Origin of the sequence: Polynucleobacter sp. MWH-HuK1, from assembly GCF_018881815.1 — a bacterium.
Classification (GTDB): Bacteria; Pseudomonadota; Gammaproteobacteria; order Burkholderiales; family Burkholderiaceae; genus Polynucleobacter.
In genome coordinates this window covers 693,512-751,182 of sequence record NZ_JACVPP010000001.1, presented here as the reverse complement: position 1 = coordinate 751,182, position 57,671 = coordinate 693,512, and the positions used below count along the sequence as shown (strand labels likewise).

The 57,671-nt window shown below is 46.8% G+C and carries 56 protein-coding genes (2 of these 56 running past the window's edge); 28 read left to right on the top strand and 28 right to left on the bottom strand.

All coding sequences use genetic code 11. The features are described 5' to 3' along the window. On the top strand, window positions 1–774 hold the 3' portion of the coding sequence (locus tag ICE93_RS03905; RefSeq protein WP_216185783.1) for a BPSS1780 family membrane protein. The gene continues 6 nt to the left of window position 1, outside the view; only the last 774 of its 780 coding nucleotides appear in the window; its start codon lies off the left edge, out of view; its stop codon occupies window positions 772–774. 9 nt (window positions 775–783) lie between these two features. On the opposite strand, the gene ICE93_RS03900 is transcribed toward ICE93_RS03905, so the two are convergent. Then, on the bottom strand, window positions 784–3,150 hold the full coding sequence (locus ICE93_RS03900; RefSeq protein ID WP_216185782.1) for a UvrD-helicase domain-containing protein: 2,367 nt from the start codon (window positions 3,148–3,150) through the stop codon (window positions 784–786). A 24-nt stretch (window positions 3,151–3,174) separates the two neighbouring features. Here ICE93_RS03900 and ICE93_RS03895 point away from each other — a divergent pair, with 24 nt between their 5' ends. Together ICE93_RS03895 and galU are read left to right on the top strand one after the other, a co-directional pair. Continuing rightward, a complete protein-coding gene (locus tag ICE93_RS03895) occupies window positions 3,175–6,066 on the top strand; it encodes a valine--tRNA ligase (RefSeq protein ID WP_216185781.1) in 2,892 nt (963 codons plus the stop codon). Between the two features lie 41 nt (window positions 6,067–6,107). Further along, window positions 6,108–6,992 (top strand): UTP--glucose-1-phosphate uridylyltransferase GalU, encoded by an 885-nt coding sequence (gene galU / locus ICE93_RS03890; protein WP_216185780.1) that lies wholly within the window; start codon window positions 6,108–6,110, stop codon window positions 6,990–6,992. A 65-nt stretch (window positions 6,993–7,057) separates the two neighbouring features. Here the strand turns inward: galU and ICE93_RS03885 are convergent, their stop codons facing one another. After that, window positions 7,058–7,291 carry a sulfurtransferase TusA family protein gene (locus ICE93_RS03885; RefSeq protein ID WP_255554477.1) on the bottom strand — a complete coding sequence of 78 codons (234 nt, stop codon included), beginning with the start codon at window positions 7,289–7,291 and terminating at the stop codon, window positions 7,058–7,060. Between the two features lie 8 nt (window positions 7,292–7,299). Beyond that, window positions 7,300–9,924, bottom strand: a complete 2,625-nt coding sequence (alaS, locus tag ICE93_RS03880; protein WP_216185779.1) for an alanine--tRNA ligase — start codon at window positions 9,922–9,924, stop codon at window positions 7,300–7,302. Window positions 9,925–10,046: 122 nt separating this feature from the next. Between alaS and ICE93_RS03875 the strand changes: the two genes are divergently transcribed. From ICE93_RS03875 to ICE93_RS03865, 3 genes are all read left to right on the top strand, one after another. Further along, entirely contained in the window at window positions 10,047–10,508 is a 462-nt protein-coding gene (locus tag ICE93_RS03875) for a tripartite tricarboxylate transporter TctB family protein (RefSeq protein WP_216185778.1), read from the top strand. A 19-nt stretch (window positions 10,509–10,527) separates the two neighbouring features. Continuing rightward, window positions 10,528–12,030: a tripartite tricarboxylate transporter permease gene (locus ICE93_RS03870; RefSeq protein WP_216185777.1), complete on the top strand. Its 1,503-nt coding sequence runs from the start codon at window positions 10,528–10,530 to the stop codon at window positions 12,028–12,030. A gap of 84 nt (window positions 12,031–12,114) precedes the next feature. Continuing rightward, window positions 12,115–13,887, top strand: coding sequence for a glutamine--tRNA ligase/YqeY domain fusion protein (locus ICE93_RS03865; protein ID WP_216185775.1), 1,773 nt, complete (start codon window positions 12,115–12,117; stop codon window positions 13,885–13,887). On the opposite strand, the gene ICE93_RS03860 is transcribed toward ICE93_RS03865, so the two are convergent. Next, window positions 13,868–14,764 carry an SDR family oxidoreductase gene (locus tag ICE93_RS03860; protein WP_255554475.1) on the bottom strand — a complete coding sequence of 299 codons (897 nt, stop codon included), beginning with the start codon at window positions 14,762–14,764 and terminating at the stop codon, window positions 13,868–13,870. The two genes, ICE93_RS03865 and ICE93_RS03860, sit on opposite strands and share 20 nt — an antisense overlap. Before the next feature lie 27 nt (window positions 14,765–14,791). Here ICE93_RS03860 and ICE93_RS03855 point away from each other — a divergent pair, with 27 nt between their 5' ends. Together ICE93_RS03855 and ICE93_RS03850 are read left to right on the top strand one after the other, a co-directional pair. Then, complete coding sequence (locus ICE93_RS03855; protein WP_216185772.1) at window positions 14,792–15,832, top strand: 2Fe-2S iron-sulfur cluster-binding protein; 1,041 nt, start codon at window positions 14,792–14,794, stop codon at window positions 15,830–15,832. Window positions 15,833–15,904: 72 nt separating this feature from the next. After that, complete coding sequence (locus ICE93_RS03850; protein WP_216185770.1) at window positions 15,905–17,098, top strand: acetylornithine transaminase; 1,194 nt, start codon at window positions 15,905–15,907, stop codon at window positions 17,096–17,098. Between the two features lie 12 nt (window positions 17,099–17,110). Here ICE93_RS03850 and ICE93_RS03845 read toward each other — a convergent pair whose 3' ends face one another. The 7 genes from ICE93_RS03845 to ICE93_RS03815 form a co-directional block, all read right to left on the bottom strand. Then, the gene (locus tag ICE93_RS03845) at window positions 17,111–17,839 is read right to left on the bottom strand and encodes an ABC transporter ATP-binding protein (protein WP_216185768.1); all 729 of its coding nucleotides are present in this window, start codon (window positions 17,837–17,839) and stop codon (window positions 17,111–17,113) included. Next, a complete protein-coding gene (locus ICE93_RS03840) occupies window positions 17,836–18,615 on the bottom strand; it encodes an ABC transporter ATP-binding protein (protein ID WP_216185766.1) in 780 nt (259 codons plus the stop codon). The genes ICE93_RS03845 and ICE93_RS03840 overlap by 4 nt, the downstream gene beginning before the upstream one ends. After that, entirely contained in the window at window positions 18,615–19,676 is a 1,062-nt protein-coding gene (locus tag ICE93_RS03835; protein WP_255554684.1) for a branched-chain amino acid ABC transporter permease, read from the bottom strand. Before ICE93_RS03835 ends, ICE93_RS03840 begins: the two co-directional genes overlap by 1 nt. 19 nt (window positions 19,677–19,695) lie before the next feature. After that, the gene (locus ICE93_RS03830) at window positions 19,696–20,631 is read right to left on the bottom strand and encodes a branched-chain amino acid ABC transporter permease (protein ID WP_216185762.1); all 936 of its coding nucleotides are present in this window, start codon (window positions 20,629–20,631) and stop codon (window positions 19,696–19,698) included. Between the two features lie 69 nt (window positions 20,632–20,700). Further along, window positions 20,701–21,873 carry a branched-chain amino acid ABC transporter substrate-binding protein gene (locus tag ICE93_RS03825; RefSeq protein ID WP_216185760.1) on the bottom strand — a complete coding sequence of 391 codons (1,173 nt, stop codon included), beginning with the start codon at window positions 21,871–21,873 and terminating at the stop codon, window positions 20,701–20,703. Window positions 21,874–21,910: 37 nt separating this feature from the next. Beyond that, window positions 21,911–22,852, bottom strand: a complete 942-nt coding sequence (gene ispH, locus ICE93_RS03820) for a 4-hydroxy-3-methylbut-2-enyl diphosphate reductase (RefSeq protein WP_216185758.1) — start codon at window positions 22,850–22,852, stop codon at window positions 21,911–21,913. Window positions 22,853–22,855: 3 nt separating this feature from the next. After that, window positions 22,856–23,302, bottom strand: a complete 447-nt coding sequence (locus ICE93_RS03815; protein WP_068320950.1) for a peptidylprolyl isomerase — start codon at window positions 23,300–23,302, stop codon at window positions 22,856–22,858. Between the two features lie 3 nt (window positions 23,303–23,305). On the opposite strand from ICE93_RS03815, the gene radC reads away from it, so the two are divergent. The 3 genes from radC to rpmG all read left to right on the top strand — a co-directional run bounded on the left by radC (window position 23,306) and on the right by rpmG (window position 24,585). After that, a complete protein-coding gene (gene radC / locus ICE93_RS03810; RefSeq protein WP_216185756.1) occupies window positions 23,306–24,025 on the top strand; it encodes a DNA repair protein RadC in 720 nt (239 codons plus the stop codon). A gap of 147 nt (window positions 24,026–24,172) precedes the next feature. Then, window positions 24,173–24,406 carry a 50S ribosomal protein L28 gene (gene rpmB, locus ICE93_RS03805; RefSeq protein ID WP_011903570.1) on the top strand — a complete coding sequence of 78 codons (234 nt, stop codon included), beginning with the start codon at window positions 24,173–24,175 and terminating at the stop codon, window positions 24,404–24,406. Window positions 24,407–24,417: 11 nt separating this feature from the next. Continuing rightward, a complete protein-coding gene (gene rpmG / locus ICE93_RS03800) occupies window positions 24,418–24,585 on the top strand; it encodes a 50S ribosomal protein L33 (RefSeq protein ID WP_015421876.1) in 168 nt (55 codons plus the stop codon). A 64-nt stretch (window positions 24,586–24,649) separates the two neighbouring features. Here the strand turns inward: rpmG and ICE93_RS03795 are convergent, their stop codons facing one another. From ICE93_RS03795 to purN, 3 genes are read right to left on the bottom strand one after another with little or no spacing between them, the layout of a single operon-like run. Continuing rightward, window positions 24,650–25,843 carry an acyl-CoA desaturase gene (locus ICE93_RS03795; RefSeq protein WP_216185754.1) on the bottom strand — a complete coding sequence of 398 codons (1,194 nt, stop codon included), beginning with the start codon at window positions 25,841–25,843 and terminating at the stop codon, window positions 24,650–24,652. A 57-nt stretch (window positions 25,844–25,900) separates the two neighbouring features. Continuing rightward, on the bottom strand, window positions 25,901–27,367 hold the full coding sequence (locus tag ICE93_RS03790; RefSeq protein ID WP_370624588.1) for an RsmB/NOP family class I SAM-dependent RNA methyltransferase: 1,467 nt from the start codon (window positions 27,365–27,367) through the stop codon (window positions 25,901–25,903). Window positions 27,368–27,426: 59 nt separating this feature from the next. Further along, window positions 27,427–28,056, bottom strand: a complete 630-nt coding sequence (gene purN / locus ICE93_RS03785; RefSeq protein WP_216185749.1) for a phosphoribosylglycinamide formyltransferase — start codon at window positions 28,054–28,056, stop codon at window positions 27,427–27,429. A gap of 39 nt (window positions 28,057–28,095) precedes the next feature. Here purN and ICE93_RS03780 point away from each other — a divergent pair, with 39 nt between their 5' ends. From ICE93_RS03780 to dut, 5 genes are read left to right on the top strand one after another with little or no spacing between them, the layout of a single operon-like run. Continuing rightward, window positions 28,096–29,046 (top strand): bifunctional riboflavin kinase/FAD synthetase, encoded by a 951-nt coding sequence (locus ICE93_RS03780; RefSeq protein WP_216185747.1) that lies wholly within the window; start codon window positions 28,096–28,098, stop codon window positions 29,044–29,046. Then, a complete protein-coding gene (gene ileS, locus ICE93_RS03775) occupies window positions 29,021–31,900 on the top strand; it encodes an isoleucine--tRNA ligase (protein WP_370624622.1) in 2,880 nt (959 codons plus the stop codon). Before ICE93_RS03780 ends, ileS begins: the two co-directional genes overlap by 26 nt. Window positions 31,901–31,911: 11 nt before the next feature. Continuing rightward, window positions 31,912–32,403 carry a signal peptidase II gene (lspA, locus tag ICE93_RS03770; protein WP_216185743.1) on the top strand — a complete coding sequence of 164 codons (492 nt, stop codon included), beginning with the start codon at window positions 31,912–31,914 and terminating at the stop codon, window positions 32,401–32,403. Window positions 32,404–32,412: 9 nt separating this feature from the next. Then, on the top strand, window positions 32,413–33,624 hold the full coding sequence (gene coaBC, locus ICE93_RS03765) for a bifunctional phosphopantothenoylcysteine decarboxylase/phosphopantothenate--cysteine ligase CoaBC (protein ID WP_216185741.1): 1,212 nt from the start codon (window positions 32,413–32,415) through the stop codon (window positions 33,622–33,624). 49 nt (window positions 33,625–33,673) lie between these two features. Continuing rightward, the gene (gene dut / locus ICE93_RS03760; RefSeq protein WP_216185739.1) at window positions 33,674–34,123 is read left to right on the top strand and encodes a dUTP diphosphatase; all 450 of its coding nucleotides are present in this window, start codon (window positions 33,674–33,676) and stop codon (window positions 34,121–34,123) included. 77 nt (window positions 34,124–34,200) lie between these two features. On the opposite strand, the gene ICE93_RS03755 is transcribed toward dut, so the two are convergent. The 3 genes from ICE93_RS03755 to clpS are packed head-to-tail and all read right to left on the bottom strand — an operon-like array spanning window position 34,201 to window position 37,136. Then, the gene (locus tag ICE93_RS03755) at window positions 34,201–34,434 is read right to left on the bottom strand and encodes a hypothetical protein (protein WP_216185737.1); all 234 of its coding nucleotides are present in this window, start codon (window positions 34,432–34,434) and stop codon (window positions 34,201–34,203) included. A gap of 42 nt (window positions 34,435–34,476) precedes the next feature. Beyond that, window positions 34,477–36,783 (bottom strand): ATP-dependent Clp protease ATP-binding subunit ClpA, encoded by a 2,307-nt coding sequence (clpA, locus tag ICE93_RS03750; RefSeq protein WP_216185735.1) that lies wholly within the window; start codon window positions 36,781–36,783, stop codon window positions 34,477–34,479. Then, window positions 36,780–37,136, bottom strand: a complete 357-nt coding sequence (clpS, locus tag ICE93_RS03745) for an ATP-dependent Clp protease adapter ClpS (protein WP_068320835.1) — start codon at window positions 37,134–37,136, stop codon at window positions 36,780–36,782. Before clpS ends, clpA begins: the two co-directional genes overlap by 4 nt. Window positions 37,137–37,412: 276 nt before the next feature. Here clpS and ICE93_RS03740 point away from each other — a divergent pair, with 276 nt between their 5' ends. Next, window positions 37,413–37,616: a cold-shock protein gene (locus ICE93_RS03740; RefSeq protein WP_011903586.1), complete on the top strand. Its 204-nt coding sequence runs from the start codon at window positions 37,413–37,415 to the stop codon at window positions 37,614–37,616. Window positions 37,617–37,700: 84 nt separating this feature from the next. Continuing rightward, complete coding sequence (locus tag ICE93_RS03735) at window positions 37,701–38,153, top strand: DUF192 domain-containing protein (protein ID WP_216185732.1); 453 nt, start codon at window positions 37,701–37,703, stop codon at window positions 38,151–38,153. Window positions 38,154–38,218: 65 nt separating this feature from the next. Here the strand turns inward: ICE93_RS03735 and ICE93_RS03730 are convergent, their stop codons facing one another. Genes ICE93_RS03730 through argF form a run of 3 tightly spaced genes read right to left on the bottom strand, consistent with a single transcriptional unit; the run spans window position 38,219 to window position 40,812 of the window. Next, complete coding sequence (locus ICE93_RS03730) at window positions 38,219–38,524, bottom strand: pyrimidine/purine nucleoside phosphorylase (RefSeq protein ID WP_216185730.1); 306 nt, start codon at window positions 38,522–38,524, stop codon at window positions 38,219–38,221. 54 nt (window positions 38,525–38,578) lie between these two features. Then, entirely contained in the window at window positions 38,579–39,811 is a 1,233-nt protein-coding gene (locus tag ICE93_RS03725) for an argininosuccinate synthase (protein WP_216185728.1), read from the bottom strand. A 53-nt stretch (window positions 39,812–39,864) separates the two neighbouring features. Further along, window positions 39,865–40,812 carry an ornithine carbamoyltransferase gene (gene argF, locus ICE93_RS03720; RefSeq protein ID WP_216185726.1) on the bottom strand — a complete coding sequence of 316 codons (948 nt, stop codon included), beginning with the start codon at window positions 40,810–40,812 and terminating at the stop codon, window positions 39,865–39,867. 152 nt (window positions 40,813–40,964) lie between these two features. On the opposite strand from argF, the gene ICE93_RS03715 reads away from it, so the two are divergent. Beyond that, on the top strand, window positions 40,965–41,279 hold the full coding sequence (locus ICE93_RS03715; protein WP_216185724.1) for a DUF3579 domain-containing protein: 315 nt from the start codon (window positions 40,965–40,967) through the stop codon (window positions 41,277–41,279). 73 nt (window positions 41,280–41,352) lie between these two features. Here ICE93_RS03715 and rpsT read toward each other — a convergent pair whose 3' ends face one another. Continuing rightward, window positions 41,353–41,619: a 30S ribosomal protein S20 gene (rpsT, locus tag ICE93_RS03710; protein ID WP_062310407.1), complete on the bottom strand. Its 267-nt coding sequence runs from the start codon at window positions 41,617–41,619 to the stop codon at window positions 41,353–41,355. A 151-nt stretch (window positions 41,620–41,770) separates the two neighbouring features. Here rpsT and murJ point away from each other — a divergent pair, with 151 nt between their 5' ends. Continuing rightward, on the top strand, window positions 41,771–43,324 hold the full coding sequence (murJ, locus tag ICE93_RS03705; RefSeq protein ID WP_216185722.1) for a murein biosynthesis integral membrane protein MurJ: 1,554 nt from the start codon (window positions 41,771–41,773) through the stop codon (window positions 43,322–43,324). Window positions 43,325–43,329: 5 nt separating this feature from the next. Beyond that, window positions 43,330–44,172 carry a SirB1 family protein gene (locus tag ICE93_RS03700; protein WP_216185720.1) on the top strand — a complete coding sequence of 281 codons (843 nt, stop codon included), beginning with the start codon at window positions 43,330–43,332 and terminating at the stop codon, window positions 44,170–44,172. A 44-nt stretch (window positions 44,173–44,216) separates the two neighbouring features. Here the strand turns inward: ICE93_RS03700 and ICE93_RS03695 are convergent, their stop codons facing one another. Beyond that, window positions 44,217–44,861, bottom strand: a complete 645-nt coding sequence (locus ICE93_RS03695) for a DedA family protein (protein ID WP_216185718.1) — start codon at window positions 44,859–44,861, stop codon at window positions 44,217–44,219. 58 nt (window positions 44,862–44,919) lie between these two features. Between ICE93_RS03695 and miaA the strand changes: the two genes are divergently transcribed. Further along, window positions 44,920–45,924: a tRNA (adenosine(37)-N6)-dimethylallyltransferase MiaA gene (miaA, locus tag ICE93_RS03690; protein WP_216185716.1), complete on the top strand. Its 1,005-nt coding sequence runs from the start codon at window positions 44,920–44,922 to the stop codon at window positions 45,922–45,924. Between the two features lie 16 nt (window positions 45,925–45,940). Here the strand turns inward: miaA and purM are convergent, their stop codons facing one another. Then, window positions 45,941–46,993, bottom strand: coding sequence for a phosphoribosylformylglycinamidine cyclo-ligase (gene purM / locus ICE93_RS03685; protein ID WP_216185715.1), 1,053 nt, complete (start codon window positions 46,991–46,993; stop codon window positions 45,941–45,943). A gap of 73 nt (window positions 46,994–47,066) precedes the next feature. On the opposite strand from purM, the gene ICE93_RS03680 reads away from it, so the two are divergent. From ICE93_RS03680 to panB, 6 genes are read left to right on the top strand one after another with little or no spacing between them, the layout of a single operon-like run. Further along, window positions 47,067–48,056: an AI-2E family transporter gene (locus ICE93_RS03680; RefSeq protein WP_216185713.1), complete on the top strand. Its 990-nt coding sequence runs from the start codon at window positions 47,067–47,069 to the stop codon at window positions 48,054–48,056. Window positions 48,057–48,067: 11 nt separating this feature from the next. Beyond that, complete coding sequence (gene hda / locus ICE93_RS03675; protein WP_216185711.1) at window positions 48,068–48,823, top strand: DnaA regulatory inactivator Hda; 756 nt, start codon at window positions 48,068–48,070, stop codon at window positions 48,821–48,823. Between the two features lie 18 nt (window positions 48,824–48,841). Further along, window positions 48,842–49,522, top strand: a complete 681-nt coding sequence (locus tag ICE93_RS03670; protein WP_216185709.1) for an HAD-IB family hydrolase — start codon at window positions 48,842–48,844, stop codon at window positions 49,520–49,522. Next, complete coding sequence (gene pcnB / locus ICE93_RS03665) at window positions 49,519–50,919, top strand: polynucleotide adenylyltransferase PcnB (RefSeq protein ID WP_216185706.1); 1,401 nt, start codon at window positions 49,519–49,521, stop codon at window positions 50,917–50,919. The genes ICE93_RS03670 and pcnB overlap by 4 nt, the downstream gene beginning before the upstream one ends. Before the next feature lie 52 nt (window positions 50,920–50,971). Beyond that, a complete protein-coding gene (gene folK, locus ICE93_RS03660; protein WP_216185704.1) occupies window positions 50,972–51,499 on the top strand; it encodes a 2-amino-4-hydroxy-6-hydroxymethyldihydropteridine diphosphokinase in 528 nt (175 codons plus the stop codon). A 17-nt stretch (window positions 51,500–51,516) separates the two neighbouring features. Continuing rightward, a complete protein-coding gene (gene panB, locus ICE93_RS03655; protein ID WP_216185702.1) occupies window positions 51,517–52,335 on the top strand; it encodes a 3-methyl-2-oxobutanoate hydroxymethyltransferase in 819 nt (272 codons plus the stop codon). A 26-nt stretch (window positions 52,336–52,361) separates the two neighbouring features. Here the strand turns inward: panB and dnaJ are convergent, their stop codons facing one another. The 5 genes from dnaJ to hrcA all read right to left on the bottom strand — a co-directional run. Next, complete coding sequence (dnaJ, locus tag ICE93_RS03650; RefSeq protein ID WP_216185700.1) at window positions 52,362–53,495, bottom strand: molecular chaperone DnaJ; 1,134 nt, start codon at window positions 53,493–53,495, stop codon at window positions 52,362–52,364. 100 nt (window positions 53,496–53,595) lie between these two features. Beyond that, window positions 53,596–55,533, bottom strand: coding sequence for a molecular chaperone DnaK (dnaK, locus tag ICE93_RS03645; protein WP_216185698.1), 1,938 nt, complete (start codon window positions 55,531–55,533; stop codon window positions 53,596–53,598). Between the two features lie 158 nt (window positions 55,534–55,691). Next, entirely contained in the window at window positions 55,692–56,240 is a 549-nt protein-coding gene (grpE, locus tag ICE93_RS03640) for a nucleotide exchange factor GrpE (protein WP_216185696.1), read from the bottom strand. Window positions 56,241–56,306: 66 nt separating this feature from the next. Then, entirely contained in the window at window positions 56,307–57,401 is a 1,095-nt protein-coding gene (hemH, locus tag ICE93_RS03635) for a ferrochelatase (protein ID WP_216185694.1), read from the bottom strand. A gap of 41 nt (window positions 57,402–57,442) precedes the next feature. Continuing rightward, window positions 57,443–57,671 carry the final stretch of a heat-inducible transcriptional repressor HrcA gene (gene hrcA / locus ICE93_RS03630; RefSeq protein WP_216185692.1) on the bottom strand. 782 nt of this gene lie beyond the right edge of the window, so only the last 229 of its 1,011 coding nucleotides appear in the window; its start codon lies off the right edge, out of view; the stop codon is at window positions 57,443–57,445.

The following is a 57,671-nucleotide window of genomic DNA, read 5'->3' as shown; positions in this document are numbered from 1 at the left end:
CTCAATTACGTAGCCCCAAAAGAAGGCTATACCTGGATTAGACAGGGTATTTGGCTCTTCAAACAGAATCCTTTGGGATTCTTGATGCTCGTCTTTATGTATGTATTTGCTGCACAGCTGGCAGTCATCATCCCAGTCATTGGTGTTTTTGCGGTGTTACTCCTAACTCCAACCTTATCAGCAGGGTTTATGACGGCTTGTCGTCAAGCCATTCTAAAAGAGCGCATCAAACCTTCGGTCTACATAGCGGCTCTACAGTCTGGTCAGATGATTCGTAAAAGAATTTTGCAATTAGGTTTGGTATATGCCGCCATGATTGTGTTGCTGAGCTTTATCTTAAGTCTCTTAGTTGACTTTGAATTACTTCTACCTCTAATGACGAGTGACAAGCCCATCACTCCAGAAGCTCTACGCCAGGTGTATTTAGTACTGTTCTTTGGTGCTATGTTGTATGTGCCGGTGGCGATGTTGATGTGGTTTTCACCAGTGTTGGTTGCATGGGAAGATATGTCGGTGCCTCAAGCTCTATTTTCAAGCGCCCTAGCGTGCTGGGCTAATAAAGCCGCATTCTTTTTGTACTTATCGATTTGGAGCGCCATTCTGATTGCCATTCCTTTAACAATTGGCATGATCTTTGATGCCATGAATCTAGGACAAGCAGCCTCGTACATCATTGCACCCATCTCTATGGCAGGACTCACTGTGATGCACTGCTCTTTTTATGCGACCTGGAAAGCTTGCTTCACGGACAATGAAGTTGTGATGCCTGTCTAACTAAATTCTTCAGTCAATCGCAGCAAGCTTCGCAATACTCAACTGCAGCCATTTAATGCCGTGACGCTTGAAATTCACTTGCGCTCTTGCATCTGCATCAACACCTTCTAGACCAGTCACGCGCCCCTCACCAAATTTGGTGTGGAAAACATTTTGTCCGATAGTGAATGGATAATTTCCGCGTGGAGGTGAAGCCAGTCTTTTCACTTCCATAGAAGCAGAGCCAACTCGCTTGGCAGGCTTTTGACGCTCAGAGCCTGAATCAAAGAAATCATTTGATTCGTATTCACGTTGACGGGTATAACCGTCTTGCCAGGTAGAGCCAGATCTTGAATTACCGCCGCCCCAACGCGCATCTCTTGCTTTAGGCGTAAGCCATTTCAATGAATCAGATGGCAATTCTTCCAAGAAGCGGGAAGGCATGTTGTAGCGCACCTGACCATGCAGCATACGTGATTGGGTATGCGATAAATACAGCCGCTCTTTAGCGCGAGTAATCGCCACATACATCAAGCGACGCTCTTCCTCAAGACCATTCTGCTCGCTCACACTGTTCTCATGCGGGAATAAGCCTTCCTCAAGACCGGTAATAAAGACAGAGGTGAACTCTAAACCCTTCGCTGAGTGAACTGTCATTAGCTGCACAGCATCTTGGCCAGCCTGGGCTTGGTTATCGCCAGCCTCTAAGGAAGCGTGTGATAGAAATGCAGCCAGCGGAGAGACTTCTACAACACCGGGGGCATTCTCACCTGGCAACATAGCTGCTGCAGCATCTTGACCATAACCCTCTTCGGCAATGAATGCAGTTGCTGCATTAATCAATTCTTGCAAGTTCTCTACGCGATCTTGTCCTTCGCGCTCAGAAAGATAGTGCTGGATCAAGCCGCTATGCTGAATAACAAACTCAACCGTTTCTGGCAGGGTGTTGTGACGAGTTGCCTCACGCATATGATCCACTAGTCGCACAAACCCACTAAGGGCTGCGCCCGCCTTACCTTCTAGTGTGGAGGCAGCCAGATACAAAGAACATTGCTGCGCTCTGGCAGCATCTTGTAGGGTCTCAATAGATCTTGCGCCAATTCCGCGAGTTGGGAAATTAACCACTCGAGAAAAGGAAGTATCGTCATTCGGATTCTCAAGTAAGCGCAAATACGCTAGCGCATGTTTGATTTCAGCACGCTCGAAGAAGCGTAAACCACCGTACACGCGATAAGGAATGCCTGCAGAAAATAAAGCATGCTCAATAATTCGGGACTGTGCATTGCTCCTATAGAGCAATGCAACTTCAGTGCGCTTAATACCACTATTTACCAAAGCTTTAATCTCATCCACCAGCCAAGCAGCCTCAGCATGATCGCTAGGAGCCTCATAAATTCGGACCGGCTCGCCATGACCAGCATCGGTGCGCAGGTTTTTACCAAGACGCTCTGAGTTATTAGCGATCAGATGATTTGCTGCATCCAGAATATGGCCGTGTGAACGATAGTTCTGCTCTAGTTTCACCATGAGCGGGTGATATTGCTTTTCGTAGAGGCGCATGTTTTCTACATCCGCGCCACGGAACGCATAAATACTTTGGTCATCATCGCCGACAGCAAAAACTGAACTACTGCCCATGCCACTCACATTGATACGACTTGCATCATGACCTGACAATAATTTGAGCCATGCGTATTGCAAGGCATTTGTATCCTGAAACTCATCAATCAAAATATGACGGAAGCGCTCTTGGTAGTGCGTACGAATTGCCTCGCTGTATTTGAGCAATTCATAACTGCGCAATAAGAGCTCAGCAAAATCAACTACGCCTTCACGTTGACACTGCTCATCGTATGCGCCATAGAGTTGCGCCATCTTAGCCTGAAAGTCATCGCCAATGGATAAATCTTTTGCCCGCTGGCCCCGCTCTTTGGCATGCGCAATAAAGTATTGCAGTTGTTTGGCAGGATATTTCTCATCATCGACTTTTAAGCCCTTTAAAAGACGCTTAATCGCAGAGAGTTGATCCTGGGTATCCAGAATCTGAAAAGTAGATGGCAAACCCGCTTCTTTATGGTGCGCCCTCAATAATCGGTTACACAATCCGTGAAAAGTGCCAATCCACATACCACGGGTGTTAATCGGCAGCATTGCGCTTAAGCGCAACATCATCTCTTTGGCAGCCTTATTGGTAAAGGTCACCGCTAGGACGCCAATAGGGGATACCTGGCCGGTCTGAATCAACCACGCTATACGGGTGGTGAGGACGCGGGTCTTGCCACTCCCTGCCCCAGCCAAAATCAAGGCTGATTGGGCTTGGCCATTTTCATTTACGGGCGGGAGGGTCACTGCCTCGCGCTGTTCTGGATTGAGGTTCGCGAGCAAGTCTGAGTACATCAGCCCAATTATAATTTGCCTCTTATGCCAAATGCCTCAAATACCCCTAATTCACCAGCGGCCAGCTCTGCAGACGAGCTCGCTAAATCTTATGAACCTGCTCCAATAGAGTCCTACTGGGGTCCAGAGTGGGAGCGTCGCGGGATTGCCGATGCCACCATGGAAGAGGGCAAAGGTGATTTTTCCATACAGCTACCCCCGCCAAACGTTACCGGCACCCTGCACATGGGCCACGCTTTTAACCAAACCATCATGGATGGCTTGGTACGTCATGCACGCATGTCTGGCAAAAACACCTTATGGGTACCAGGCACTGATCATGCAGGTATTGCCACTCAAATTGTTGTTGAACGCCAACTTGATGCGCAAAAGGTATCTCGTCATGATTTAGGTCGTGAAAAGTTTTTAGAAAAAGTGTGGGAGTGGAAAGAAACTTCTGGCAACACGATTACTAGACAAATTCGTCGCTTAGGCGCATCAATTGATTGGGGTAAAGAATATTTCACAATGGACAGCAAGATGTCCAAAGCAGTAGTGGAAGTATTTGTGCGCTTACACGAACAAGGTTTGATCTATCGTGGCAAACGTTTAGTGAACTGGGATCCCGTTTTAGGCACTGCAGTTTCTGACCTAGAAGTAGTGAGCGAAGAAGAAGATGGCTCGATGTGGCACATTCGCTATCCGCTGACTGATGGCTCAGGTCACCTCACAGTTGCGACTACCCGCCCTGAAACCCTGCTGGGTGACGTTGCCGTGATGGTGAACCCAGAAGACGAACGTTATAAACACCTCATTGGCAAGTCTGTGAATTTACCTTTGTGTGATCGTGAAATTCCGATCATTGCAGATGACTATGTTGATTTAAACTTTGGTACAGGCGTTGTAAAGGTAACTCCTGCGCATGACTTTAATGACTATGCCGTAGGCCAACGCCATCAACTACCGATGATCAACATCCTGACTTTGGATGCCAAGATTAATGAGAATGCTCCTGCTGCTTATCAAGGCATGGAACGTTTTGCGGCACGTAAACAAGTAGTTGCAGATTTAGAGTCTGCTGGCTTACTAGAAAAAGTTCAGCCGCATAAGTTGATGGTGCCACGTGGTGATCGTACCCAAACCATCATTGAGCCGATGTTGACTGACCAGTGGTTTGTGGCAATGTCTAAACCAAGTCCAGACAACAAATATCAACCCGGCTCATCCATTGCTGGCGCAGCATTAGATGCCGTCACCAAGGGTGACATCAAACTCGTCCCAGAAAATTGGATCAATACCTATACCCAATGGTTAGAAAATATTCAAGACTGGTGTATCTCCCGCCAACTCTGGTGGGGCCATCAAATCCCCGCTTGGTATGGTGATGATGGACAAATATTTGTAGCGCGCTCGGAGGAGGAGGCGAGGGCCAAAGCAGCGGCAGCAGGCTATAAAGGCCAATTGAATCGCGACCCCGATGTTCTGGACACCTGGTTTAGCTCGGCCCTGGTGCCATTTAGCTCTTTAGGCTGGCCAGATGAAACGCCCGCCTTAAATCACTTCCTACCTTCATCTGTACTAGTTACCGGCTTTGACATCATCTTCTTCTGGGTAGCGCGCATGGTCATGATGACCTGCCACTTCACTGGAAAAGTGCCATTCCATACCGTCTATGTCCATGGACTAGTGCGCGATGCCGAAGGTCAGAAGATGAGCAAGTCTAAAGGTAACACTTTGGATCCAATCGATTTGATTGACGGCATTCAGATTGAAGAGCTAGTGGGCAAGAGAACAACTGGTCTCATGAACCCAAAGCAAGCTGAGAGTATTAGCAAGAAGACCAAAAAAGAGTTTCCAGATGGCATTCCAGCATTTGGTACAGATGCCTTACGCTTTACGTTTGCTTCCTTAGCTTCACTTGGTCGCAATATTAACTTTGATCAAAAGCGTTGCGAAGGATATCGCAATTTCTGTAACAAGCTTTGGAATGCTACCCGCTTTGTTCTAATGAACTGCTCAAGCAGCGATGAGGCCAATGGTCTAGCCCCTTGCGATAACCAATGCGGTCCTGACGGCTATTTAGACTTTTCGCCTGCTGACAAATGGATCGTCTCACAACTCCAAAGAACTGAAGCTGACGTAGCTAAAGGTTTTGAGAACTATCGCTTTGACAATATTGCAAGCAGTATTTACCAATTTGTTTGGGATGAGTACTGCGATTGGTATTTGGAGCTTGCTAAAGTACAACTTCAAACAGGCACTCCTGCACAGCAGCGTGCTACCCGTCGCACCCTGTTGCGCGTTCTAGAAACAATCTTGCGCATGGCGCATCCATTGATTCCATTCATTACCGAAACCCTTTGGCAAACCGTTGGTCCGAAGTCCGGCAAGGAATTGGCCAAGCAAACCAAACAAACGATTGCACTCCAGCCCTATCCTGTTGCTCAGCCAGAAAAGATCGACGAGCAAAGCGAAGCGTGGGTTGCGCAAATTAAAGCGATTGTGGATGCCTGCAGAAATCTACGTGGCGAGATGCAAGTTCCTCCGGGTCAAAAAGTACCACTCTGGATTTATGGTCCAGAAGCGTTTTTGACTAAGGCTGCACCTTATCTCATGGCACTTGCCAAGCTCACTGAGGTCAAAATCTACAGCGATGAATCTGCGCTAGAAAAAGATGCGCCTGGAGCGCCAATCGCCTTGGTAGGCGACATCAAACTCCTACTCAAGATTGAAGTAGATATTGCCGCCGAACGTATTCGCCTTGGCAAAGAGATCGAGCGTCTAGCAAATGAAATCAACAAAGCGAAGGGCAAGCTAACCAACGAAAGCTTTGTGGCTCGCGCCCCAGCCGAAGTGGTTGCCCAAGAAAAACAACGTCTTGCTGGTTTTGAGCAAAACCATGAGAAGCTTGTTGCACAATTAGAGCGTCTGAAATAAATAGCAGCTAAATAACAAAGCGTAAAGTGATTGGAAATCATATGCCATTAAGCACTAAAGCAGTTACGAAAGCAGTCTTTCCTGTTGCGGGCTTAGGTACACGCTTTTTGCCAGCAACGAAAGCTAGCCCAAAAGAAATGCTAAATGTGGTTGATAAGCCGCTCATTCAATATGCCGTTGAGGAAGCAATCGCTGCCGGTATTACTGAAATGATTTTTGTTACCGGTCGTAGCAAACGCGCCATTGAAGATCACTTTGATAAAGCCTATGAGCTCGAAGCCGAGTTAGAGGCAAAAAATAAACAGGCTCTTCTTGAAATCGTTCGCAGTGTTAAGCCAAGCCATGTAGATTGCGTATATGTACGCCAACCTGAAGCGCTTGGGTTAGGTCATGCGGTTTTGTGTGCAGAGAAATTGGTGCGCGATGAACCATTTGCAATCATCTTGGCTGACGACTTATTGGATGGCCAGCCTCCAGTTCTCAAGCAAATGCTAAAAGTCTTTGAAGAGCAAAATGGATCTGTAGTTGCAGTTGAAAAGATTGATCCTGCCAAGAGCAGCTCTTATGGAATCGTTTCTGGCGCCGAGGTCGCCAAAGGCATTTATCGTCTCAACGGTATTGTAGAAAAGCCTCAACCAAAGGATGCTCCGTCTAATTTGGCAGTGGTAGGACGTTATGTTCTCTCATCGGATATTTTCACTCACATTCGCAATCTCAAGCCTGGTGCAGGTGGCGAGATTCAATTGACTGATGCCATTGCCTCTTTACTCAAGGAAGAGGCCGTATTTGCATATGAGTATGATGGCGTTCGCTATGACTGTGGCAGCAAGCTGGGCTACCTCAAGGCTTCTGTCGAGTTTGCCCTGCGCCATCCCGAAGTCTCTGCCGACTTTGCTGCATATCTCAAGAGCCGCTCATTAACTTAATTTGCTTTTGGCTGAAATAAAAAAGGCAGAGAGATCTCTGCCTTTTTTATTTTGATTGAGACCCGCTATCTACGCTTCATAAAAAACACCAAGACATCACCTTCGGTAGTGCTTGCTAGCAACTCGTTACCAGTTTGCTTAGCAAATGCCGGAAAGTCGTGAGCCGCGCCAGCATCGGTCGCCTTAATCTTTAAGACCTCACCTGACTGCATCGTTGCCAAGGCTTTTTTTGTACGCAAGATCGGCAATGGGCAGTTCATGCCAACCGCATCAACCTCAGCATTAAAAGCTATATTCATAGCATCACTCATTTGCTTGCCACCCAGTCTTTAACCCCTGCCAAAGCAGCACCTAACTTACTTGGATCTGTACCACCAGCCATTGCCATCTCCGGTTTGCCGCCACCTTTTCCACCCACTTGCTGGGCCACAAAGTTCACGAGGTCGCCCGCTTTCACTTTGCCAATCGAATCCGCTGTGACGCCAGCGATCAAGCTGACTTTATCACCCTGAACGGATGCCAACACAATGGCGGCAGTTTTGAGTTTAGCTTTAAGGGCATCCATCGTTTCACGGAGCACGCCTGCATCAGCGCCATCCAAACGAGCAGCCAATACCTTGATGCCATTGACATCAATTGCTTGACCAGCCAATTCATCGCCTTGACTTGCCGCCAATTTGGAATTCACTTTTTCTAAGTCACGCTCAGCTTGACGCAGACTTTCTTGAAGTTGCGCAACTCGATTCACCAAATCACCAGGATGGGTTTTCAAAATTGCTGCAGCTTCATTAATCTTGTCTTCCAAGCCTTGCAAGAATTGCAATGCGTTATTACCAGTCACCGCTTCAACACGACGAATACCAGCAGCAACGCCGCCTTCAGAAACAATCTTTAAACTGCCAATGTCGCCAGTACGGGATACGTGCGTGCCGCCACAGAGCTCTTTAGAGCTACCGATCTCGAGCACGCGTACTTCATCACCATACTTCTCACCAAAAAGCATCATGGCGCCTGTCCTTTGCGCATCGTCCAATGACATCACCTTGCCTGAAGTAGCTGTATTTTCCAAAATCTCCTGGTTAACAATATCTTCGATGCGACGAATCTGTTCTGCGGTAATAGGTGCGTTGTGCGTAAAGTCAAAACGAGTCTTAGTAGCGTCTACCAAAGAACCTTTTTGTTGCACATGATCACCCAGCACTTCACGCAATGCTTTATGTAAGATATGCGTTGCGCTATGGTTGCGCATCGTATCCGTTCTTTGCTTAGTATCAACTAAAGCATTAATTGAGTCGCCAACATTGAGTTCACCTTCAAGCACTTCGCCTTGATGACCAAATACGTCCGCTTGAATCTTGAAGGTATCTTCGACTACAAAACGAATGTTTTCATTGCGAAGCTCACCCTTATCGCCAACCTGACCACCAGATTCAGCATAAAAAGGAGTGTTATCCAAAACAATAACCGCTGCATCACCCGCTTTCACGGATGGTACTGCTGAACCATCTACATAAAGGGCAGTTACTTTAGCGCCCTCATGCTTTAGAGTGTCATAGCCATGAAACTGGGTAGGTACACCCTTGTAATCCAAGCCTTGGGCTACCTTGAACTTGCCAGCAGCTCTCGCTTGATCGCGTTGCTTTTGCATTGCCACTTCAAAGCCGTCAGCGTCTACCGTAACTCCACGCTCACGACAAACGTCAGCCGTTAAATCCAACGGGAAGCCAAAAGTGTCATGCAGGCGGAAAGCAGTTTCACCATCAACTACTTTTGCACCGCCAGCTAAAGCGCCATCTAAAATTTCCATGCCGTTCGCGATGGTTTGAAAGAAGCGCTCTTCTTCTTGCTTGATAACTTCACTCATTTTATCTTGTGAAGCACGTAGCTCTGGATAGGCATCACCCATTTCTTTAACAAGCGCAGGGACTAGCTGATAGAAGAATGGTTTGCGTGCGCCCAGCTTATAACCGTGGCGAATCGCACGACGCGCAATGCGACGTAAGACATATCCGCGCCCCGCATTACCTGGAATCACACCATCCACCACGATGAAGCTACATGCACGAATGTGGTCAGCAATTACCTTGAGTGAAGGGCTATCCGCATCGCAATTCTCACCGCCAGCAGCATCTACCGCTTCCTTTGAAGCCTTTAGTAGATTGACGAAGAGGTCGATTTCATAATTGGAGTGAACATGCTGCAACACTGCAGCAATACGCTCAAGACCCATACCAGTATCAACGCTCGGCTTAGGCAGCGGATGCATCACACCTGCTTCATCTCGGTTGAACTGCATGAAAACGTTATTCCAAATTTCGATATAACGATCGCCATCTTCATCTGGACTTCCAGGAGGACCGCCAGCAATGTGATCGCCGTGATCGTAAAAAATTTCAGTACAAGGTCCGCATGGACCCGTGTCACCCATCATCCAAAAGTTGTCTGATGCATAGCGCGCACCCTTGTTATCGCCAATACGAATGATTCGATCAGCTGGCACACCTATTTGTTTATTCCAAATCTCAAAAGCCTCATCATCTTCGGCATACACCGTTACCAAGAGCTTTTCTTTCGGCAACTTAAATGTCTGGGTCAATAAATCCCAGGCAAACTGAATGGCATCCTTCTTGAAATAGTCCCCAAACGAAAAATTTCCCAGCATTTCAAAAAAGGTGTGATGACGGGCGGTATAGCCGACGTTATCCAAGTCATTGTGCTTTCCGCCTGCTCGGATGCACTTTTGGGCTGTTGTGGCACGGTTGTAAGGGCGTTTATCAAACCCTAAAAACACATCCTTGAACTGATTCATGCCCGCATTTGTAAATAGCAAGGTTGGGTCATCCCCTGGAACCACGGGGCTGGACGGGACGATTTGATGGCCTTTTTGAGCGAAGAAATCCAGGTAGGCCTGGCGAATTTGGGAGACTTTCATGCGAATAATTATCGCATTGGCACTAGCCTAGGGCAAACGCTAGGTAAGAAGCCCCAAACCTGACTTACAATCCCACAACATCTATAAAAATCGGCAATTAAGTCGATAACAAGGAGAGCAACTTGAAAATTCGCAATCAACGGGATTTTGGAGCCGGGATCATGTACATGGTTATTGGCCTATTCTTCGCCACTATGGCCAAAAACTACCCAATGGGAACTGCTGCCAAAATGGGTCCGGGCTATTTCCCATTCTATTTGGGTATCTTAATGTTCCTATTAGGCCTTCTAGTTGCAGTTAAGGCCTTTGGCGCTAAAGCAGCGATTGAATCCATTCCCAAATTTAACTGGAAGATCATGGCACAAATTACTGGCGCAGTGGTCCTTTACGGCTTACTGCTTCCACGCCTTGGCTTCTTAATTGCGGTAGTGGTCTTGGTTTTTGTTGCCGCTAGCGCCAGTAGAGAGTTCACCTGGAAGGGTACCGCAATAAATGCGGCTTTTTTAGTGACATTCACTTATTCAGTGTTTGTGTTGGGTCTGAAACTTCAGTTCCCACTCCTGCCTGTATTCCTACAACAATAACGAACCGGGACTCTGAAAAATGGATTTATTTACAAACTTAGCTCTCGGTTTTGATACCGCGTTCACATTACAAAACCTGATGTACTGCCTTATCGGCTGTATTTTGGGAACCTTGATTGGCGTACTGCCTGGCCTTGGCCCTATTGCAACGATTGCAATGTTGCTACCTGCAACCTATGCACTACCTCCAATCGCTGCCTTAATTATGTTGGCTGGTATTTACTACGGCTCACAATATGGTGGTTCAACTACAGCAATTCTGTTGAATATCCCGGGGGAGACGTCGTCCGTAGTAACCGCGATCGACGGTTATCAAATGGCTCGAAATGGTCGCGCTGGTGTTGCCCTCTTTACCGCAGGTATGGGCTCATTCTTTGCGGGCTGCGTAGCAACTTTAGTATTGGCTGCTTTTGCTGCGCCACTTTCACAGCTTGCCTTCAAGTTCGGCCCTGCTGAATATTTCTCCTTAATGGTCTTAGGTTTGATTGGTGCAGTGGTATTGGCATCAGGCTCTTTGATCAAGGCGATTGGCATGATCATCTTAGGCCTTTTGATGGGCTTGATTGGTACCGACGTAAACTCTGGCGTTTCTCGCTATGCGTTTGACATCCCTGAGTTGAGTGACGGTATCGGCTTCGTATCTGTTGCTATGGGTGTATTTGGTTTTGCTGAAATCATGGGCAACCTTGAGAAGTCTGGAGATGATGAGGGCTTCCTCAACAAGCTCACCAGCATGGTACCCACCAAGAATGATCTGAAACGCATGGTTCCATCCATCTTACGCGGCACAACGATTGGTTCCGTTTTGGGAATTCTGCCAGGTGGTGGCGCAGCTCTTGCTGCATTTGGCGCATACTCTGTTGAGAAGAAATCTTCTAAACATAGCCATGAATTTGGTAAAGGCGCTATTGAAGGCGTTGCTGGCCCTGAAGCAGCAAATAACGCTGCTGCACAAACCTCATTCATTCCATTGCTCACATTGGGTATCCCACCTAATGCCGTAATGGCTTTAATGGTTGGCGCGATGACTATTCACAACATTCAACCAGGTCCACAGGTAATGACCAGCAACCCGGCTTTGTTCTGGGGTCTGATTGCTTCCATGTGGATTGGTAACGTGATGTTGATTCTCTTGAACTTGCCTTTGATTGGTATCTGGGTAAAGCTCTTGAAGATTCCTTATCGTTTCCTCTACCCAGCAATTTTGGTGTTCTGCTGTATCGGCGTGTACACCGTAAATAACACCGTGTTTGATGTTTATGTAACCGCAAGCTTTGGCTTGATTGGTTACCTGTTCTTCAAACTAGGTTGCGAACCACCCCCATTGCTGTTGGGCTTCGTACTCGGACCAATGATGGAAGAGAACTTCCGTCGCGCCCTATTGTTGTCACGCGGCGACTTCTCTACTTTTGTAACCCGCCCACTTTCCTTAGGTCTACTCATTGCAGCAGCCCTTTTGGTGGTGATCGTGGCTCTGCCAGCGGTGAAGAAGACTCGCGAAGAGGCGTTTGTGGAAGATTAATTCCCGCCACCTCTCCAGAAACAAGCCCGCAGCAATTTGCGGGCTTTTTCTTTATGGGCCAAGGGTTTTCTCTACAATGTGGCTATGTCCCAAGATAGCAAATCCTCCAAAGCAAATGCCGGCGCTGTAGCCGAGCCGTCCAACTTCTTACGTCAAATCATTGATCATGACTTGGCAAGCGGCGCTTTTTCACAGCGCACTAATTTAGCTGGCGAGCCTATCCCATCAATCATCACCCGCTTTCCGCCTGAGCCGAATGGTTATTTACACATTGGTCACGCCAAAAGTATTTGTTTGAACTTTGGCTTAGCTGCTGATTACAACAATCAAGTAGGTGGTGCACGCTGCAATATGCGCCTGGATGACACCAATCCAGTCAAAGAAGATGTTGAGTACGCCGACAGCATTTTAGATGCTGTGAAGTGGCTAGGCTTTGATTGGGGAACCCACCTTTATCATGCTAGCGATTACTTTGATCGCCTCTACGAGTTTGCTGAGATTTTGATTCAAAATGGCAAAGCATATGTTGATAGCCAAAGCGCTGATGACATTCATACCAATCGCGGGAACTTTGGCCAAACCGGAAAAAATAGTCCTTATCGCAATCGCAGTCCAGAGGAAAATCTGCAGCTATTCCGCGAGATGCGTGATGGCAAATTCAAGGATGGCGAGCATGTACTCCGCCTCAAGATTGATATGGCGCATCCGAACATAGTGATGCGCGACCCTGTCGTTTATCGTATTCGCCATACCGATCATCATCGCACTGGTAGCAAGTGGTGTATCTATCCCTTATATGACTTTACCCATTGCATCTCTGATGCGCTCGAAAATGTCTCTCACTCCATATGCACATTAGAGTTTGAGAATAACCGTCCGCTCTATGACTGGATTGTGAATTCTCTAAAAGAATTGGGTGTATTTAAAGATCCAGTACCGCATCAGTATGAATTCGCTCGCCTCAATCTGACCTACACCATCACTAGCAAACGCAAGTTATTGCAGCTGGTAGAAGAGAAACATGTTGAAGGCTGGGATGATCCGCGCATGCCAACTATTGTAGGCATCCGTCGTCGCGGCTATACCCCAGAAAGCATTCGCTTGTTCTGCGAACGCATTGGCGTTTCAAAAGCAGATAGCTGGATTGATATGAGCACCCTAGATCAGGCACTACGCGATGATCTCGAAGTCAGGGCGCCGCGGGCTACTGCGGTATTAAAACCACTCAAGCTCGTAGTGGAAAATTTTGATGCTTCAGCAAAAGAAGCTTGTTCTGCACCTCGCCACCCCAATCATCCTGAATGGGGTAATCGTGAGTTTAATTTCACACGCGAACTTTGGATTGAGGCAGATGACTTTATGCAAGAGCCAAGCAAAGGGTTCTTCAGACTGTATCCGCCAATTGGCGATCAACCCGGTAGTCGCGTTCGCTTACGCCATGGCTTTGTAGTCGAGTGCACCGGTTTTGAAACTGATGTGCAAGGCAATGTGACGCAAGTTAACGTGACTCACTTCCCTGATAGCAAGAGCGGGACCCCAGGCTCCAATAACTATAAGGTTAAGGGCAATATTCATTGGATCAGCGCTGCTGAGGCTATTCCAACAGAAGTACGTCTTTATGACCATCTATTTAGCGATCCACATCCAGATAGCGGTGACAAGAATTTCTTGGATGCAATCAATACCAACTCCAAACAAACCATCACTGCTTATTTAGAACCCTGCATGAAAGATGCAAAACCTGAAGATCGCTTTCAGTTTGAGCGCCACGGTTACTTTGTTGCCGACCAAAAAGATTGCCAACCTGGCAAGCCAGTATTTAACCTTACTGTTGGCCTTAAGGATTCTTGGAAATAGCTTTAAGAAAATGTCCTACGCTTGGATAGCGTAGTGGTGTTTTTAACTCATGCAAGCGCGTATTAGTCACTCTACGCGACTCGCGCATAAATGACCACAGTATCGGACTGACAATTTTCTGTAACTCATTACCAGGCAATCGAGCCAGCCTTTGTAGTCCAAAGGCATCGGCGACTTCATCAAAGTAATCACCCATCTTTGTTTCACCACCATCGCAGGCATTAATAATGCGCTGAGGTTTGCCGTGATACACCGCCGCACATACCAACCTTGCTAAATCATCGCTTTGAATATGATTAGAGTAGGCATCCTCTTCGGCGACAAGCGCTGGTGTTTTGGACTCTAGTCGCTCTATTGGTAAACGATCAGCAGCATAAATTCCAGGAACACGCAAAATTGTTATAGCAACGCCATTTGCAGGCCCCCATAAGCGCAGTACTCGCTCGGCATCCACCCTTCTTTTGGCGCGCTCACTTTGGGGGTTTACTGGAGTAATTTCACTCACTTTGGCACCCCGATGATCTCCATAGACACCTGTAGTACTGATGTAGATTAGGCGCCTGACGGCATTAGAGCCTTGGGCTAAAATTCGGGTTAGGTTGCGGGTTCGGCAATCGCGATTTCCACTATTTTGAGGTGGTGCCAAATGAATCACGGTTTTAGCTAAACCGGCCAGGCGCCATAAAGACTCTGGTTGATCCAGATTACCTAAAATAGGAGTTGCGCCAACCTCCCTCAACTCCTGAAAGCGACTCTGCTGAGATGTCAGTGCAAGAACACGATGACTTCCCGAGACCTGCTTGGCCACCCGAAGACCAATATCTCCGCAGCCAATAATCAGGATTGAAGGTTTACCAAAAGATTGCATAAGTGACATCGTAACGATTTATTGAAAGGAATGAGAGTGTCTTATCAAGTCACGCTCAAAACGAGCGGCAAACAATTTACCGTCAATCCAGATGAGAACGTCCTGGAGGCCGCCCTACGTCAAGGAATCAATCTTCCTTATGGCTGTAAAAATGGTGCCTGCGGATCCTGCAAAGGCAAAGTCGTAGAAGGTCAAGTTACCCATGGACAGCATAGTGAAAGCGCCCTTTCTAAAGCGGATGAAACTGCTGGAGGCATTTTATTTTGCTGCTCCCACCCTCAATCAGACCTCCTCATAGAAGCGCGTGAAGTCCAAGGTGCTGGTGATATTGCGATTCGTAAAGTTCCCTGCCGCATCAATAGCATTAATAAACCAAGCAGTGATGTCGTCATTCTGAAGTTGCAGCTCCCTGCAGCTGAACGCTTTCAGTTCTTAGCCGGACAGTACTTAGAGTTTCTTCTGAAGGACGGCCAACGTCGCGCCTATTCGATTGCTAATGCACCAGAGCAAGAAGGTCCTCTCGAATTACATATTCGCCATTTGCCCGGCGGCTTATTTACAGATTTCGTGTTTGGTGCCGTTACACCCGCGCTGAAAGAAAAAGATATCTTGCGCTTTGAAGGACCAATAGGCAGCTTCTTCTTAAGAGAGGATTCTAAAAAACCAATTATCTTTGTTGCCGCTGGCACAGGCTTTGCCCCCATTAAATCCATCATCGAACAAATGCAGGCCAAAAAGATTCAGCGACCAATTCACCTTTACTGGGGTGGTCGTCGGCCTAGCGATTTGTACTTGAATGACCTATGCCGGGCTTGGGAAAAAGAAATTCCTGGCTTCAAGTACATCCCGGTAATCTCAGATGCACTGGCAGAAGATGGCTGGCAGGGACGCACTGGCTTTGTGCACCAAGCCGTGATGGCAGACCATCCTGACATGCAAAGCTTTCAAGTCTATGCTTGTGGTGCCCCAGTCATGGTCAATGCAGCCAGAAATGACTTCTCAAGCAAATGCCAGCTACCCGAGGACGAATTCTTTGCCGACTCATTTACCAGTGCTGCGGATTTAGCGACAGCCTAGGAACCGTGAAATCAAATCAGCAGGATAATAGAAGCCTTATTTGCCCCTATTAACTTATCAACTCATACCAGCATGAATAAGCCACTCCAGACTATTGATACCCATTCAGTCATGTTCATTACTCCGCGTCCAGAAGTGGTGATGGTTGAAGGCAAGGGCTCATGGCTAACAGATAACAATGGCAAGCGCTATTTAGACTTCCTGCAAGGTTGGGCTGTGAATTGCTTGGGTCACGGTAACCCAGGAATGATTGAGGCACTCAATGCGCAAGCAAAGAAGTTGATCAATCCAAGCCCTGCGTTCTATAACGATCCGATGATTGGTTTATCCAACCTACTTACAGAAAACAGCTGCTTTGACAAAGTGTTCTTCGCAAACAGTGGTGCGGAGGCCAATGAAGGTGCAATTAAATTAGCACGCAAATGGGGTCAACTCAATAAATCTGGCGCCTTTGAAATCATTACCTTTGATCACAGTTTTCATGGGCGCACATTAGCAACGATGAGCGCCTCTGGAAAACCAAACTGGGACACCATGTTCGCTCCACAGGTTGCAGGCTTTCCCAAAGCAGATCTAAACGATTTAGAGTCCGTGAAAAAACTCGTGACCGATAAAACGGTTGCAGTGATGCTCGAGCCAGTTCAAGGCGAGGGCGGCGTGATCCCAACTACCAAAGAATTTATGCGTGAATTACGCAAGTTCACCAAAGAAAACAATATTCTTTTGATTGTTGATGAAGTGCAAGCAGGCTGCGGCCGTACCGGCACCCTCTTTGCCTACCAAAACTATGGCATTGAGCCAGACATCATGACTTTGGGCAAAGGTATTGGTGGTGGCGTCCCATTGGCAGCCTTGTTGGCTACCGATGCAGTGGCATGCTTTGTGCCTGGCGATCAAGGTGGCACATACAACGGTAACCCCTTGATGACTGCAGTAGGCATTAGCGTGATTGAGCAGCTCTTGGCGCCAGGATTTTTAGATAGCGTAAAAGCCAAAGGCGAGCTACTCAAATCAGAATTACTCAAGCTTTGTGCTGAATTTAACCTTGAAGGTGAGCGCGGAGAAGGATTACTGCGCGCTTTAATGCTCGGAAAAGATATTGGCCCAAAACTAGTTGATCTAGCCCGCGATCGAGATCCCGAAGGTTTGTTGATTAATTCACCAAGACCAAACTTGTTGCGCTTTATGCCCGCCTTAAATGTCTCTGATGATGAAATTCGTCAGATGTGCAATATGCTGCGCGAGTTACTTAAGGAAGTGGCGTAAGACTTACCACCGCTAACTGCCCACTTCCTCACCGAGGTAGGCGGCTCTCACCCGCGAGTCTTCGAGCAAATCCTTGCCAGATCCACTGAGAGTAATTAAGCCGCTTTCCATGACATAAGCACGATCCGCCATCTGTAAAGCTAGTCGTGCGTTCTGCTCTACGAGCAAAATAGTCATCCCACTCGAAGAGAGACTGCGAACAACATCAAAAATCGTCTCAACCATGATCGGGGATAGCCCCATTGATGGCTCATCCAACAGCAATAACTTAGGCTCAGCCATCATCGCCCTACCCATTGCCACCATCTGTTGCTCACCACCAGATAGCGTGCCTGCCAACTGAGATTGGCGCTCTTTAAGCCTTGGGAAATACGAATACACCTCTTCAAGCTTGAGCTCGATATCCTTTGGATTTGTTTTTAAGTAAGCGCCCATTTGGAGGTTTTCCAAAATCGTCATGCGCTTAAATATACCTCGCCCTTCAGGCACCATGCCCAGTCCCAGATGCACCAATTCATAAGCGGGCAACTTCCTAGTTTCCTGATTTGCAAAATGAATATCTCCGGCTGATGGGGTCAACAAACCGGCAATGGCTTTCATACTAGAACTCTTGCCGGCGCCATTCGCACCAATCAAAGCCACAAGCTCGCCTTGATTAACATGCAAATCTACCCCTTTGACAGCGTTAATGCCTCCATAGGAGACCTTGAGATCTTTTACATTAAGTAAGGCGCTCATCATGCAGCCCCTTGTCCAAGATAAGCTCTGATGACCTCTGGATGCGTACGCACATCCACAGGCCTCCCAGAGGCAATCACTTTGCCGTAATCAAGCACAGTGAGGCTATCGCAAATACCCATCACCAAGCTCACATCATGCTCGATGAGCAAAATCGTTTTATCGTCCGCACGAATACGCAACAATAACTCGCGAAGCTCCAGCTTCTCGGTAGCGTTCATGCCGGCAGCAGGCTCATCCAGCGCCAAGAGCTTAGGCTCGGTAGCCAATGCTCTCGCAATTTCTAAGCGGCGCTGATGTCCGTAGGAAAGGTTGCGCGCTTGCATATTAGCAAACTCACCAAGACCAACATAAGCCAAGAGCTGTTGGGCCTTTTCTCTAATGGAGCGCTCTTCACGTTGAGTAGATGGAGAGCGAAAGATTGCGCCTAACAATCCGGCTTTAGTGCGGCAGTGACAACCTACCATAACATTTTCTAAAACAGTCATTTCGCCAAAGAGGCGAATGTTTTGAAATGTTCTAGCAAGGCCAGATTTCGTTACTTCAGAAACAGATTCCGGAAAATAAGATTTGCCATCAAATAAAAATATTCCAGAGTCGGCCGGGTATAAACCAGTAATGACATTAAAGAAAGTAGTCTTGCCGGCACCATTAGGACCTATTAATCCAACGATTGCGCCATGCGCTACCTGTAGGCCGACAGCGTCTAGAGCCTGAACACCGCCAAAGCGCTTTGAAACATCGGCGACATCTAGAAGCAAGTGATCTGATCTTGTCATTACCTTGCCCCATTTTTTTGCCAAATACCGCCTGGGCGATAGAGCATGATCAAAATTAAAGCCAAGCCATAAATCAACTGGCGAATGATTTCCACGTCAACGATGACATGACCAAATAGAAACTGCTGAACCGGCTGGGCGATGACACGTAATACTTCCGGAAATACTGCCAAAAGTACGGCACCCAAAATCACTCCTGGAATGTGTCCTATACCGCCGAGAACCACCATAGCCAAGACTACGATCGACTCCCAAAGAGTGAATGACTCTGGAGAAACAAAGCCCTGGAAAGCAGAGAACAGCACTCCCGCTACACCAGCAAAAGAAGCGCCAATAGCAAAGGCCAGTAATTTCATATTACGGGTATTAATACCCATCGCTTTAGCAGCAATCTCGTCTTCACGAATCGCGATCCAAGCGCGGCCAATACGGGAGTCTTGCAAATGCAAGCAAACGATGGCGACTGCGATTGCCAGCAGAAGGAATAAATAGAAAACCAAATACAAACCAGGGATTTGCACAAACCCCAGATCCAAAGGCCTGGTAAAGGGGATGCCAAATAGCTGGATAGGATCAATTCCGGAAATTCCCTTGGGGCCATTAGTGAGATTGAGAGGGCGATCCAGGTTATTCATAAAGATACGAATAATTTCACCGAAACCCAAAGTCACAATCGCCAGATAGTCTCCACGCAATTGCAGGGTAGGCAAGCCCAAGATCAGCCCGAAGAGAGCTGCCAAGATGATGGAAAAAACCGCAACCATCCAGGGAGAAAAATGCATACCCTCCGGAAAGCTTGCTGCAATGCTTTCAAACTGAGTTGGTAGATGAGGGGAAGCCAATAAAGCAAAGCTGTAAGCGCCCAATGCATAAAAAGCGATGTAACCCAAATCTAAAAGACCCGCAAAACCAACAACTACATTTAAGCCTAAAGCGAGCACGATATAGAGCAAAGCAAAGTCGAGTACCCGCACCCAATAGTTACCACCAGCGGCTCCCACCACCCAAGGCAGTAGTACTAAAGCAATAACTCCAAGCCATAGATAGGCTGAGTGGCTCAAACGATTGGTAAAAAGATTTTTAAGCACGATCAGAAACCTTCTCACCCAATAAACCGGTAGGGCGCAATACCAAAACTAAGATCAATACCAAGAAAGCAAAAATATCCTGGTAGTTGGAGCCAAAGACTCCACCAGTAAGCTCACCGATATATCCAGCACCCAAAGATTCAATCAAGCCCAATAGCAGACCACCCAACATCGCGCCCTGCAAATTACCAATACCACCCAAAACGGCGGCAGTAAATGCTTTCAGGCCCGGAATGAAGCCCATATAAAAATGTACGTTGCCATAGTTGCTTGCAATCATGACTCCCGCAAGACCTGCTAATGCGCCGCCCAACATAAACGTAATTGAGATAACACGATTTGGATTAACACCCATTAGTGCAGCAATTTGTGTTTGCTCAGCAGTAGCGCGCATTGCCCTGCCAAGCTTTGTTTTTTCAACCAAAAATAATAAGCCAGCCATCACTGCCAAGGCCACTATGATGATCACAATTTCTTTACCGGTAATCGTCGCGCCACTACCCCATAAATCAATTGGAGTTGATGGCAGTAATTGTGGATAGGTCATCGGATTGCGTGACCAAATCATCATTGCAACGGTTTGTAGCAAAATGGACATACCAATAGCAGATATCAATGGAGCCAAACGAGGCGCATTGCGAAGAGGCCGATAAGCAATCCGCTCAATCCAGTAACTCAAGCCTGCACAGACTGCCATCGTAACTGGCAAGACAATCAGGAGGGTGAGCCAACCTGGCAAATCACTTGTTAAGCTTAAGATCAAGCGCAGCAATGAAAGCGAAACCATTGCACCAATCATCAAGACTTCGCCATGTGCAAAATTAATTATCCCCAGTACACCATACACCATGGTGTATCCCAGCGCGATCAGGGCGTAAATACTACCCAGCACTAAGCCGTTAATGATCTGCTGAAGAAGAATGTCCATGAAGTGTTTATTTAGTCTTGATAAAAAAATAGCACCGCAATAGCGGCGCCATTTTTTATTGAAATGTCATTACATCTTAATGAAATCAAGTACTGTTTTCTTTTTATCTTTGAAGTCATACAAGGTAATTACACCCTCTTTCATATCGCCTTTGTTATCAAAAGCAATATTACCCACCAGGCCTTGCATTTTGGTATCTGGCATAGCGGCCAAAATCTTTGCAGGATCAGTTGAGTTTGAGCGCTTCATAGAATCCACCAAAACATAGACTGCGTCATAGGTGAAAGGTGCATAAATTTGAACATCGGAGTTAAAGCGCTCTTTGTAGCGTTTCTGAAATTCAGCGCCTTGCGCCATCTTTGATAAAGCCATACCAGCTTCAGAGCAAGTTACGTTAACTACAGCATCGCCAGCCAATTCAGAAAGCTTCTCGGTACACATACCGTCACCACCAACTACTTTCGCTTTAATACCAAGCTCTGCAGCTTGTTTAGTTAATGGGCCACCGGTAGCATCCATGCCGCCATACATGATGACATCTGGCTTGCTGCCTTTAATCTTCGTCAAGATAGCCTTGAAATCAGTGGCCTTGTTATTACTCGCCTCGCGAGTGACCACTTTCATACCGGCAGCTTTAACTGTTTTCTCAAACTCATCAGCCAGGCCTTTACCGTACTGAGTGGAGTCATCAATGATGGCTACTGTTTTTGCCTTCAATGTATTGGCAACGTAGTTAGCTAAAGCTGGGCCTTGCTGCGCATCAGTAGCCACCAAGCGATAAGTCGTCTTGAAGCCTTGCTTGGTATAGTCAGGATTAGTGGCAGATGGTGATACCTGTGTAATACCCGCATCACTATAAATACGTGAGGCTGGAATACTTGTTCCGGAATTTAAGTGCCCCACTACGCCAACCACTTTAGCATCTACTAACTTTTGCGCTACCTGAGTGGCCGTCTTTGGATCTTCTGCATCATCTTCTGGCACCAAAGTCAGCACTACTTTTTTACCGTCAATTGTTAAGCCTGCTTTATTGATTTCTTCAAGCGCTAAGCGTGCGCCATTCTCATTATCTTTACCCAAGTGGGCAATTGGGCCTGTAAGCGGAGCTACGTGGCCAATTTTTACTTCAATAGCATCCGATGAAACTGCAGCAGATTTATCGCCACCTTTGCCACAAGCAGCTAGCAGTAAAGCTGACGCCGCTAAAGCAAGAGTGCTTTTTGTTATGTGTGATTTGTTCATGCACAGCTCCTCTGTTATGGATTTATGTATCGATACTTTAATCAACTAAATTTTTTGGCAAAGAAAAGGTGACATCTTCAACTACGCCATCTAGTGTACGTACGTGTCGTGGTCCAAACTCCTGAATGCGACTAACGATAGACTGGGCCAAGCTTTCTGGAGCAGAAGCTCCTGCAGTCAAGCCAACCCGCTTTTTACCAACAAACCATTCTGGCTTGAGTTGTTCTGGGGAGTCCACCATGTAAGAAGGAACGCCGAGTTTTTCAGCCAGCTCTCGCAAACGATTAGAGTTAGAACTCGTAGCGCTTCCCACCACAATAACCACCTCAACTTGAGGAGCCATAAATTTCACGGCATCTTGACGATTCTGAGTGGCATAACAAATATCTTGTTTACGAGGCTGAACAATATTGGGAAACTTTTGGGTTAACGCTTCAACAATTTCTTTCGTCTCATCTACTGAGAGTGTTGTTTGCGTAACAAATGCAATCTTCTCTTCGGCCGAGAACGGCAAAGCACTCACATCGCCGAGCTTCTCAATTAAGAACACGCCCTCTTTAACCTGGCCCATAGTCCCCTCAACCTCAGGGTGTCCAGCATGACCAATCATCAAGACCGTATAACCGTCCTTGCACATCTTGACGACCTCAAGATGGACCTTGGTAACCAAAGGACATGTAGCGTCATATACCTGCAAACCTCTTGCTTCAGCATCTTTACGCACCTCTTGAGAAACCCCGTGAGCACTAAATACAACGATGCCACCCTTAGGGACCTCATGCAATTCTTCCACAAACACTGCACCCTTATCGCGCAGTTCATTCACCACATAGGCGTTATGAACAATTTCATGGCGTACATAGATCGGCGCACCAAAACGATTGAGAGCTTCATTCACGATATTGATTGCACGATCAACACCCGCACAAAAACCACGCGGTTGTGCCATCAAAATTTCTGCGTTATTAGAATCACTCATGATTTACAGAATCGCCACAATCTCTGCTTCAAAAGTTACTGGTCTGCCGGCAAGGGGATGATTGAAATCAAACCATGCGCCCTCTTCATTAATCGATTGCAAAACACCTGCGTACTGAGCACCTCCAGGAGCATTGAACTCAATCACATCTCCAGGATTAAATTCCACATCGTCATCTCTCCCTTCTTTCAGGGCTTTAAGAGATACCCATTGCACTAAATCTTCTTTGCGCTCACCAAAACTTTCTTCGGGAGCAAGTAGCGCACTTTTTTTCTCACCAACACCCAAACCCAGCAAGACCTTTTCAAAGCAAGGAGCAAATTGTCCAGACCCCATCAAAACCGTCGCAGGACGATCGATAAAAGTATTGATGTAATCCTCCCCATTAGGCAAAGTGAGCCGATAGTTGAGGGTCAAATAGGAATTAGGCAAAACGGTAAGCTTAGTCATAAGGTGATTGTATCTAGGCCAGCGCTAGCTGTGCATTCTCCAATTACTGGTTGGCCAAAAAATGAGCGGCCCAGAGAGAAGCTTCGCACAAACGGAGCGGCGGCACTTTCTGACGCAGAATTACTTGCCATTTTTCTGCGGGTAGGCGTTAAAGGAAAGAGTGCAGTAGCCCTCGCCAAGGATCTACTCCATCACTTTGGAAGCCTCCCGCGACTATTAGCCAGCAGCCCCCAAGAATTAACCCAGATTCACGGCATGGGCCTCTCTAAGTGGGCGCAAATTCAAGCAGCATATGAGCTGGTGAAGCGAAGCTTGGAGGATGGCCTTACCCAAGACCCCATCTTTTCATCACCTAACCATGTCAGGGAGTTCTTGCAGGCCAAAATTGGCCGCCTTCCCCATGAGGTCTTCCTCTGCCTCTACTTAGACTCCCGACTACACCTCATTGAATGTGAGGAGCTATTTAGGGGCTCCATCACGCAGACGGCTATTTATCCCCGGGAGATCCTCAAAGAGGCGCTAGCGAAAAATGCCAGCGCCCTCATCGTCGCCCATAACCATCCCAGCGGCAATCCACTGCCCAGCAATGCAGACCAGGAGCTGACCAAGGTGCTTCTAAATGCACTCCAATTGGTAGATATTCAGCTACTAGACCACTGTATTGTGAGTGGCAGTGGTTTTTTCTCATTTTCGGATGCAGGCCTTATGAAAAATGGCAATTAATGATAGTAAACGCTAACTTATAAGGTGATTTTAGGGGTGAGATCTCTTTTTAAGACTAACTCCCCAAAACCAAACACAATTAGGGCTAGCCCAAAATAGGCTGGGACTGATACAATCTTCCTTTTTCGCAATTAATGGAGTTAAGTCATGGCAAAAGTTTGCCAAGTCACTGGGAAAAAGCCGATGGTTGGCAACAATGTATCCCATGCAAACAATAAAACGAAGCGTCGCTTTTTGCCGAATTTGCAAAACCGTCGTTTCTGGGTTGAATCTGAAAACCGTTGGATTAGCTTGCGCTTAACCAATGCTGGTTTGCGCGTTATCGACAAGAACGGCATCGATGCTGTTTTGTCTGATCTCCGTGCACGTGGCGAAATTTAAGGAGCGCACAAATGGCTAAAGGCGGCAGAGAAAAAATCAAGTTAGAGTCATCAGCAGGTACTGGTCACTTCTACACAACTTCAAAAAATAAGCGTACAAAGCCTGAGAAAATGGAGATCATGAAGTTCGATCCAACCATTCGCAAGCACGTTGCTTACAAAGAAACAAAGCTGAAGTAATTACTTCATTCAGCAAATAAAAAACCCGCTACATCAGCGGGTTTTTTATTGTCTAGAACTTTACTTAAGCGTAGCGACGCAATCTCAAAGAGAACTCACGCAAACTGGTTAAACCACTTTCCTCTGCATGCTGACACCAAGCACGTAACTGGAATAGCAATTGCTCTTTAGTGGCTGAAGAACGACTCCAGATGGCTTGTAACTCTCGACGCATTTCAATCATCTTTCGCAACTGAGTATTGCCTGCCATCAACTCTTCAAGCTTTAATTTCTCTTGCTCAGTCAAGCGTGACTCATCCTTAGCCAACCAAGTGCGAGCATCGCCCAGATGTGCAGCCAAGACCTGCATGTGCTGCACTTCGTTGATAAAGAAACTACGCAATGTCTTGCTATAGCGGGCCATGATTTCGTATCGATTCGCAATGATTGCTTCTAAAGTATTTTGATCTGCAGGACGCAAGTCACTCAGTACCGGTTTAGGAGGCGTTTTTTTCACAGTCGCCAAACCAACAGCGCTCATGATCTGGATATACATCCAACCGATATCGAACTCGTACCATTTATTCGATAGCTTCGCACTTGTTGCAAAAGTGTGATGATTGTTATGCAGCTCTTCGCCGCCAATCAAAATACCCCAAGGCACAATATTTCTAGAAGCATCTTCGCAATCAAAGTTGCGATAACCCCAAAAGTGGCCAATGCCGTTAATCACGCCAGCAGCCGTAATTGGAATCCATAACATTTGTACTGCCCAAACTGTTAAGCCAATAGCGCCAAATAAAAACACATCGATGATGAGCATGATGGCAACACCCTGCCAAGAAAACTTGGAGTAAATGTTGTGCTCAATCCAATCATCGGGAGTGCCATGGCCAAACTTATCTAGAGTCTCTTGATTGGCCGCTTCTTTTTTGTAAAGCTCAGCACCGCGACAAAGCACAGTGTTGATTCCTAAAATCTGTGGGCTATGTGGATCATCTACAGTCTCACATTTGGCGTGGTGCTTGCGGTGAATGGCGGCCCACTCTTTGGTCACCATGCCGGTGGTCAACCAAAGCCAAAAACGAAAAAAATGTGAAACGATTGGATGTAAATCTAAAGCACGATGCGCTTGGCAACGGTGCAAGAAAATGGTGACTGCGGCAATCGTGATGTGGGTGGCTATTAATGTGAATACAACAATCTTCCACCAAGACCAATCTAAATATCCATTCCCAAGCCAATGGAGAAACAAATCAAAACCTGAAGCAGTATTCAAAAGGGATTCCCTAAAGAGATCTAAACTTCTATTTTAGTTCCTTAGGGGCCTTATTGTTTATGACCTTAGTTTGTTTTTGATCGTTTTTTCAGATTCCGGGGTTGGTGCGGCAGCCTTTTTTTGGAAAACTGCCCCAAAGAAACCATCAGTTCCATGAATATGAGGCCATAACTGCCACCAAGGATTATCAGGACTGCATCCTAAAGGTAATTTCTCCTTTGGAAACAATGGCTTAAGAGCTTCGGCAGCTGGAATAACTTCAAATTGGGGGTGTTTTGCTAGAAAATCCTCAGCAATAGCCTGATTCTCTTGAGGCAACAGGCTACAGGTCGCATAAACCAGGCGGCCGCCAGGCTTTAATAGCCGTGCAGCCGAGTGCAGGATGCTCATTTGTTTCTGGTTTAGCTCCAAAACCCCCTCTGGAGTCTGGCGCCACTTCAAATCAGGATTACGTCGCAAAGTACCCATTCCACTACAAGGGGCATCTACCAGCACACGATCAATCTTTCCGGCAAGGCGTTTGATCTTGGCATCATTCTCACTATCAATCCATACAGGATGAACGTTAGAAAGGCCGCTACGCGCTTGTCTTGGCTTCAAATTGGCTAATCGGCGCTCGGATGTATCCAAGGCATATAAACGCCCTGTAGAGCGCATGATGGCTCCAATCGCTAGAGTCTTGCCGCCAGCACCAGCGCAAAAGTCCACAACCATTTCACCGCGCTTTGGTGCAAGGAGATAAGCCAAGAGCTGACTACCTTCATCTTGCACTTCAAACATGCCCGCTTTAAAACCTGGCGTATTTTGCAAGGCTGGTTTGCCCATAATGCGTACACCATCAGGTGCATATGGAGTTGGAATTGCTTGATAGCGACCGCCCAATGCGTTCATCTGCGAGAGCAGCTCTTCACGATTGGTTTTCATGGTGTTCGCACGCAAATCCAATAATGCAGGATGCATTAAAGATTTAGCCAATGCTTCACGAGATTCTTCGCCAGGATATTTACCAAATGCATCCCACAACCACTCAGGCAAATTATTACGGACAAGAGGATTTAAAGCAGCAGGATCAACTGTTGCAAAACGTTGCAACCATTCATATTCACCGGGCTTTAGTACATGCGCAAGGTCGGCGATGGCACTCTCTGCACGATTCGCAGAACCCAGCCCACCTTCAGACAGAGCAGACAGCAAACCCAATAGGGCTAAGCGTCTAGCTTGAGAGCCCTCACCGCTAGAAGCAAATTGTGAGAACTCATTTTTACGACGCAAGATCGCAAATGCACTCTCCGCAATCAAAGCTCGGTCACGATTTCCAAGCTGTTTCTCTTCTCTGAAATAACGACTCACAACACGATCAGCGGGTTGCTCAAAGCTGAGCAACTCAGGCAAGAGACGCTCAAGATGAATTGCATGTTGCGGCAATGCTTTTGCATTAGAAAAATTCTTTTGACCTTCAGGCGCAATGAGATTGCCACTGGCATTGCGACGCTCAGGTCGACGCAATGGATCTTTCGATTTCACTGCGTAACTTTTGTGCGGGGCTAATCTGCTACTAGATTTGCGGGGTGGACGTTCTGCACTCATAATTTAAAAAATTGCGACTCCGGGGGTTGTAACTTCACTTGATTACCTTCTATTCGCAATCGTCCATCGAGGAACCATTTTACGGCCCGCGGATAAATTTGATGCTCAGCCGTCAAAACACGGGCTGCCAAGGTATCTGCATCATCCCCTTCTAGCACCGGAACTGAGGCCTGACAAATAATTGGCCCCTCGTCTACGCCTTCATTCACAAAGTGCACCGTAGCGCCATGCTCTTTGACCCCGGCCTCCAAAGCCCGTTCATGAGTATGCAAGCCTGGGAAGGCGGGTAGTAGGGCTGGGTGGATATTAATTAAGCGACCCTCGAAATGACGAATGAATCCAGGGGTCAAAATTCTCATAAATCCAGCAAGAACCACTAAATCAGCCCCTAAAGCGTCTATCTGCTGAATTAAGGCGGCATCAAAGGACTCGCGCGTTGGATGCTCTTTATGCTCAATTGCAAAAGCCGGAATACCCTGCGAGCTAGCAAAATCAAGGCCCTTAGCCGCCGAGTGATTCGCTATCACCCCGGCAAATGTGACTGGCCATTGCTCTTTTTGGGCTGTTTTGAAGATGGCCTCGAAATTAGATCCGCGGCCTGAGATTAAGGTGACGATAGAAGGCATGCCCACAATATAATTGATGGCTACCCTGAAAGCGATTTTGTGAACGTATTCCGTGGCCCCACCCAGTTTTCTGCAGGACAAGCTTGTGCCCTAACCATCGGTAATTTCGATGGCGTGCACAGGGGTCATCGCGCCCTGCTCAAGGAACTTGTCGATGGCGCCAAAAATCGAGGCTTGGTCAGTTGCGTTATGACCTTTGAGCCACATCCAAAAGAATTCTTCTCCCCAGAACAAGCGCCACCCCGCATTCTGAATTTGCGTGACAAATTGGCGGCGCTTTCTGATCTCGGAATTGACCGTGTTGTTGTAGAGCATTTCAATGCCGCCTTTGCAAAACTCACCCCAGAAGAATTTGTTTCTGAAATTATCGTCAAGCAATTAAATGCTAAATGGATTTTGATTGGCGATGATTTTTGCTACGGCGCTAAACGCGCAGGTAACTTTGCCAGCCTTAAAGCTGCAAGCGAAAAATATGGTTTTGAGGTGTCAAGCATTCAAACGATTCAAGAAGGTGGTGAACGCATTTCAAGCTCTGCGCTGCGCACAGCACTTGCAAGTGGTGATATGCAGTTAGCTGAAAAATTTTTAGGTCGTCCTTATGGAATTTCTGGGCACGTCATTCATGGTCAACAGCTTGGTCGTCAGCTAGGCTTTCCGACTTTGAATTTGGCGGTTGCTAATCACTTGCATCATCGCAAACCAGCAACCACTGGAATCTTCACTGCACAAGTTTTAGGGCTAAGCGATAAACCTCTGCCAGCGGTGGCTAGCCTGGGCGTCAGGCCTACAGTGGAAGATGAAGGCAGAGTGCTACTAGAGACTCATATCTTTGATTACAACGCGGATGTATACGGAAAAATTATCACCGTAGAACTCTTAGAAAAAATCCGTGATGAGGCGAAGTACCCAGACCTCGAAACCCTTACAAAAGCGATTGCATCTGATGCAGCGCATGCCAGAAATTATTTCCAGAAAAAAACTTATGTCTGAAAAAGAAAACTCTTATCCCGTTAATTTGCTAGATACCTCCTTTCCGATGCGAGGAGATCTTGCTAAGCGCGAACCCCAGTGGGTTGCTAGCTGGCAAAAGAATAAGCTCTACGAAAAGATTCGTGCAGCACATGCAAATCAACCGAAGTTCATCTTGCATGATGGCCCTCCTTATGCAAATGGCGATATTCATATTGGGCATGCAGTCAACAAAATTTTGAAAGACATGATTGTGAAGTCCCGCTGGCTCATGGGTTTTGATTCTGCATATGTACCAGGCTGGGATTGCCATGGCATGCCAATTGAAATTCAGATTGAAAAAGAATTTGGTAAAAATCTACCAACTGCCGAGGTTCAATCCAAGGCACGCGCCTACGCGCATGTCCAGGTTGAGAAACAGAAAAAAGATTTTGAGCGCTTGGGTGTACTTGGTGACTGGAACAATCCTTACCTCACCATGAACTATCGCAATGAGGCTGATGAAATCCGCGCTCTAGGCAAGATCTGGGAAAAAGGCTATGTCTTCCGCGGCTTAAAGCCGGTGAACTGGTGTTTTGATTGCGGCTCTGCACTTGCAGAAGCTGAAGTGGAATACCAAGATAAAACTGATCCAACTGTTGACGTCGGTTTCGCATTCGATGACGCGCAGCGTCCACAGCTTGCAAAAGTATTTGGACTTGCTGAGTTGCCTAATAAGCCAGGTCAAATTGTGATCTGGACAACAACGCCATGGACTATTCCTGCTAACCAAGCGATGAACGTTCACCCAGAGCTTACTTATGCGCTGGTTGATGTTGGCGATAAATTATTAATCCTCGCAAAGGATCGCGTTGAAACTTGCCTGCAAGACTATGGTCTTGCAGGCAAAGTGATTGGCACTTGTCGAGGTGCGCAGTTAGCGAATATTTCTTTCTGGCATCCATTGGCACCATTGCACCAAGGCTATAAACGCCTCTCACCAATCTACCCAGCTGAATATGTCACGCTCGATACAGGCACAGGAATTGTTCACTCGGCCCCTGCTTATGGCGAGGAAGACTTTAAATCCTGCAAAGCCAACAAACTTGCCGATAAAGATATTCTCAATCCAGTTATGGGTAATGGTGTGTACGCATCCTGGTTGCCACTCTTCGCTAATGAATACATCTGGAAAGCAAACCCCAAAATTGTTGAGGCGATGCGTGAAGCAGGCAGTCTTTTACGCGATAAAACGTATACACACTCATACATGCATTGCTGGCGCCATAAGTCACCCATCATTTACCGCGCTACCTCACAATGGTTTGCAAGCATGGATAAGAAACCATCCGATGGCAAAGCTAGCTTGCGCGAGACTGCATTAGCCGGCATTGAGAATACTGAGTTCTTCCCTGCCTGGGGTAAGCAACGCTTAAACAGCATGATTGCTAACCGTCCTGACTGGACTTTGTCACGTCAGCGCCAATGGGGTGTGCCTATGGCTTTCTTTGTTCATAAAGAAAGTGGCGAACCACACCCACGTACTATTGAGTTACTTGAAGAAATTGCTAAGCGTGTAGAAAAAGAAGGTATTGAAGCTTGGCAAAAATTAGAGGTTGCTGAACTACTGGGTGAAGAAGCGGCGCAATATGAAAAAAACCGCGACACCTTAGATGTCTGGTTTGATTCTGGTACAACGCATTGGCATGTTATTCGTGGCTCACACCGTGATGAGCTATTAACTGCAACTGCAGAAACTCCAAATGGTCGCTTAGCTGACTTATACCTAGAGGGCTCTGACCAACATCGCGGCTGGTTTCACTCCTCCTTGCTAACAGGTGCCATGCTTGATGGCAAGCCGCCATACAAAGCACTCCTGACTCACGGCTTCACTGTGGATGGTCAAGGTCGCAAGATGAGTAAGTCAGTGGGCAACGTGATTGCACCTCAACAAGTAGCGGATAAGCTTGGCGCTGAAATTATTCGCCTCTGGGTGGCTTCTACCGACTACTCAGGCGAAATGACGATCTCAGATGAGATTCTCAAGCGTGTGACCGAAAGTTATCGCCGTATTCGTAACACCTTGCGATTCTTATTGGCCAACCTGTCAGATTTTGATCCTAGCAAGCACGCCATGCCTGCAGACCAATGGCTTGAAATTGATCGCTATGCTGTTGTGCTTGCCAATGCATTGCAGAATGATGTGGAAACACACTACAAAGCTTATGAATTCCAGCCAGCAGTTGCACGCATGTTGACGTTCTGCTCAGAAGATTTAGGCGGCTTCTATCTAGACATTCTGAAGGATCGCCTCTACACCAGCGCACCAGACTCCCCTGATCGCCGTGCAGCACAGAACGCTCTATTCCACATCACTCGAAATCTCTTGAAATGGTTATCTCCATTCCTCTCCTTCACTGCAGAAGAAGCCTGGAAAGACTTCCCTCATGGCTCAGGAAGCAAGCCTACTGAGTCCATCTTTATGGAAGAGTTTGGCCAATTCCCAGAAATTACTCACGCCGATGAGTTACTCGCTAAATGGAGTCGCATTCGCGAAATTCGTTCTGAAGTTACCAAGGCAATTGAAGTCGAGCGCGAAGCCGGTAATGTAGGATCATCCCTGCAAGCCGAACTGACAATCAAAGTTGGTAATGTCGACTTTGCGATTTTGCATTCACTTGAAGATGACTTACGCTTTGTCACAATCACTTCTAGTGCCAATATTGAGTTGAGTAATGCAGGCCTAGAAGTATTGGTACGTGGCAGCCAATATAAAAAGTGTGGTCGCTGCTGGCACCACACCAAAGATGTTGGGAGCAATGTTGATCACCCAGAATTATGTGGTCGTTGTATCAGCAACTTATTTGGCGATGGCGATCACCGCTTATTTGCGTAAGAACCATCCATATGAAAAGCCTCACCCTGCTTCGTTATCTCGCAATTGCGATCATCGTGCTCTTGCTAGACCAACTCAGCAAGTGGTCAGCGTTGAGTAATTTGCAAATGGGTGTGCCTGTACCGGTATTACCCTTTATGAACTGGTTCCTCCTCTTTAACCCAGGTGCGGCATTTTCATTTTTAGCAGAGGGTTCTGGTTGGCAACGCTGGTTTTTTACTATCCTTGGCCTCGGGGCATCGATTTATATTATTTGGCTACTGTATAAAAGCCAAAGCGACAAACTGCACTGCATAGCCCTAAGTCTCATCTTGGGTGGTGCACTAGGCAATGTCCTGGATCGAGTGATGTACGGCGCTGTGGTCGACTTTATCGACCTGTATTACGCTAATTGGCATTGGCCGGCATTTAATATTGCTGATAGCGCCATCTGTGTTGGTGCCGCCCTCATCATTTGGGGTGAATTACGTAAGTCATTTGGCAAATCTACTCAATCCCTTTAAGCTGGCACCATGCAATCACTTTTAAATAAGAAGATCGTTCTCGGCATCTCTGGCGGCATTGCAGCATATAAGACCCCGGAACTTGCACGCCAGTTGATGCAAGAAGGCGCCTCCGTGCAAGTAGTCATGACTGAAGCTGCACAGCAATTTGTAACGCCAGTGACTATGCAGGCTCTCACTGGCCAGCCGGTTTACCTGAGCCAATGGGATAGCACTATTCCAAATAACATGGCTCATATTGAGCTATCTCGCTCAGCAGACGCCATTTTGATTGCGCCCGCAAGTGCAGATCTAATGGCCAAACTCTCATTGGGCTTAGCTGACGACTTATTGACTACGCTTTGCCTAGCAAGAGATTGCCCACTGCTGCTAACTCCAGCAATGAATAAGCAAATGTGGGAGCACGCGGCTACCCAGAGAAGCGCGCAAAGACTGGCATCTGATGAAGTTACTCTCTTGGGTCCTGCGAGCGGCTTCCAGGCATGTGGCGAAGTTGGCATGGGTCGCATGCTTGAACCTGCTGAAATTACCGAGCAGCTGATTGCCTTCTTCCAAAAAAAATGTTTAGCCGGTAAAAAGGTATTGATTACTGCTGGCCCTACTTTTGAAGCAATCGATCCAGTGCGGGGCATTACCAACCATAGTTCAGGCAAGATGGGTTTTGCAATTGCAAGAGCCGCTGTCGAAGCCGGCGCTCAAGTCCACCTCATTGCAGGCCCGTGCGATCTTGATACACCGCTACTAGCAACAGGTCAAATCACCCGCACAAACGTGGTTAGCGCTAAAGAAATGCATGCAGCCACGCTAAGCGCAGCCGATAGCGATATTTTTTTCGCAGTTGCCGCTGTTGCTGACTGGGGTATCGCAAAACCAGCTAAAGAGAAAATAAAGCGCCAAGGCAATCAAGCACCAAGCCTTGAGTTTGTTACTAACCCAGATATCTTGCTAGATATTGCCAAGTCTGTGAAAACCAAAAGTGGCAAACCTTATCCTTATTGCATTGGTTTTGCCGCCGAATCAAATGACTTAGAAAAGCATGCTGACGAAAAGCGCAAGCGCAAAGGCATTCCGATGATTGTCGGCAACATCGGTCCAGATACCTTTGGCAGTGACCTCAATCAATTAGTTGTTATTGATGCTAGCGGCAGCAAGAAAATTGCTAAGGCAGAAAAACTGCATTTAGCACGCCAACTCATTCAATTGGTTGCCAAGAAAATTTAAGCGGCACCCCTACTTTTTTTACTGACATTCCCCCGTTTTAGGAAATTCCATGCAATCACTCCAAGTCAAAATTCTCGATGAACGTATGCGCGACCAATTGCCAACCTATGGCACCCCTGGTAGCGCTGGACTCGATCTGCGTGCTTGCATTGATGAAGCAATCGAAATTACCCCCGGTCAAACTGTTCTTGTGCCAACTGGCTTGGCAATATATGTGGAAGATCCAGGCTATGCAGCCTTCATTCTCCCGCGCTCAGGCTTAGGTCATAAACATGGCATTGTGCTGGGCAACCTTGTGGGCCTAATCGATTCCGACTACCAGGGTCAACTGATGGTGAGCACCTGGAATCGTGGATCAATACCATTCAAACTTGAGCCTATGGAGCGCTTAGCTCAATTGGTGGTGATGCCGGTACAACAAGTGGAGCTCAAAGTAGTGGAAGAGTTCACCGAAAGCAGTCGTGGCGCCGGTGGTTTTGGTAGCACCGGCAGAGCTTAAGTCACACTCATTTAACGTCCGTATTGTTGAAACAAAAAAGCCACCCGTAGGTGGCTTTTCTTTTAAGCAAAAATTTCTTACTTACGGATATGCGCTTTGCGAGCAGCGTCTTGTGACATGCCAGCACCAGCACCTTCACGAGACTCTTTTTCAGCAGTAATCTCTTTACGGCGCTCTTTGCATGAACCAGCAATCTCTTGCAATGCTTTGCGAGCGCGAGCAGCAGAAGCTTTAATGCCTTTGACTTGAAACTTTTCATTTTCAGCTTTATAGGTTTCAAAAGCTTCGAGCAACTTATCGTGATGTGACATATTTTCCTTTTTGGTTTGTATTTATTTAAATAAATGGGTTGATTAAATCTCTTCGGCTGGCGCCACATCAGCCTTAGTGCGCTTTCCTGGCAATACTGGTGCATCAAAGTTCAAAAGAACTTTACCATCCGCATCAATGTCAACATCCACATGACCGCCTTGAGCTAGCTTACCAAATAAAAGCTCGTCAGCCAGCGCTTTGCGCACGGTATCTTGAATGATTCGCTGCATTGGGCGAGCACCCATTAAAGGATCAAAGCCATGCTTAGCCAAGTGCGCACGCAAGGCAGCGCTGAAAGTAGCATCCACCTTCTTCTCATGCAATTGCTCTTCAAGCTGCATCAAGAACTTATCAACTACGCGCATGATAATGGACTCATCGAGCGCCTTGAAGGAGACAATGGCATCCAAGCGATTGCGGAACTCTGGTGTAAAGAACTTCTTAATATCGGCCATCTCATCACCAGACTCACGGGCATTGGTAAAGCCGATGGTGGATTTCTGCATCGCCTCAGCACCAGCATTGGTAGTCATGATGATAATCACGTTACGGAAGTCAGTTTTGCGACCATTGTTATCCGTGAGGGTTCCATGATCCATGACCTGCAAGAGGATATTGAAGATGTCTGGATGCGCTTTCTCAATCTCATCAAGCAAGAGTACGCAATGTGGCTTCTTATTGACAGCCTCAGTAAGTAAGCCGCCCTGATCAAAACCAACATAACCTGGAGGCGCGCCAATTAAACGACTAACCGCATGGCGCTCCATGTACTCAGACATATCAAAACGCAACAACTCAATGCCCAGGATATAAGCGAGTTGTTTAGCCACCTCAGTCTTACCAACGCCAGTTGGGCCGGAGAACAAGAAAGAGCCAATCGGACGATCAATCTTGCCAAGACCGGCGCGCGTCATCTTAATTGCGCTAGCCAAGGATTCCACTGCAGGATCTTGACCAAATACAACGCTCTTGATGTCGCGATCCAAAGTCTGCAGCTTGCTGCGATCATCCACGGTAACGGACTGTGGCGGTATACGCGCAATCTTTGCAACGATCTCCTCAATCTCTGGGCGACCAATAGTTTTCTTCTGCTTGGACTTGGGTAGGATGCGTTGTGCAGCACCAGCCTCATCGATGACATCAATCGCCTTATCCGGCAAGTGACGGTCATTAATGTAGCGAGCAGAAAGTTCTGCGGCAGCAACTAAAGCACCAGCCGCATATTTGACACTGTGATGCTCTTCAAAACGGGACTTCAATCCACGCAGAATTTGCACTGTTTGATCTACGGTTGGCTCCACTACATCTACTTTTTGGAAGCGACGCGATAGGGCGGCATCTTTTTCAAAAATTCCGCGGTACTCTGTAAAGGTGGTCGCACCGATACATTTAAGCTGACCATTGGATAGTGCAGGCTTTAATAAATTGCTTGCATCCAATGTTCCACCTGATGCTGCACCAGCACCAATCAATGTATGAATCTCATCGATGAATAAAACGCCATGGGCATGGTCTTTGAGAGACTTAAGAACACTCTTTAAGCGCTGTTCAAAATCACCGCGATATTTAGTGCCCGCTAAGAGCGCGCCCATATCCAATGAGTAAACCGTAGCATTGGCCAAAATATCAGGAACATCGCCTTTAACAATTCTCCACGCCAAGCCCTCAGCAATCGCTGTTTTACCTACGCCGGCCTCACCAACTAACAATGGGTTGTTCTTACGGCGGCGACACAAGACCTGAATAACACGCTCTACTTCGCTCTCGCGCCCAACCAATGGATCAATCTTGCCTTGGCGGGCCATGGCATTGAGGTTTTGAGTGTACTGTTCAAGAGGGCTCTCTTTGCCGGAAGAGTTTGACTCTTCCGCTTCTTGAGCAGGTTCGGCTGGCTTTACATGCTCAGCTTGATCTTTGCGCACTCCATGGCTAATGAAATTCACTACATCCAATCGTGTAACGCCTTGCTGTTGCAAAAAATAAACAGCATGCGAATCTTTTTCACCAAAGATAGCAACCAAAACGTTTGCGCCAGTAACTTCTTTCTTACCATGCGATGTAGATTGCACATGCATAATGGCGCGCTGAATAACACGCTGAAAACCTAATGTCGGTTGTGTATCGACTTCGTCGTTGCCAGGCACTACGGGCGTGTTGTCATTAATAAAGTTTTTGAGCTGCGAGCGTAGCTCAGCAATATTGACTGCGCAGGCTTTTAAAACCTCGACAGCAGTGGCGTTATCAAGCAAGGCCGCAAGTAAATGCTCGACCGTAATGAACTCATGTCGTGATGCCCTTGCGTCAACAAACGCCATGTGCAAACTTACTTCTAATTCTTGGGCAATCATGCTTCCTCCATAGTGCACTGTAGTGGATGACCCGCTTCACGGGAGAGTTCTATAACTTGATGCACTTTTGTGGCAGCAACATCGCGAGTAAAAATCCCGCAAACACCCTTACCTACCAAATGCACTTGCAACATGATGCGTGTAGCTGTTTCGTGATCTTTATTAAAATACTCCTGAATCACCATCACCACAAATTCCATAGGCGTGTAATCGTCATTCAATAGTAAAACTTTATACATCGAAGGGGCCTTAACTTGCTCGACCTGCTTTTCGAGAAGAATGGTGTCTTCAATATATGGATTACCGGGGTTACCAGTAGTGGGATTTTTTGGTGCGCGACTCATGAGAAACATTCTAAACACAGATATTGAAACTTTAACTTCATAGGGTCTTGTTGCGAAAAACACGCAAAAACCCCTCCTAAACCCATATTGGGGCATTTTTCGATAAAAAAAGGGGTATTTACTAGGGGGTAGGGGCATATAACTCCTTGACACCCCTCCAAAAAGGGCAAACAATCAGGGGGTAGGCTTCAAGAGAGGTTCTATTTAGGCGTGTTGTGGATTGAGACTGATTAAAAAGTATTTACCCTCATCACGGTTGTTTTAAGTTTATGTAATGGAGTTCGCATGGCGACCGGAATTGTTAAGTGGTTCAATGATGCAAAAGGTTTTGGCTTTATCAAACCTGATGATGGTGAAGAAGAGTTGTTCGCGCATTTCAGCGCAATTACTATGCCTGGGTTCAAAACCCTCAAGGAAAACCAAAAGGTAACGTTTGACATTACCCAAGGTCCTAAAGGCAAACAAGCTACCAATATCCAAGCGGCTTAATAGTCCTTAGATCATTATTAAAAACCCAGGATTCGTTCCTGGGTTTTTTTTCGTCTGCAATTTGCCTCACTTAAAATGCACAACATGCATATTTCAAAAAACAACTTCATCAAACTATTTGCCCCCCTCTTTCTCCTTGGCTCTAGCCTTTCGCTAGCCCAAGTCAATACAGGCTTGCCCACCATTGAACTCAAAGCAGGCATCTACCGTATTCAGGCAGAGCTAGCAGATACGCCGAAAGCAAGAGAAGTGGGGCTCATGAACCGCACTAGCATGCCAACTAATTCTGGAATGCTGTTTGTGTTCGAACAAAAGGCGGGTCATTGTTTCTGGATGAACAACACCAAGATCCCACTATCGATTGCATTCATTGCGGATGACGGCAAGATTGTGAACATCGAAGAGATGCAAGCAGAAACAACCAATAATCACTGCCCTAAAGCTGCCGTACGTTACGCATTAGAAATGAACAAGCAGTGGTTCTCAGAAAGAGTGATCGTGCCAGGCACTGTAGTCAGCGGCCTACCGAAAAGATAAGAAAAAATAAAGGGAAATAAAAAACGCAGACCTCGGTCTGCGTTTTGCTTTACAGAAATGATTGTTTATTCAAAGTGGCAAACATAATGCACAGGTTGTTCAGCACGAATAATGAAATAACCACCCTTTTCCACTTCCCAGCTTTGGCCCGCTTTGAACTCTTGCTCGGGAGCACCATTGATGCTGACAAAAGCAGTGCCATCAACCACTTCCATAACTTCTCTAGTGCTTAAGTCAAAGCGTAATGTGCTTGGTAATACAACACCAACAGACTTACGCACACCATTTGGCAATGTCACGGTATGAGAAACACATTTACCATCAAAAAATACATTGGCTTTTTTACCTACGGAAACTTGATCAAATTGCATACTGACTCTTTCTATTCTGTTTGGGCCTAATCGTTTATTTGAATTTTCTTTTCGTTATTTCTTGGCGCGCTTGCGCTTTGCTGTTTCAGCAATACGCATACGCAAGGCATTGAGCTTGATAAAGCCGCCAGCATCTGCCTGGTTATAAGCACCGCCATCATCATCAAATGTCGCTATATTCTGATCAAACAAAGTATTAGCTGAATCACGTGAAATAACCGATACAGAACCCTTGTAGAGCTTCAAGCGGACAACGCCATTAACAGCTTGTTGAGTATGGTCAATCAATGTTTGCAAAGCCAAGCGCTCTGGCGCCCACCACAAGCCGTTATAAATCAGGCTTGCATAGCGTGGCATCAAATCATCTTTCAAGTGAGCCACTTCGCGATCCAGGGTAATACTTTCGATACCGCGGTGAGCCTTGAGCAAGATAGTGCCGCCAGGAGTTTCATAGCAACCACGACTCTTCATACCAACAAAACGATTCTCCACTAAATCCAAGCGACCAATACCGTGCATGCCACCAATACGGTTTAATTCAGCAAGTAATTCATGTGGCTTATACGCTTTGCCATTAATCGCCACAGGATCACCCGCTTTAAATTCAATTTCGATAATCTCTGGAGTATCTGGAGCCTTCTCAGGAGAAACTGTCCAACGCCACATAGACTCTTCAGCCTCAGCATTTGGGTTTTCCAAGTGACGGCCTTCATAGCTAATGTGCAATAAGTTGGCATCCATAGAATAAGGTGAGCCACCTTGCTTATGTTTCATCTCAACTGGAATGCCATGCTTTTCTGCGTAGGCCATCAACTTCTCACGTGACAGCAAATCCCACTCACGCCAAGGAGCAATCACTTTAATTCCCGGCTCTAATGCGTAGTAACCCAACTCAAAGCGAACCTGATCGTTACCTTTACCAGTAGCGCCGTGAGATACAGAGTCAGCACCAGTTAAACGAGCGATTTCAATTTGACGCTTAGCAATTAAAGGGCGAGCAATAGATGTGCCCAGTAGGTATTCGCCTTCGTAAATCGTATTTGCACGGAACATCGGAAACACGAAGTCACGCACGAATTCTTCACGCAAGTCGTCGATAAAAATGTTTTCTGCTTTGATGCCAAATTGCAAAGCCTTAGCGCGTGCTGGCTCGAGCTCTTCGCCTTGGCCCAAATCCGCAGTAAATGTAACGATCTCACAGCCATAGGTATCTTGAAGCCATTTTAAGATCACGCTTGTATCGAGACCACCGGAATACGCTAAGACTGCTTTTTTAATATCAGACATTTTTTTATTCAATCAAAAATAAATTAAAACGAATTACAAAAACTTTTACTCAATTAATCCAGACGGCCACACAGCAAATATTCCATCAAGGCCTTTTGGACATGCAAACGATTTTCCGCCTCTTCCCAAACAATACTTTGTGGGCCATCGATCACTCCAGCCGAAACTTCTTCGCCACGATGGGCTGGCAAGCAGTGCATAAATAATGCATCTGGTTTGGCCAAAGCCATTAGTTCTTCATCCACCATCCAGTCTTTGAAAGCATTCATACGAGATGTATTTTCATCTTCGTAACCCATGCTAGTCCAAACATCGGTAGATACGAGGTCAGCACCTTTACAGGCATCTTCAGGATCAGTGCAGATTGTCAAATGCTTTGCCGCATTTGGCGTCAAACGCGCTGGATCTAATTGATAACCCTCTGGTGCAGAGAAGCGCAACTGAAAGCCCAAGCACTCAGCAGCTTGTAGCCAGGTGTACGCCATATTGTTTGCATCACCCACCCAAGCAACGGTCTTACCTTGAATTGGGCCACGTGCCTCAACAAAAGTGAAGATGTCAGCCAAAACTTGGCAAGGATGAAATTCATTAGTCAGGCCATTAATTACGGGAACGCGCGAATTCGACGCAAAGCGCTCAATAATTTCCTGACCAAAAGTACGAATCATAATGATGTCAGTCATTCTTGAAATGACCTGCGCAGCGTCCTCTACAGGCTCACCACGGCCTAACTGTGTATCACGGGTGTTCAGGTATACGGCATGGCCACCAAGCTGATGAATACCCGCCTCGAAAGACAGACGCGTACGCGTGGAATGCTTCTCAAAAATCATTGCCAAAGTTCGATCATGTAGTGGATGCCAAGTTTCATAACTCTTGAACTTAGCCTTTAGCCATGCAGAACGCTTGAGCAAATAATCATATTCCTCCCGAGTGAGGTCAGAAAACTGCAGGTAGTGCTTTACCTGACCGGGCACTTGCGGCTTTGCCAAGGATGTCATAGTTGAGCTTTCTACTAAAGTTTTGGCTTGCATTTTTTTCTTCAAACATTTGGCTGCACGAAAATGGATCCTAAAGTCATCTTACGGCCAACTCAGGCTGTTAAGCTAGAGGGCTTAGTAATACTATTTTCTACAACCATCATTACGCGAATTTGAACCACAAAAAGCTTTTCATTCAAGGCATTACCACTTCTGGCAAACAATTTCGGCCCAGCGATTGGGCGGAGCGTCTGTGCGGGGTGATGGCTACTTTTCGCCCGCCCGGTGACTCCGGGGACCCTCGCTTCACTTATTCGCCCTACGTCAGACCCGTACTGATTGCAAAAGTGAAATGCGTTGTTATTGATACTAGACTAGGGGACCTAGATCCTAGAGCGCTAGACTTTGTCATGAACTTTGCCAAAGACAATAGCCTACCAATCGAAGAGGCATGTGAGTTCAACCCTGCAGCCCCAACCCAGCCTTAAAAACAAAAACCCGCTCTGATGAGGAGCGGGCTTAGGTCGAAACTACTTCGACCAGCCTAAAACTAAAACCGTATTACGCTGCCATCGCCTTGATAGCTGCGGACAAACGGGACTTCTGACGAGCAGCAGTATTTTTATGAGCAATCTTTTTATCAGCAATCTTGTCGATTGTTGATTGAGTCGCTGCGAATACTTTTGCAGCCGCTGCTTTGTCACCAGTTTCGATCGCTTTGCGAACCGCCTTAATGGAAGTGCGGAGCTTTGAACGCAAACTGGAGTTGTGTTCGTTTTGTTTTACTGCTTGGCGTGCACGCTTTCGCGCTTGTGCTGTATTAGCCATCTTTAAACCTTGCCTCTATAAATTGCAAAATGCGATTAGTTAAAAATCTTGCGGACTTGCCAGATTTATAAGCAAGCTCGCCAAAACCCAAGATTTTACCTTAAAGGGGCAAAAAAGCCCAGTCGACCGATAAATAGGTGAAAATCGGCTCATGAATCTGCTTTCTGCCGCCGCCAAGGTCAGCTCCCTGACCATGCTGTCCCGCATTACGGGCCTGCTTCGGGAGACCCTGATTGCCCGTAGTTTCGGGGCTTCGGAGTGGACGGACGCCTTTAATGTGGCTTTTAGGCTACCCAATTTGCTACGCAGGTTATTTGCCGAAGGGGCCTTTTCCCAAGCTTTTGTGCCGATTTTGGGGGAAATCTCCAGCAATGGGGACCAAAAACAGGCCCAAATCCTCGTAAATGCGGTCGCCACCCTCTTATTTTGGGCTTTGCTGATCACCGTATTGGTCGGCGTCATTGGCGCCCCAGTGCTCATTTTGGCCATTGCTACCGGGTTTCAAGGTGGTCCGGCTTATGAGGCCAGCGTGGTCATGACCCGGATCATGTTCCCCTATATTGGCCTTATTTCCCTGGTTTCACTCTCAGCAGGGATTCTCAATACATTCCAGCGCTTTGCCATTCCGGCCTTTACCCCAGTTTTACTGAATTTAGCCCTGATCGGTAGCGCCCTACTTTTGGCACCCCACTTAGAGCAACCAATTTATGCCCTAAGCATTGGCGTTTTACTGGGCGGCGTTTTGCAATTAGCCATTCAGGTGCCGGCACTCTCTCGTATCGGTCTTTTGCCTCGCATTGGTTTATTGCCAGGAGCAATGAAAGCAGCCGCCTCCAATCCCGATGCAAGACGCGTACTTAAGTTGATGGGACCCGCAGTATTTGCTGTATCAGTTGCGCAAATTTCTCTCATCATCAACACCAATATTGCTTCACGCTTGCAGGCTGGCAGCGTGTCATGGCTTTCGTATGCAGACCGCTTAATGGAGTTTCCAACCGCATTACTAGGTGTTGCCCTTGGCACCGTTCTCTTGCCAAGCCTGAGTAAGGCGAATGCAAAAAAAGATTTGGTTCATGCCGGTGAATTGCTCATCTGGGGTTTGCAACTGACATTCTTGCTGGCTGCGCCATGTGCGCTTGCGCTCTTTATTTTTGGAGAACCTCTTGCGGCTGTGCTCTATCACTATGGAAAATTCAATGCGCTGGATGTACTGATGACCCAACGTGCGCTCTCGGCTTATGGTGTTGGCCTCATTGGTTTAATTCTCGTAAAAATTCTAGCTCCAGGCTTTTACTCTCGCCAAGATATCCGCACCCCAGTAAAAATTGGTTTGCTAGTTCTGGTGGCAACCCAACTAGCCAACCTAGTTTTTGTGCCTTGGCTTGGTCACGCTGGCCTTGCCCTCTCCGTAGGAACGGGTGCTTGCCTGAACGCCACCCTCCTTTGGGTCGGCCTGCATCGCCGCGGAGCCTTACCTAGCTCAGCCTGGATTAAATACTTAGGACAGCTACTGTTCGCCCTCATCCCCTTCGCGGCAGTACTTTTTTACGCCGCAAGCGCACATAATTGGATCGCCTTACAAACCGAACCATGGTTGCGAGTTGGCTTATTGGGCGCCTGGTTAGCTGTCGCCGCAATTGTTTACTTTGCATCCCTAGGCTTAGTTGGAATTCGCTGGCAAAAATTCTTGCGTCATGCAAAATAGCTCTTATGCCAACACAACAACTCGACTACTTCACCTCCTTAGTTGCTGAAGACGAACACCTTCCTTTAACGGAAGCTGCGATCGCAGTCGCACAACATGCCTATCCGGATTTAGACGTTCAGGGCGTGTTAGATAGGCTTGATCAATTGGGCAATAAATTAAAGTCACGCGTAACGCCAGATACATCCCCGGTTCAGCGCCTGCAAATTCTGAAGCATTTCTTTTATACAGAGTTGGGCTTTGGTCCCAACCAGAATGATTTTTATGCCCCAGAAAATTCATACTTGCACTACATTCTAGAGAATCGCAGAGGTATACCAATCTCATTAGCCATTTTGATGATTGAATTAGGCAATCAAATTGGCTTAAAAATTCGTGGAGTTTCGTTTCCTAACCACTTCATGATGCGCATCTCCTTGCAACAAGGTGAAGTGATCATGGATCCTTTAACTGGCGAATCGCTCTCCAAGACGCAGTTGCAAGAAATGCTTGATCCTTATTTGGATGCCAAAGGCTATCGAGGCGAGCTCAGTCTGCCACTCAATATCTTCCTGCGCGCCTCAAGCTCGCGAGAGATCCTGTCGCGCTTCCTGAGAAATCTCAAAATGATTTATTCAGAGCATGAGCGCTGGGAACGTCTATTGGGAATTCAGGAGCGCTTGGTGATTCTGTTGCCTGACTCCATTGAAGAGGTCAGAGACCGTGGCCTAATCTTTGCACAGCTTGAATATTTGCGGCCCGCCTTAGAGGACATGCATCGCTATCTCAGTGAAATGCCAGAGGCTGAAGATGCCAGTGATATTCGCGAGCACATTGCCACACTCGAAAGTCAAACTAAGTTGCACTAAGGCCAAACTAGATTTAGCCTTAGCTGAAGTTTTTTCGTATTCTTTTAAATTTTCTTGCGCTGAAAAATTTTATAGAGTGCTGCCAGCACTACTGGTATCGCTGCCGCACCAATTCCGATTAATACGATTACATTGAGGTTTTGACGGATCACTGGAATATTTCCAAAGAAATAGCCCGCAATCACCAAACTAAATACCCAGAGCAGAGCGCCAGTAACATTAAATAACTGAAAGCGTGAAAAGTTCATTTCTGAAACGCCAGCAACAAACGGTGCAAAGGTTCTGATGATAGGCAAGAAGCGCGCAACTATGATGGTCTTGCCGCCATGCTTTTCATAAAAGGCATGGGTTTTTAATAGTGCGCCCTGATCTATCCAGCGAGATTTACTACTAAAGACTCTTTTACCAATCCAGCGGCCAATGAAATAGTTCACCGTATTACCTGAAATGGCTGCAACCAATAAACCGATGCATAAAGTCCAAATATTGAAATGCTCGGTAGCGCAATAAGCGCCTGCAATAAATAAGAGTGAGTCACCAGGTAGAAATGGTGCAACAACTAAACCGGTTTCCGCAAAAACAATTGCAAATAAGAGGCCATAAGCCCAAGGGCCGTATTGCTGAATCACTACATCGAGATGTTTATCAATATGCAGCAATAAATCGGCTAATTGCAAAAGGGTATCCATTCATTCACTCTCTAATTTATGGGTTGTTGCGGATATTAACAGGCTCTTATAATCAGGTATGCCAACTGAACCCTACATTCAGCCTATGCATGCTCCAAACGAAACCCCCATTCTCTGTATTGTTGGGCCTACTGGTGCAGGCAAAACCCATCTCGCTATGTCTTTGGCTGAGTATGCAAAATCCATTGGTTTAACCATAGAACTAATCAGCATGGATTCTGCGCTGGTCTATCGCGGTTTAGATATTGGTAGCGCCAAACCTACCAAGGCCGAACAAGCAGCGGTCATTCATCACCTAATTGACATCATCGATCCAACTGAAGTGTATTCAGCGGCTCGCTTTGCAAAGGATGCAAAACGTCTCTGTACCGAGATTCGTGAGCGCGGAAATATTCCAGTAGTTGTTGGTGGAACAATGCTGTATTGGCGTGCCTGGGCACATGGCCTATCTTCCCTGCCACCAGCCAATCCAGAAATTCGCGCCCGCCTAGATGAAGAAGGCAAAAATACTGGCTGGCCTGCTATGCACGCCAAACTGGCCAAAGTTGACCCTGAGACTGCAGCTCGCTTAAAGCCTAATGATTCTCAACGTGTACAGCGCGCACTAGAAGTTTTTGAAATTACCGGTAAACCTATGTCAGCGTTACTTGCTGATTCGCCGAGTGAAGATGGCAGAGAAGGCTCCGCTATTCCATCGTGGATTGATTTAGTTTCACTTGAACCCAGCGATCGCAAACGCTTGCATCTCAACTTAGAAAAACGCTTTGATGAAATGCTTGCGGCAGGATTCATGGATGAAGTGAAAGCATTGCGTGCTAACACCGGATTGCATGCTGATTTGCCAGCAATTCGCTCAGTTGGTTATCGCCAAGCTTGGGAATTTCTGAATGGGGAAATTGATGTCGAACAAATGCGCTACAAGGCATTAGCAGCAACCAGACAGCTTGGCAAGCGTCAGCTTACTTGGCTGCGTGTAATAGACGGAAGAAAAACATTTGACCCCTTCAACCCAGAAGAGTTGAAGGCTGCATTGGAGTACTGCAAAAGTAACTTAAAAAAATAAGCTGGTAGCTACAGTCTTAGATAACGATAGTTTGTGGCGCATCTTTTGGACGCTCAACCACATCACCTACAGTCCAAGCTTTTAGACCTTGCGCAGTCAATGACTTGATAGCAGTATCCGCTTGATCAGGCGCAACAATAACCACCATGCCAATGCCGCAGTTAAATACGCGCACCATTTCTGCATCCGCTACGCCACCCTTCATTTGCAACCAACGGAAGAGTTCTGGCATTTGCCAGCTGTCACGATGCAAAACAGCTTGAGTATTTTCTGGCAGTACACGTGGCACGTTATCTACTAAACCGCCGCCAGTGATGTGTGCCATCCCTTTTACATTAATTTCAGAAATCAATTTAAGAAGTGGTTTCACATAAATTTCTGTTGGTGCCATAACGACATCACCTAATGAGCGACCACCTAAATCATCGCTTGGCTTTGCACCAGCGCGTTCAATAATTTTGCGTACCAATGAGTAACCATTGGAGTGAGCGCCACTAGATCCAATTGCTAATAAAACGTCACCAGGAATAATCGTCGCACCAGTAATGATTTTGGATTTTTCAACTGCGCCCACCGCAAATCCAGCGAGGTCATATTCGCCTGGTGGATACATGCCAGGCATTTCTGCAGTCTCACCACCAATCAATGCGCAACCAGATAGTTCGCATCCTTTGGCAATACCGCCCACAACTGTTGCTGCGGTATCAACAGTCAACTTGCCACAAGCAAAGTAATCCAAGAAAAAGAGAGGTTCGGCACCTTGCACGAGAATGTCGTTCACACTCATTGCCACCAAGTCTTGACCAATGGTTTCGTGACGATTCCATTCAAAAGCTAATCTAAGCTTAGTTCCTACACCATCGGTTCCTGAGACCAATACCGGCTCTTGATAGCGCTTAGGCACCTCAAAAAGAGCCCCAAAACCGCCAATTCCAGCCAAAACGCCCTCACGCATGGTCTTTTTAGCCAGTGGCTTGATGCGATCAACTAAGGCGTCTCCGGCGTCAATATCGACACCAGCGTCACGGTAGGAAAGGCCATTTGAGGAGGAATTAGTAGATGAAGTCATATTGGAGCCGGAATATTAGTAAAAAATGCTACTTCGTCAGTAGAATCATTGAATTCTAGAGGATTGAAGCAAGATGGCCGAAATTTTTACCCCTTTTCTCACCGCATTCATTCTGGCGTATGCCCTACGCCCTGTTTGCCTGTGGCTTGAGCAGCATCGCTTACCTCGAGCGCTAGCCGCTTTGGTCAGCATGTTGATTGGGCTATGCCTCATTTTCTTCATTCTGAGCCTGCTCGTGAGTCTCCTTAAGTATGAAATCCCCCTAATTAAGGCCCAATTGCCTGATTGGATTGCCAACACTCAAGCGTGGCTTGGCCCAAAACTCAGTGAACTGCACATCAACCTCGATTGGGGATCTCTGAAGACTAGTGCCACCCAAAAAATTACCGAGCACATTAATGACAATGCAGACAGCTTAATGACCTCCGCTATCAACACTGTGTTAATGTCCGGCAGCTCAGTCATTGCAGGTTTTGTAAATGCAGTGCTAATCATTTTTGTGATGTTTTATTTGTTAATGGATTGGAATCATTTTTTTAGACTTGTAAAAGGTCTGGCTCCTGTTCGCGCTCAAGAAACTATTCATCACCTCGCCATGCATACCGATGGATTGCTTTCACAATACTTGCGCGGCATGTTGATTGTCATCTCCATCATGGCAATTTATTACAGCGCAGGTTTAAGTTTGATTGGCGTTAAAGGTGCCGCAGCGCTTGGCGTGTTTACCGCACTCATGATTGTGATTCCGTATATCGGCATTACCCTAGGACTTACGCTTGCAGTCTTATCTGCCCTCCTCCAATTTGGCCCAGGCACCGAAATTGTTGGCGTACTGATCTTGTTTGGCATCGGGCAATTCTTAGAAGGCTTCTTCCTAACGCCACGCTTGGTTGGCGAGCGCATTGGCTTGCATCCAGTAGCAGTCTTGTTTGCTTTGCTGTTATTCGGCAAGTTATTTGGCTTCTTTGGCGTCCTACTCGCATTGCCTATCAGTGCTGTCAGCCTGGTCTTAGTTAAGTACCTCTGGTCTATCTATACACAAAGCGCTTGGTATCAAAAATAAATTTGGCAGTAATGAATACACCTCCGCTTCCAAAACAATTTGCATTAGATATCAGTTACTCACCTAAAGCGAGTCTAGGAAACTATCTCCCAGGAAACGATCTCGCGCTGATATCTGCCCTACAAAATGTAGAACGCTCATGGAAGAATTCTGCAAACGAAGGCTCCGACAACCCATTAAATCAGCGCTGGATTTACTGGTGGGGTCCGGAAGGATCTGGACGTACACATTTGCTAAATGCAATTGGTAATGCGGCAGAGCATGCGGACATAGAACATATTGCACTGACAGCATCAGAACCCGCATCCTGGGTTCGATTGGAGGAAAACATTAGTGCGCTCGCCCAAACTAGCACTCCATCAGCTATTACTGTGGATGATGTAGACCAATTGGATGATCGTCTGGTGGGGTCCTTATTTCGAATTCTGAATCATGTTCAAGCGAGCAAAGCCATTCATATTTTTATGGCAGGTAGTGCTGCCCCAGCAAATTTGAAGCTTCGTGAAGACCTGCGAACCAGACTAGGCTGGGGTTTAGTGTTTCAAACCCAGCTTTTGGATGATGATGAGAAAATACAGGCATTAGGCGAGGCAGCCAAAGCCCGTGGGCTAGTTTTATCGCCCGATGTGTTGCCTTGGTTATTAAGTCGCTTCTATCGAGATATGCCCAGCTTAATGGCCTTGGTCGATGCTTTAGATGCCTACTCTTTAGAAACAAAACGTGCTGTAACTTTGCCGCTTGTACGCGAGCTCTTGCAGCCTAAATAATTAATTAGATATTCATTCGTGACTCAGTTAGCCCTTTTTGATTTAGACCACACCCTATTGCCCTGCGATAGCGATTATGAATGGGGCCAATTTTTGGCTCGCATTGGCGTTGTTGATAGCGAATACTACGCACGACAAAATGAACGCTTCTATCAGGACTACAAAGATGGCAAGCTCGACATTCATCAATTTCTACGTTTTGCTTTAAAGCCACTTTCTGAGCACTCGCGCGCTCAACTCAAAGAATGGCATGACGCCTTCATGAAAGAAGTCATTAACGGGCAACTCCGACAAGAGGCGCTAGATCTAGTTAAACGCCACCAAGATGCTGGTGATCTCTGCTGTGTAATTACCGCCACCAATAGTTTTGTAACGCGTCCAATCGTAAAATGCTTTGGCATTGAACATCTCATTGCTACTGAGCCAGCAACTGCGGGCAACCAGCCTTTGGCTAATTACACTGGCGAAGTCAGCGGCATCCCCAATTTTCGAGAAGGCAAGATTCAGAACCTACATGATTGGCTAGCTTCTCAAAAGCTATCACTGGATACACTGCCGTACAGTTATTTTTATTCTGATTCGATGAATGACCTTCCCTTACTTGAAAAGGTTAGCCATCCTGTCGCCACCAATCCAGACGATCGCCTTCGCAATGAAGCCAAGCAGCGTAACTGGCCCATTCTTGAATTGTTTGCATGATCACTAAATTTATCAAACGCATTTTGCGACGTGACCCGATGGTCAAGCACGCACACGCAAGTAATACCAGTGCGCCAAAACGTATTCCCAAAAAATCACATCGCATTGATCCCCACTTACTTTCTAAGAATGCAGTCAAGGTAACCCATACTTTGCAACAGGCAGGTTACGAGGCATTTATTGTTGGTGGCGCTGTTCGCGATCTTGCTCTTGGAATTAGCCCAAAAGATTTTGACGTTGCGACCAATGCAACACCAGACCAAGTGCAAAGACTATTTCGGAAAGCCCGTCTTATTGGTCGTCGCTTTCAGATTGTGCATGTAACTTTCTTTGGCAAAGGTCATCCTGAAATCATTGAAGTATCGACCTTCAGAGCCTTGCTGGATAATGCTGGAGACCATGTAGCAGAGAGCGGTCGTATTCTGCGTGACAACGTCTGGGGATCGCAAGGCGAAGATGCGGCAAGACGTGATTTCACAATTAATGCCATGTATTACGACCCATCCTCCGAGACTGTGCTCGACTATCACGGCGGTATGGCTGATATGCAAAAGAAAACTTTGCGCATGATTGGTGACCCAGCCAAACGTTATCGCGAAGATCCTGTACGCATGCTTAGAGCGGTTCGATTTGCTGCCAAGACTGGTTTTGAGTTGGATAGCGCTACGCGCGAACCAATTGCAAAACTCGGCCAATTATTAAACGACGTTCCCTCGGCCAGACTATTTGATGAAATTCTTAAACTCTTGATGTCGGGCTACTCTTGGCGAGCAATCCAAGGCTTAAAAGAAGCAGGGCTCCATCACGGCTTACTACCATTACTTGATCACATTTTGGATGAGGGCGAAGACTCCAAAGGAGCAAATGATTTTGTAAAGCTTGCTTTGGCAAATACGGATGAACGCATTCAATCAGGAAAAAGTGTTTCCGCTGGGTTTTTATTCGCTACCTTGCTTTGGCCTGATTTATTGAGGAACTGGAAAGCCAACTCCAGCAAAGGCATGACCAACATCCCTGCTCTTCATGATGCTATGGATGACACGATCGCCACCCAAAGTAGCGGCATGACCATTCAAAGACGCTTTGAGAGTGATATGCGTGAGATTTGGTCCATGCAGCCGCGCTTTGAGAGACGTGTAGGTCGCTACCCCTTCCGCTTAATCGAATCCCCACGCTTTCGTGCGGGCTATGACTTTATGTTGCTTCGTTGCGCTACCGGGGAACTAAACCCAGCAATTGGTCAGTGGTGGGCAGACTTCATTGCGGCAGACCCAGCCGGGCAGGACGAGCTCATGGCTAGCGCTAAAAATGAATCCGGAAATACAGCCAGCCCAGTCAAAAGACGACGTCGCAGAAAGACAAAATCTGTTGCGCCTCCAGAGGGAGCGGCAAGCTAAGCAAACTTAGTGAAATTTCAGTAAAGTAGTTTCATCACTAGTTTGGAACTCTATGGCACGGGCATATATCGGATTTGGCGGCAATATTGGCGACACGCGTCAGCTCATTACTGATGCCATTGTTTGCCTGGCATTGCGCTCTGAACTCCAAATTATTGCAAAAAGCTGCTTTTATCAAAGCGCGCCGGTTGAAGCCACTGGTGGTGACTATATCAATGCCGTTATTGAAGTTGAAACTGAACTATCACCTTACGGCCTGTTGCATGTTTGCCAAATGATTGAACGAGAATTCGGTCGTGAGCGCCCATATGCAAATGCTCCACGTACCCTTGATCTCGATATCCTCTCATTTGAAGGGGTGACTCAAAATGAGACTGAGCTAATGCTTCCTCATCCCAAAATCATTGAGCGCTCATTTGTACTCCTCCCCCTCCTGGAGATAGCCCCCGAAATATTCTTGCCGCAGTGGGGCGAGCTCAAAGCCTATTTACCCAATGTTGCTCACCAAAGAATTGAAAAACTCCCCTGTAGGAACTGTAATTGCGGGGAAAAAGACGTTTATAGCCAATCGGCACATTAATTCATTAAACTCTCGCCATGGGTTACTTACAAGGCGATAAGCCAATCACAATCACCAAGCTCCTCGCTATGCATGCTGAGGGTGAAAAAATTTCTATGCTTACTGCATATGATTCAACTATGTCTGCGCTGTTGAATCGCTGTGGGGTTGAGTCTATTCTGATTGGTGACTCATTAGGCAACGTCATTCAAGGACATTCCAGCACAACTCCGGTGACCGTAGAGCAAGTTGCTTATCACACCGAGTGCGTAGCCCGCGCCAACACCCATGCTTTTATTATTGCCGATCTTCCTTTCGCAAGTTATGGAGATCCAGTACAGGCACTAGATTCGGCTGCAATCTTGATGCGTGCAGGCGCAGATATGGTGAAACTAGAAGGAGGCGGTGACTGGCAAGTGGATGTGATTCGCCACTTGGTAGAGCGCAGCGTTCCCGTTTGTGCACACCTAGGTTTATTGCCACAGTCCGTTCACGTCTTGGGCGGTTATAAGGTACAAGGCAAATCTAAAGATGCCGCTAGCGTCATGCTCGAACAAGCACTTGCTTGCGAGGAAGCTGGTGCACAAATGGTTGTACTCGAAGCGATTCCTTCATCTCTAGGAGAAAGAATTACTAAAGAACTGCACATACCAACGATTGGTATAGGTGCTGGCCCAGATTGCTCTGGTCAGGTATTAGTGCTTCAGGATATGTTGGGCATTAGCCCAGGTAAGCCACCTAAGTTTGTCAAAAACTTTATGGATGGTCATCACTCTGTAGAGGCCGCTATTAAGGCTTACGTACGAGAAGTGAAGTCCGGGAAATTCCCCGGACCAGAGCATGGCTTCGCTGGATAATTACCAGCTAGCCGATACATCAATTTCTAGCTAAAGAAACTCTTTACACCATCAAACCAGCCCTTTTGCTGAGGGCTATGTTTGTCGCCGCCAGATTTCAGACTTTCATCAAACTTTTGCAGTAGCTTCTTTTGATCATCGGTCAGTTTTACTGGAGTCTCTACCAATACGTGCACGAAAAGATCACCCACTAAGGTTGAGCGTAAACCTTTAATACCTTTATTGCGCAAACGGAATGTCTTGCCCGTTTGCGTACCTTCTGGAATCTCAAACTCAACACGTCCTGCAAGAGTTGGCACTTCAATCTCACCACCAATAGCTGCGGTTGCAAATGAGATTGGCATTTGGACGTGCAGATCACTGCCATCACGTTCAAATACTTTATGAGGCTTTACGCGAACCTCAACATAGAGGTCGCCAGATGGGCCGCCGTTAATACCTGGCTCGCCGTTACCAACCGAACGCACGCGCATGCCATCGTCAATGCCTGCCGGTATTTTGATTTCGAGTGTTTTTTGTTCTTTATGCTTTCCGGTGCCATGACAAGTTTTGCAGGGCTTTGGAATGTACTCGCCGGTGCCGCGGCACTTAGGGCAAGTTTGCTGCATGGAGAAAAACCCTTGCTGTACACGCACTTGACCATGACCATTACAAGTGGTGCAGGTCTCAGCCTTGGATCCCGGCTCTGCGCCAGTACCATGGCAGGGCTTGCAATTACTCCAACTTGGTACGCGAATTTGGGTCGTATAACCCTCAGCTGCTTGCTCCAGCGTAATGTCCATGTTGTAACGTAAGTCCGCGCCTTTATAGACCTGTGGCCCAGATTGGCGACCGCCGCCTTGCCCGAAGATATCGCCAAAAATATCGCCAAACGCATCAGCAAATCCACCGCCGCCGAAACCGCCGCCGAAACCGCCACCCATAGACGGATCAACACCAGCATGACCGTACTGATCGTAGGCAGCTCGCTTATTGGGGTCAGTTAAGGTTTCGTAGGCTTCCTTAACTTCTTTAAATTGAGCTTCAGCCGTTTTGCTATCCGGATTGCGATCTGGATGATGTTTCATCGCCATCTTGCGATAAGCCTTTTTTAGCTCTTCGTCGCTGGCACCTTTTGATACACCCAGCACCTCATAAAAATCGCGTTTACTTTTAGGCACGACCTATTCCTCTCAACAACCTGAATGACACAAGTCGGCACGAGGCCGACTTGTTATTTAAGTACATCAAAACTACGCCAATGAATGTCTGATTTCAGAATTACTTCTTATCATCAACCTCTTTAAAATCAGCGTCAACAACATCTGCATCAGGGGCTTGGCCAGGAGCTGCACCGCCTGGAGCTGCACCAGCAGCAGCGCCACTAGCTTTAGCTTGCTCAGCAGCCATGACTTTTTCGCCCAGCTTTTGACTTGCTTTACCCAATGCCTCTGTTTTTGCTTCAATCGCTTCTTTGTCGCTACCTTTGATAGCTTCATCCAAGTCCTTGAGAGCGGCTTCAATCGCTTCTTTTTCAGAGGCTTCTAAGCTGGCACCATGCTCTTCCAAAGCCTTCTTGGTTGAGTGAGCCAATGCATCAGCAGTATTGCGGGCAGTAACCAGCTCTAATGCTTTCTTATCTTCAGCAGCATTTGCCTCAGCATCTTTAACCATGCGTTGAATTTCTTCTTCGGTCAAACCAGAGTTCGCCTTGATGGTGATCTTATTCTCTTTGCCTGTGTTTTTGTCTTTTGCAGTTACATGCAAAATACCGTTGGCGTCGATATCAAAAGTCACTTCAATTTGTGGCATGCCACGTTGTGCTGGAGCAATACCTTCGAGATTAAATTCACCGAGCAACTTGTTAGCAGCAGCCATCTCGCGCTCACCTTGGTAGCACTTGATGGTTACCGCAGGCTGGTTGTCTTCCGCAGTGGAGTAAACCTGTGAATGCTTAGTAGGAATCGTCGTGTTCTTAGGAATCATCTTGGTCATCACGCCACCAAGAGTTTCGATACCCAATGACAATGGGGTAACGTCCAAGAGCAATACGTCTTTACGATCGCCAGACAATACAGAACCTTGAATCGCAGCACCAACAGCAACTGCCTCATCTGGGTTAACGTCTTTACGCGGCTCTTTACCAAAGATTTCTTTTACTTTGTCTTGGACCGCCGGCATACGTGTTTGACCGCCGACCAAAATCACGTCGTCAATATCCGCTACATTTACACCAGCGTCTTTAATGGCAGTTAAGCAAGGACCAGCAGTACGGTTGATCAATTCTTCCACCAAAGACTCTAACTTGGCGCGAGTTAGCTTCAAGTTCAAATGCTTAGGACCGCTAGCATCAGCTGTCACGTATGGCAAATTGATTTCTGTTTGTTGAGCGGATGACAATTCAATTTTGGCTTTTTCAGCAGCATCTTTTAAGCGTTGCAACGCCAATACGTCTTTGCTCAAATCAACGCCTTGTTCTTTCTTGAACTCAGCAATGATCCAGTCGATGATGCGTTGGTCAAAGTCTTCACCGCCCAAGAATGTGTCACCGTTGGTCGAAAGCACTTCAAACTGCTTCTCACCGTCAACGTTAGCGATCTCAATGATAGAAACGTCGAATGTACCGCCACCCAAGTCATACACAGCGATCTTACGATCTGCTTTGTCTTGCTTATCAAGGCCGAATGCCAAGGCAGCTGCAGTTGGCTCGTTGATGATGCGCTTTACATCTAAACCAGCAATACGACCAGCATCTTTAGTTGCTTGACGTTGGCTATCATTGAAGTATGCGGGAACAGTAATCACCGCTTCTGTCACCTCTTCGCCGAGATAGTCTTCAGCAGTTTTTTTCATTTTGCGCAAAATTTCAGCGGAAACTTGTTGTGGCGCCATTTTTTTATCGCGCGCTTCAACCCAAGCATCACCGTTATCAGCAGCAATAATTGAATAAGGCATCAGACCGATGTCTTTTTGTACTTCAGGATCTGTAAATTTACGACCCATCAAACGCTTCACTGCATAGATGGTGTTTTTAGGATTCGTCACTGATTGACGTTTTGCTGGCGCACCAACCAATACTTCGCCATCTTCAACGTAAGCGATGATGGATGGAGTTGTGCGAGCTCCTTCAGCGTTCTCGACAACTTTAGGCGCATTGTTTTCAACGACTGAAACGCATGAATTCGTGGTTCCTAAGTCGATACCGATAATCTTTCCCATAATGGCTCCAAAAAATTAAATTGTTTGTTGTACTAATGAATATTTCGATATTCAGTACATGGGGTCAAAAAAAGGGATTTCAAGAGGCTAAATAGCAAAAAAGGCAGAAATCTGCCTTTTTTAAGCCTTTTTTTGGGGTTTTACACCCCGATTTATGCTTATTTAGGGGCGCTAACCGTCACCAAAGCCGGCCTGAGGACTCGATCAGCCACGGTATACCCGCGCTGCAGCACTGAAACCACGGTATTTGGCTCTTGCTCAGATGGTACCGAAGCGATCGCCTGGTGGTGATGGGGGTCAAATTTATCCCCAACCGCAGGGTTAATCTCCGTCATACGACCCTTCTCAAATGCGGAAAGCAATTGCTTAAGGGTGATTTCTAGGCCCTCTTTAAATGCCTTGGCATCCACTGCATCAGTACTCAATGCTGCATAGAGACTATCTGTCACAGGCACCAAATGCTCGGCAAAACTTTCAATCGCAAATTTATGCGCCTTAGCAATATCTTCAGTTGCGCGGCGGCGAATGTTTTCACCCTCAGCTTTTGCGCGTAAAAAATTATCTTGTAACTCACCAATCTTTTGATTGAGCTCAGCAATTTCTTGTTCTGGCGTTTTTACAGCCGGCGCTTCTGCTGAAGCTTCAGCAGCAGAATCTGCCGCAGGATTCTCTTGCTCTGGGGATGGGTTTTGATTTTCTTGTGTCATGGACGCTATTTTACTTTTCTCTAAAGATGGCTATTACTTTGTAATGTGGGGTCAATTAATTCAATTTCAAGACTTTGCTCTTTCAGCTAGCTCAGCCCTTTCAGCGCGCTTAGCCAATTCAGCCTCGGACTCTGTACCCAAAGACCAGCCCTGTAAATGATGATGAGCAATATCGCTCAGAGCCTCAATCCACTTAGGGTTGCTGTTAAGACATGGAATATACCGATAGTCTTTGCCACCATGCTCCAGGAAGATTTCGCGAGCTTCCATAGCAATTTCTTCCAGCGTTTCCAAGCAGTCGGCCGGAAATCCTGGGCAAAAAATGTCAATCCGCTGACAACCTTCTTTAGCCAGCTTTTCAATCGTTGGGGCTGTATACGGCTTTAACCACTCTGCTTTACCAAAGCGCGACTGGAAAGTAACAAGGTATTGACCCGACTCCAAACCAAGAGACTCACCTAATAAGCGTCCTGTTTTTAAACACTCACAGTGGTAGGGGTCGCCTTTCATCAAGTTGCGTTTTGGCAACCCATGAAATGACATCACAAAGCGATCGCCCTTAGCAAAGTCTGGACGCCCGTCTTTATCCCAGCTACTTAAAACTTGATCGCGTAATGCAGCAATATAGGCAGGGTTATCGTGATAATGCTTGACCAAGCGCAATTCAGGTTGATCACGCCAAGTGCTTAAAACACGAAAGACTTCGTCAAAGCTAGATGCTGTAGTGGTGGCTGAGTATTGAGGATACAAAGGGAGCACTAATAAACGCTCCATGCCTTGCGCCTTCAAACCCTCAAGGGCAGACTGGGTGGAAGGTTGTCCATAACGCATAGCCAAATCCACCAATACTGTATGGCCCTCATTTGCAAATTTATCACCAAGCTCTTTCGCCTGAAGACGTGAATAGTGCATCAAAGGAGAGCCTAATTTTGGCAGCCAGATGGAAGCATATTTTTTAGCAGAGGCACTACTACGAATTGGCAAAATAATGCCATTCAAAATGCACCACCAAATAATGCGTGGGATTTCCACCACTCTAGGGTCAGAAAGAAATTCTTTTAAATAAGCACGTACTGCTTTTGGCGTTGGCGCTGATGGCGTCCCCAGGTTCAATACTAAGACTGCTGTTTTAGCGGCACGTAGATGCGGGTTTGGATTCAAGATATGTTGTCTCTGGTTGTTAAATGCGTATGAATTGATGATTAGGAACTCAGCGCTCCGGACAATAATTTTGAGGTGATATCGACAATTGGAATCACTCTGTCGTAAGCCATACGAGTTGGCCCAATGACGCCAAGCGTGCCCACTATCTGCCCATCAACGCTATATGGGGCGCTGATCACAGCCAGATCCTCATATGGCAATAAATCACTCTCGCCGCCAATAAAGATCTGAATGCCATCAGCATGGCTGGATACATCAAGCAATTGC

Coding starts and splice junctions, on each gene's coding strand:
- ICE93_RS03900 (WP_216185782.1), bottom strand. CDS start 3,150: ATGTACTCAGACTTGCTCGCGAACCTCAATCCAGAACAGCGCGAGGCA.
- ICE93_RS03895 (WP_216185781.1), top strand. CDS start 3,175: ATGCCAAATGCCTCAAATACCCCTAATTCACCAGCGGCCAGCTCTGCA.
- galU (WP_216185780.1), top strand. CDS start 6,108: ATGCCATTAAGCACTAAAGCAGTTACGAAAGCAGTCTTTCCTGTTGCG.
- ICE93_RS03885 (WP_255554477.1), bottom strand. CDS start 7,291: ATGAATATAGCTTTTAATGCTGAGGTTGATGCGGTTGGCATGAACTGC.
- alaS (WP_216185779.1), bottom strand. CDS start 9,924: ATGAAAGTCTCCCAAATTCGCCAGGCCTACCTGGATTTCTTCGCTCAA.
- ICE93_RS03870 (WP_216185777.1), top strand. CDS start 10,528: ATGGATTTATTTACAAACTTAGCTCTCGGTTTTGATACCGCGTTCACA.
- ICE93_RS03865 (WP_216185775.1), top strand. CDS start 12,115: ATGTCCCAAGATAGCAAATCCTCCAAAGCAAATGCCGGCGCTGTAGCC.
- ICE93_RS03860 (WP_255554475.1), bottom strand. CDS start 14,764: ATGTCACTTATGCAATCTTTTGGTAAACCTTCAATCCTGATTATTGGC.
- ICE93_RS03850 (WP_216185770.1), top strand. CDS start 15,905: ATGAATAAGCCACTCCAGACTATTGATACCCATTCAGTCATGTTCATT.
- ICE93_RS03845 (WP_216185768.1), bottom strand. CDS start 17,839: ATGATGAGCGCCTTACTTAATGTAAAAGATCTCAAGGTCTCCTATGGA.
- ICE93_RS03840 (WP_216185766.1), bottom strand. CDS start 18,615: ATGACAAGATCAGATCACTTGCTTCTAGATGTCGCCGATGTTTCAAAG.
- ICE93_RS03830 (WP_216185762.1), bottom strand. CDS start 20,631: ATGGACATTCTTCTTCAGCAGATCATTAACGGCTTAGTGCTGGGTAGT.
- ICE93_RS03825 (WP_216185760.1), bottom strand. CDS start 21,873: ATGAACAAATCACACATAACAAAAAGCACTCTTGCTTTAGCGGCGTCA.
- ispH (WP_216185758.1), bottom strand. CDS start 22,852: ATGAGTGATTCTAATAACGCAGAAATTTTGATGGCACAACCGCGTGGT.
- ICE93_RS03815 (WP_068320950.1), bottom strand. CDS start 23,302: ATGACTAAGCTTACCGTTTTGCCTAATTCCTATTTGACCCTCAACTAT.
- rpmB (WP_011903570.1), top strand. CDS start 24,173: ATGGCAAAAGTTTGCCAAGTCACTGGGAAAAAGCCGATGGTTGGCAAC.
- rpmG (WP_015421876.1), top strand. CDS start 24,418: ATGGCTAAAGGCGGCAGAGAAAAAATCAAGTTAGAGTCATCAGCAGGT.
- purN (WP_216185749.1), bottom strand. CDS start 28,056: ATGCCTTCTATCGTCACCTTAATCTCAGGCCGCGGATCTAATTTCGAG.
- lspA (WP_216185743.1), top strand. CDS start 31,912: ATGAAAAGCCTCACCCTGCTTCGTTATCTCGCAATTGCGATCATCGTG.
- coaBC (WP_216185741.1), top strand. CDS start 32,413: ATGCAATCACTTTTAAATAAGAAGATCGTTCTCGGCATCTCTGGCGGC.
- dut (WP_216185739.1), top strand. CDS start 33,674: ATGCAATCACTCCAAGTCAAAATTCTCGATGAACGTATGCGCGACCAA.
- ICE93_RS03755 (WP_216185737.1), bottom strand. CDS start 34,434: ATGTCACATCACGATAAGTTGCTCGAAGCTTTTGAAACCTATAAAGCT.
- clpA (WP_216185735.1), bottom strand. CDS start 36,783: ATGATTGCCCAAGAATTAGAAGTAAGTTTGCACATGGCGTTTGTTGAC.
- clpS (WP_068320835.1), bottom strand. CDS start 37,136: ATGTTTCTCATGAGTCGCGCACCAAAAAATCCCACTACTGGTAACCCC.
- ICE93_RS03740 (WP_011903586.1), top strand. CDS start 37,413: ATGGCGACCGGAATTGTTAAGTGGTTCAATGATGCAAAAGGTTTTGGC.
- ICE93_RS03735 (WP_216185732.1), top strand. CDS start 37,701: ATGCATATTTCAAAAAACAACTTCATCAAACTATTTGCCCCCCTCTTT.
- ICE93_RS03730 (WP_216185730.1), bottom strand. CDS start 38,524: ATGCAATTTGATCAAGTTTCCGTAGGTAAAAAAGCCAATGTATTTTTT.
- ICE93_RS03725 (WP_216185728.1), bottom strand. CDS start 39,811: ATGTCTGATATTAAAAAAGCAGTCTTAGCGTATTCCGGTGGTCTCGAT.
- argF (WP_216185726.1), bottom strand. CDS start 40,812: ATGACATCCTTGGCAAAGCCGCAAGTGCCCGGTCAGGTAAAGCACTAC.
- rpsT (WP_062310407.1), bottom strand. CDS start 41,619: ATGGCTAATACAGCACAAGCGCGAAAGCGTGCACGCCAAGCAGTAAAA.
- murJ (WP_216185722.1), top strand. CDS start 41,771: ATGAATCTGCTTTCTGCCGCCGCCAAGGTCAGCTCCCTGACCATGCTG.
- ICE93_RS03700 (WP_216185720.1), top strand. CDS start 43,330: ATGCCAACACAACAACTCGACTACTTCACCTCCTTAGTTGCTGAAGAC.
- ICE93_RS03695 (WP_216185718.1), bottom strand. CDS start 44,861: ATGGATACCCTTTTGCAATTAGCCGATTTATTGCTGCATATTGATAAA.
- miaA (WP_216185716.1), top strand. CDS start 44,920: ATGCCAACTGAACCCTACATTCAGCCTATGCATGCTCCAAACGAAACC.
- purM (WP_216185715.1), bottom strand. CDS start 46,993: ATGACTTCATCTACTAATTCCTCCTCAAATGGCCTTTCCTACCGTGAC.
- ICE93_RS03680 (WP_216185713.1), top strand. CDS start 47,067: ATGGCCGAAATTTTTACCCCTTTTCTCACCGCATTCATTCTGGCGTAT.
- hda (WP_216185711.1), top strand. CDS start 48,068: ATGAATACACCTCCGCTTCCAAAACAATTTGCATTAGATATCAGTTAC.
- pcnB (WP_216185706.1), top strand. CDS start 49,519: ATGATCACTAAATTTATCAAACGCATTTTGCGACGTGACCCGATGGTC.
- folK (WP_216185704.1), top strand. CDS start 50,972: ATGGCACGGGCATATATCGGATTTGGCGGCAATATTGGCGACACGCGT.
- panB (WP_216185702.1), top strand. CDS start 51,517: ATGGGTTACTTACAAGGCGATAAGCCAATCACAATCACCAAGCTCCTC.
- dnaK (WP_216185698.1), bottom strand. CDS start 55,533: ATGGGAAAGATTATCGGTATCGACTTAGGAACCACGAATTCATGCGTT.
- grpE (WP_216185696.1), bottom strand. CDS start 56,240: ATGACACAAGAAAATCAAAACCCATCCCCAGAGCAAGAGAATCCTGCG.